At 49.4% G+C, this 47,514-nt stretch carries 33 protein-coding genes; 11 read left to right on the forward strand and 22 right to left on the reverse strand.

Annotated features, from left to right (window positions below; translation table 11 throughout):
• Positions 1 to 99 precede the first annotated feature (99 nt).
• Positions 100 to 1,416: a methyl-accepting chemotaxis protein gene (locus L6J37_RS19600; RefSeq protein ID WP_237796292.1), complete on the forward strand. Its 1,317-nt coding sequence runs from the start codon at positions 100 to 102 to the stop codon at positions 1,414 to 1,416.
• 141 nt (positions 1,417 to 1,557) lie between these two features.
• Here the strand turns inward: L6J37_RS19600 and L6J37_RS19605 are convergent, their stop codons facing one another.
• The 4 genes from L6J37_RS19605 to L6J37_RS19620 all read right to left on the reverse strand — a co-directional run bounded on the left by L6J37_RS19605 (position 1,558) and on the right by L6J37_RS19620 (position 5,708).
• The gene (locus L6J37_RS19605; RefSeq protein ID WP_237796294.1) at positions 1,558 to 2,052 is read right to left on the reverse strand and encodes a SixA phosphatase family protein; all 495 of its coding nucleotides are present in this window, start codon (positions 2,050 to 2,052) and stop codon (positions 1,558 to 1,560) included.
• Positions 2,053 to 2,146: 94 nt separating this feature from the next.
• Positions 2,147 to 3,364 (reverse strand): ABC transporter substrate-binding protein, encoded by a 1,218-nt coding sequence (locus L6J37_RS19610; protein ID WP_237796323.1) that lies wholly within the window; start codon positions 3,362 to 3,364, stop codon positions 2,147 to 2,149.
• A 147-nt stretch (positions 3,365 to 3,511) separates the two neighbouring features.
• Positions 3,512 to 4,954 carry an ATP-binding protein gene (locus L6J37_RS19615; RefSeq protein ID WP_192016421.1) on the reverse strand — a complete coding sequence of 481 codons (1,443 nt, stop codon included), beginning with the start codon at positions 4,952 to 4,954 and terminating at the stop codon, positions 3,512 to 3,514.
• 16 nt (positions 4,955 to 4,970) lie between these two features.
• Positions 4,971 to 5,708, reverse strand: coding sequence for a response regulator (locus tag L6J37_RS19620; protein ID WP_192016420.1), 738 nt, complete (start codon positions 5,706 to 5,708; stop codon positions 4,971 to 4,973).
• A gap of 369 nt (positions 5,709 to 6,077) precedes the next feature.
• Between L6J37_RS19620 and L6J37_RS19625 the strand changes: the two genes are divergently transcribed.
• Positions 6,078 to 8,393: an FdhF/YdeP family oxidoreductase gene (locus tag L6J37_RS19625; protein ID WP_237796296.1), complete on the forward strand. Its 2,316-nt coding sequence runs from the start codon at positions 6,078 to 6,080 to the stop codon at positions 8,391 to 8,393.
• 119 nt (positions 8,394 to 8,512) lie between these two features.
• On the opposite strand, the gene L6J37_RS19630 is transcribed toward L6J37_RS19625, so the two are convergent.
• On the reverse strand, positions 8,513 to 9,430 hold the full coding sequence (locus L6J37_RS19630; protein ID WP_237796298.1) for a PIG-L family deacetylase: 918 nt from the start codon (positions 9,428 to 9,430) through the stop codon (positions 8,513 to 8,515).
• 63 nt (positions 9,431 to 9,493) lie between these two features.
• Complete coding sequence (ptsG, locus tag L6J37_RS19635) at positions 9,494 to 10,936, reverse strand: glucose-specific PTS transporter subunit IIBC (RefSeq protein WP_237796300.1); 1,443 nt, start codon at positions 10,934 to 10,936, stop codon at positions 9,494 to 9,496.
• Between the two features lie 207 nt (positions 10,937 to 11,143).
• On the opposite strand from ptsG, the gene L6J37_RS19640 reads away from it, so the two are divergent.
• The 5 genes from L6J37_RS19640 to L6J37_RS19660 all read left to right on the forward strand — a co-directional run bounded on the left by L6J37_RS19640 (position 11,144) and on the right by L6J37_RS19660 (position 16,976).
• On the forward strand, positions 11,144 to 11,857 hold the full coding sequence (locus L6J37_RS19640) for a response regulator transcription factor (RefSeq protein ID WP_192016416.1): 714 nt from the start codon (positions 11,144 to 11,146) through the stop codon (positions 11,855 to 11,857).
• The gene (locus L6J37_RS19645) at positions 11,854 to 13,317 is read left to right on the forward strand and encodes an ATP-binding protein (protein WP_192016415.1); all 1,464 of its coding nucleotides are present in this window, start codon (positions 11,854 to 11,856) and stop codon (positions 13,315 to 13,317) included. Before L6J37_RS19640 ends, L6J37_RS19645 begins: the two co-directional genes overlap by 4 nt.
• Positions 13,314 to 14,585 carry an ABC transporter substrate-binding protein gene (locus tag L6J37_RS19650; RefSeq protein ID WP_237796301.1) on the forward strand — a complete coding sequence of 424 codons (1,272 nt, stop codon included), beginning with the start codon at positions 13,314 to 13,316 and terminating at the stop codon, positions 14,583 to 14,585. The genes L6J37_RS19645 and L6J37_RS19650 overlap by 4 nt, the downstream gene beginning before the upstream one ends.
• A 185-nt stretch (positions 14,586 to 14,770) precedes the next feature.
• On the forward strand, positions 14,771 to 15,775 hold the full coding sequence (locus tag L6J37_RS19655; protein WP_192016413.1) for a helix-turn-helix domain-containing protein: 1,005 nt from the start codon (positions 14,771 to 14,773) through the stop codon (positions 15,773 to 15,775).
• Complete coding sequence (locus L6J37_RS19660) at positions 15,765 to 16,976, forward strand: MFS transporter (RefSeq protein ID WP_237796302.1); 1,212 nt, start codon at positions 15,765 to 15,767, stop codon at positions 16,974 to 16,976. The genes L6J37_RS19655 and L6J37_RS19660 overlap by 11 nt, the downstream gene beginning before the upstream one ends.
• Here L6J37_RS19660 and L6J37_RS19665 read toward each other — a convergent pair.
• From L6J37_RS19665 to moeB, 10 genes are read right to left on the reverse strand one after another with little or no spacing between them, the layout of a single operon-like run.
• On the reverse strand, positions 16,973 to 18,139 hold the full coding sequence (locus L6J37_RS19665) for an acyl-CoA dehydrogenase family protein (protein ID WP_192016411.1): 1,167 nt from the start codon (positions 18,137 to 18,139) through the stop codon (positions 16,973 to 16,975). The genes L6J37_RS19660 and L6J37_RS19665 overlap by 4 nt on opposite strands.
• Positions 18,140 to 18,174: 35 nt before the next feature.
• A complete protein-coding gene (locus L6J37_RS21455; protein WP_237796303.1) occupies positions 18,175 to 20,691 on the reverse strand; it encodes an aminotransferase class III-fold pyridoxal phosphate-dependent enzyme in 2,517 nt (838 codons plus the stop codon).
• A gap of 10 nt (positions 20,692 to 20,701) precedes the next feature.
• A complete protein-coding gene (locus L6J37_RS19675; RefSeq protein WP_237796304.1) occupies positions 20,702 to 23,092 on the reverse strand; it encodes a hypothetical protein in 2,391 nt (796 codons plus the stop codon).
• Positions 23,093 to 23,112: 20 nt separating this feature from the next.
• Positions 23,113 to 24,165, reverse strand: a complete 1,053-nt coding sequence (locus tag L6J37_RS19680) for a hypothetical protein (protein ID WP_192016408.1) — start codon at positions 24,163 to 24,165, stop codon at positions 23,113 to 23,115.
• Positions 24,165 to 25,385 (reverse strand): MFS transporter, encoded by a 1,221-nt coding sequence (locus tag L6J37_RS19685; RefSeq protein WP_237796305.1) that lies wholly within the window; start codon positions 25,383 to 25,385, stop codon positions 24,165 to 24,167. Before L6J37_RS19685 ends, L6J37_RS19680 begins: the two co-directional genes overlap by 1 nt.
• 1 nt (position 25,386) lies before the next feature.
• A complete protein-coding gene (locus L6J37_RS19690) occupies positions 25,387 to 27,051 on the reverse strand; it encodes a class I adenylate-forming enzyme family protein (protein ID WP_237796307.1) in 1,665 nt (554 codons plus the stop codon).
• Positions 27,048 to 28,712 (reverse strand): CoA transferase, encoded by a 1,665-nt coding sequence (locus L6J37_RS19695; protein WP_192016405.1) that lies wholly within the window; start codon positions 28,710 to 28,712, stop codon positions 27,048 to 27,050. The genes L6J37_RS19690 and L6J37_RS19695 overlap by 4 nt, the downstream gene beginning before the upstream one ends.
• A gap of 46 nt (positions 28,713 to 28,758) precedes the next feature.
• The gene (locus L6J37_RS19700; protein ID WP_192016404.1) at positions 28,759 to 29,031 is read right to left on the reverse strand and encodes a MoaD/ThiS family protein; all 273 of its coding nucleotides are present in this window, start codon (positions 29,029 to 29,031) and stop codon (positions 28,759 to 28,761) included.
• Between the two features lie 9 nt (positions 29,032 to 29,040).
• Positions 29,041 to 29,448: a Mov34/MPN/PAD-1 family protein gene (locus tag L6J37_RS19705; protein WP_237796309.1), complete on the reverse strand. Its 408-nt coding sequence runs from the start codon at positions 29,446 to 29,448 to the stop codon at positions 29,041 to 29,043.
• Between the two features lie 10 nt (positions 29,449 to 29,458).
• Positions 29,459 to 30,625, reverse strand: coding sequence for a molybdopterin-synthase adenylyltransferase MoeB (moeB, locus tag L6J37_RS19710; RefSeq protein ID WP_237796311.1), 1,167 nt, complete (start codon positions 30,623 to 30,625; stop codon positions 29,459 to 29,461).
• A 229-nt stretch (positions 30,626 to 30,854) separates the two neighbouring features.
• Here moeB and L6J37_RS19715 point away from each other — a divergent pair, with 229 nt between their 5' ends.
• The 4 genes from L6J37_RS19715 (at position 30,855) to L6J37_RS19730 (ending at position 36,589) form a co-directional block, all read left to right on the forward strand.
• A complete protein-coding gene (locus L6J37_RS19715; RefSeq protein WP_237796313.1) occupies positions 30,855 to 32,879 on the forward strand; it encodes a TonB-dependent receptor in 2,025 nt (674 codons plus the stop codon).
• 7 nt (positions 32,880 to 32,886) lie between these two features.
• Positions 32,887 to 33,915, forward strand: coding sequence for a class I SAM-dependent methyltransferase (locus tag L6J37_RS19720; RefSeq protein WP_237796315.1), 1,029 nt, complete (start codon positions 32,887 to 32,889; stop codon positions 33,913 to 33,915).
• Positions 33,916 to 33,930: 15 nt separating this feature from the next.
• Complete coding sequence (locus tag L6J37_RS19725; protein WP_237796316.1) at positions 33,931 to 35,469, forward strand: aminotransferase class V-fold PLP-dependent enzyme; 1,539 nt, start codon at positions 33,931 to 33,933, stop codon at positions 35,467 to 35,469.
• A 223-nt stretch (positions 35,470 to 35,692) separates the two neighbouring features.
• Positions 35,693 to 36,589, forward strand: coding sequence for a glycosyltransferase family A protein (locus tag L6J37_RS19730; protein WP_192016398.1), 897 nt, complete (start codon positions 35,693 to 35,695; stop codon positions 36,587 to 36,589).
• Positions 36,590 to 36,668: 79 nt separating this feature from the next.
• On the opposite strand, the gene pbpC is transcribed toward L6J37_RS19730, so the two are convergent.
• The 6 genes from pbpC to L6J37_RS19760 all read right to left on the reverse strand — a co-directional run bounded on the left by pbpC (position 36,669) and on the right by L6J37_RS19760 (position 47,156).
• Complete coding sequence (gene pbpC, locus L6J37_RS19735) at positions 36,669 to 38,879, reverse strand: penicillin-binding protein 1C (protein WP_237796317.1); 2,211 nt, start codon at positions 38,877 to 38,879, stop codon at positions 36,669 to 36,671.
• Between the two features lie 28 nt (positions 38,880 to 38,907).
• A complete protein-coding gene (locus tag L6J37_RS19740; RefSeq protein ID WP_237796318.1) occupies positions 38,908 to 43,458 on the reverse strand; it encodes an alpha-2-macroglobulin family protein in 4,551 nt (1,516 codons plus the stop codon).
• Between the two features lie 205 nt (positions 43,459 to 43,663).
• A complete protein-coding gene (locus L6J37_RS19745; RefSeq protein WP_237796319.1) occupies positions 43,664 to 44,722 on the reverse strand; it encodes a polysaccharide deacetylase family protein in 1,059 nt (352 codons plus the stop codon).
• Between the two features lie 57 nt (positions 44,723 to 44,779).
• Positions 44,780 to 45,970: a tetratricopeptide repeat protein gene (locus tag L6J37_RS19750; RefSeq protein WP_225445226.1), complete on the reverse strand. Its 1,191-nt coding sequence runs from the start codon at positions 45,968 to 45,970 to the stop codon at positions 44,780 to 44,782.
• Positions 45,971 to 46,150: 180 nt separating this feature from the next.
• Complete coding sequence (locus L6J37_RS19755) at positions 46,151 to 46,606, reverse strand: hypothetical protein (RefSeq protein ID WP_237796320.1); 456 nt, start codon at positions 46,604 to 46,606, stop codon at positions 46,151 to 46,153.
• A 58-nt stretch (positions 46,607 to 46,664) separates the two neighbouring features.
• On the reverse strand, positions 46,665 to 47,156 hold the full coding sequence (locus L6J37_RS19760; RefSeq protein WP_237796321.1) for a hypothetical protein: 492 nt from the start codon (positions 47,154 to 47,156) through the stop codon (positions 46,665 to 46,667).
• Between the last annotated feature and the right edge of the window lie 358 nt (positions 47,157 to 47,514).

Here is a 47,514-nt window from a genome sequence, read left to right on the forward strand (position 1 = left end):
GCTTTTACTAATTTTTCAGTCATTCTGAAAATATCTCTTTTAAACATATTTCTCTGTTCTATATTCAGCTAGAGGGCATATATCGACAAGGACTGTGACATGTTCGGGTTATCTAACAAGAATAACGTAACTCAAGACGCGTACAACTCACTTCAACAGCAACTTCAGGAAACCACCAATACCTTAGCTGCAATCAGTGATTCCTTTGCATCTATTGAATTTACACCATCAGGAGAAATCATCAGCGCCAACCAACATTTCCTTAATACCATGGGATACAGCCTAAATGACATTCAGGGCAAACATCACAGGATTTTTTGTACCGATGAAACCAAACAAAGTCAGGAGTACCAACAATTCTGGTATCAGCTAAGTCAGGGCAAGCAAATTAAGGGACTGTTCCAGCGTATGACTAAAAACGGGAAAGACATTTGGCTGGAAGCCAGTTATTGTCCGGTTTTCGACGATCAAGGGAGTGTTTATAAAGTCATTAAAATTGCTTCTGACACCTCAACAAGAGTCGCAGAGCACCATGAACTTGCCAGTCAGACACAGGCGGTTTCCCGCTCCATGGCGGTTATCGAATTTGATCTCAATGGTAATATATTGCACGCCAATGAAAACTTTTTAGCAACGGTCGGCTACACATTTGATGAAATCAAAGAAAAACATCATCGCCTGTTCGTCACCCCAAGCTATGCTCAAACCAGTGAATATCAAAACTTCTGGTACCAGCTCAATCAAGGGCAATTCATGGGCGGTAAGTTTGAACGGGTAAACAAAGCGGGCCAGACTCTGTGGCTGGAAGCCACCTACAACCCTATTTTTGATACCAATGGCAAACTGTATAAAGTCATAAAATTTGCCACAGATATTACACAGACAGTCATTCTCGGCCAGGAAAACAGTCAGTTGGCTTATGACTTGTCAGTTAAGACCCGTCAGTTATCCGCCGAGGGTAGTCATTCGGGTAATCAGGCTATCGAACAGATGGTACAAATGGTTGAGGCGTTAAATTCAACCTCAGATGTGATATCCCAGCTTGAGGAACAGTCAAAAACCATCACTAACATGGTGGACACCATTTCCGCCATTGCCGATCAAACCAATCTGCTGGCGCTCAATGCGGCCATTGAAGCAGCCAGAGCGGGCGATCAGGGACGAGGCTTTGCCGTTGTTGCCGACGAAGTTCGCCAGCTAGCTTCGCGCACCAATGAGTCGACCGTAAAAATTGATAATGTGGTTAAGCAAAACAGTCAATTCACGACCCAAGCCGTATCCTCAATGTCTGAAATTATTGCCCGCGCTGAAAGCAGTATGGAAAAAGTCAAAGAAGCCAGCACATCCATTCAAGACATTGAAGACAGTATTAACGATGTTGTTATGGCCGTGCAAAAAATGTCAGCAGCCAGTTAACTTCTGCCCTGCCGACAATCTGTCTCTTGAGCATCTTTCCATGCTCAAGAGGCAGATGTTCAAGAGGCAAATTCATAAGCGACAAGTGTTCAAGAGACATTCTCTCAGAAAGAAAAAGCCTGCCCCTGACAGCGCAACATATCAGTGAGCCAGGCGTTTCGGAAAATCAAAATACAGCAACTGACAATATTCCGGCCCGAACGCCTGCCATGTTTCTGCCTCAATTGCAAAAACCGCCAGGCCACAGGTCGGAACATTGTCGGTTTTTAATCCAAGACGGCCCACCAGTTCATTGATGGCGGGATTGTGGCAGACCACCATAAGCCGTTCAACCTCATCAGGCACCGACTGAATAATGCTGACCACCTCATGGGCAGAATCGGTATACAAGCCCACTGTGGTTGCCAGCTCAGTAGGATGCGGATGCAACGCCTGTTCAAAAAATTGCGCGGTCTGGAATGCCCGCTCAGCGGTACTGGATAGAATTCGCTGGGGCAGCGCCTGCCAGGCGGCGAACCGGGTTGCCATCTCAGCCGCGTTTTTCAGGCCGCGCTCATTCAGCGGGCGATCATGATCATCCAATTCCGGGTCATCCCAGGATGACTTGGCGTGACGAACAATATAAAGCAGTTTCATAGCCGCAAACTCCCCGTTAGTCTTTTGCTCCAGTGCTGTTTGTACTAATCCTAGCGCAAACAAAACGGCTTAACACCGGCTAGGCGAAAGCGCTTTACTGTGCTGATTTAACGGCCCTGGCCAGCTGATTCGCGGCTTTTTCCGGATCAGCCTGCTTACTGTGGAAAAAATCGGTCACTACGTCAAAAATTGCTGCCTGCACATAGCTGGTACTGGCAAGCCCCTGAGAAATACTGGGTACCAGAGTATTATTTTGCTGATTTAATTGAAAAGCAGCTGCAGAGGCCAGTGAACAACTGTCGAAACCTGTCATGTCCACATCGGTACGCACGGGGATGGAGCCTTTCGCTAAATTAAATTTTCGCTGAAAATCAGGTGTCAGAATGGTATGTGCCATCGTTTCCTGCGCCTGAATACTCAGGTCATCGCTATGCTTAAAAAAAGCAAAACTGTCGATGTTGTATGTAAAGAAGCCTTGGGTGCCCGGAGCTGGCACACACAGAATCTCCTTACCCAGAGTTTTCCCCAACGCAGAAAATTCCCCCTTCGCCCAGTCCCCCATGAACTGCATCGCGGCTTTCCCTTCCATCAGCATGGTACTGGCGTCGCTCCATTCCATGGCCTTGGTTTTCACATCAATGTATTGCCGCATTCGCTCGAACTGGCGGAAAACATCCACCATCTGCTCACCGGCCAGCAGGTCTGAATCTAAGTCAACAAAAGCACGGCGATAACCCTGAGGACCCAGTACCGCCAGCGCCACAGATTCGAACAAGGTCACCTCTTGCCAGGGATCGCTGCCCAAGGCTATGGGTACAATATTGGCCTGCTTCAGTTTGTCTGCCGCAACAAAAAACGACTCAAGCGAATCCGGCACAGTCGCACCGGCTTTCTCCAGCAAGTCCGGGTTAATCCATAACCAGTTAACACGGTGAATATTCACAGGAACGGCCACATAATGACCCTGATATTTCATGATCTGGCTGATAACCGGTGGCAATAGCTGATCCCAGCGCTGAACATTTGCCACCTCATCAAGACTGGTCAGAAAACCCAGCATGCCCCACTCTTGCAAGTCGTAACCTTTGAGCTGTGCCGCCGAAGGGGGATTCCCCGACACAGCACGGCTTTTCAGCACTGTCATGGCACTTTCACCGCCACCACCCGCAATAGCAAAATTCTTCCAGCCGATACTCTGCTGTTCAAGGCTATCCTGCAACACTTCCGCGGCTTTCATTTCACCTTTCGCTGTCCACCAGTGGAGTACTTCAACCTCTTGCTCAGGCTGCTGACCAGCATCAGATGCACTCATGACCGGCGCAGACAAGAATGCCGATACCGAAGCCGTGATTAACACCGCTGCCAGCGACAGTGTGCGATAGCGCCCCGCTGAAACACTCATGTTCATTTAGGTTCTCTTACTTTACGCCGTATCTGCTGTGAGTAGATGCGGCTATCATCAGTCCATCAGGCGAGGCAGGATCATCGTCACTTCCAGCCCCCCTTGCTCCATGTTGCGGATAGACATTTCACCGCCATGGGCATGTAAAATATTGCGCGTTATTCCCATGCCGAGGCCATGGCCTTCATCATCCTTCGCTAATCTGACATAAGGTTCATACACACTGTCCATTTTATCCTCTGGAATCCCCGGCCCCCTGTCCTGCACCCGAATAACCAGACTCTCTGCTGTGTCTTCGGTCAGTACCCAGACTTCCTGACCGTATTTCACCCCGTTATCAATGATGTTGCTTAAACAACGTTTAAGGGCCAGCGGCTTACCCGTAAGAGGCGCAATGTCTGCAACAGGCAAATGCACTGTAATACTGTTTCTGTTATGCCCTTCGGCAATACTGCGCATCACTTCTGCCACATCCACCTGGGCCAGATTTTCATGCAGATCGGTATCCCGTACTGTCTGCAGCGCCCCTTTGACCATCATTTCCAGCTCATCAAGATCTTTATTGAACTTGTCGATTTTGGTGTCATCTTCCAGTAGTTCCGCACGCAACCGAAGACGGGTGATCGGGGTTTTTAAATCATGGGAAATGGCGGAAAACAAATGTTCCCTGTCATCAATATAACGACGCAGGCGCTGCTGCATCCGGTTAAAGGCCCGGGTCGCGGTGACCAGCTCACTGGCACCTTCTTCCTTGAGCTGCGGCTGATAAATATCCATGCTCAAGGCATTAGCGGCATCCGCTAACTGCTTGAGCGGTTTCGTTTGGCGCCGGATCATTGTATAGGTGAAGAAAAGCAGCAAGGCGGTGATGAACAGCAGAAACAGCACTTGTTGCTTAGTAATGATCTCATCCTCCAGCGTGGAGTACGGCGCTGGTAACAAAGCGGCGATATACAGCCACTCGTTGTCCGCCAATTCCAGCTGCACCACCAGAATCGGCGGATTCAGCGGCTCCAGACTCAGCGTGTAATGCGCCCAGGAACGGGGTAAGTCACTCAGCAGAATGTCATTTTTCAGTACATGCAGGGTTTCGGGACGTGAAAACTCCACCCGGATAACGTCCAGGCGCGGCAGTTTGTCATGCAGCACTTCCTGTATTGCTTTAACTGCGGTGTTTTTCATACTGGAACCGGGGATAGGATCGATCCGTATTTCTTCTTCGTTGAATGAAACAAAAAAACGGGTGCCGCCCATGTTCCGAATCTGATCCAGAACGATATGCCGGTACTGTAAAGGCAGGGATTCAAAAAAAGTGACAGTGGAAGCAAACATGGTGGCCATACTGGTGGCCGCCGATTCCAGTCCGGCCAGATCCCGACGCTTAGACTGCCCGTACCATATCAGCGTCGCAATCATTTGTGCCAGAAACACAGCCAGCAAGGTAAACCACAAAGTGCGGGCCATCAGGGATTGAGGCCACCATTTTTTCCAGTTGATCATCTGCTGAGCTTTCCGGTCAGTTATCCGTTTCGTAAGTGACATCTGCATTAAACAGATAGCCGTTTCCCCGCACTGTTTTGATTAACCGCTGCTGACGCCCTTTGTCACCCAGACGCTGGCGTAACCGGCTCAGCTGGACATCTACTGCGCGCTCAGACGGTTGCGCATCACGCCCGCGTGTCGCAAAGAAAATCGTATCCCGGTCGAGCACTTCATTGGGACGACTGAGAAACAGTAAAAGCAGCGCGTAGTCACTGTTGGTCATTTCATAGGTGCGCTGAGTCTGCGTATCCTGCAGAGACTGAGCAGCCGTATCCAAACGCCAGTGATCGAATAAAAAGGCTTTTGGCAACGACGGGTTCACCGGCTGGTTCGATTCTGTTGGCTGCACTCTTCGCAGCAGCGCTTTAATTCGCGCCATTAACTGACGGGGGCTGAATGGCTTGGCAATATAGTCATCCGCGCCGAGCTCCAGCCCGACAATCTGATCCATCTCGTCTGATACGGCTGTGAGCATGATAATCGGGACGGCAGACGTTTTCCGGACATGCTGACACAAAGTGAAACCATCTTCACCGGGCAGCATAATATCCAGCAATATCAAATCCGGCTCACTGATGGTCAGTTCCCGTTTCATTGCCACACCGTCTTCTGCTGTTACAACACGGAAGCCCTGCTTGCCCAAATATTCGCCCAACAGTTCACGAATCTCCTGATCATCATCCACGACCAGTACTGACTTGTCCGCAACCATTCTGATTTCCTCATTGCGGCCATTTCCGGCATGGTAAACAGGTACTCATGACAGATAAAAGCAGCATCTTTGCACATATACGACTCAAAAATGTAAGATACCAGACTCCGGCCCAAAACGCTTGGGGTTCAATGTAACGCTAAAGTAACAGGCACCATGATTACCGGCTCATCACAGTATGTTGCACCCGTTGAGTATATCCCTTTACCCGAAATGGTTGAAAATTCATAAACTAACAGGCTACCCATACACATTTTGTGGATAAGGTTACATTTTTGTCTGGCCTGCCGTCATACTATAGAAACCGGTATCTTTATGGATATGTTCTGTTTTAATCCGTCGCCCAGGCCATGCAGGAAGACAGTCGCCATGACAGTGAAAAAATATAAAGGCTCAGCCGGTGGCTGGGGAGCGCTAGCAAGCACCACCCGTCACCTGGTGAAAAGTGAAAATATCACCCGAAACATACGGAATCTGCTGAAAACCAATCAGGATCAGGGGTTCGACTGTCCGGGCTGTGCCTGGGGCGAAACCGATGAACCGGGACATTTCCGCTTCTGCGAGAACGGCGCCAAAGCCGTGAACTGGGAGGCAACCCGCCGTCGGGTAACGCCGGATTTCTTTGCCCAGTACCCTGTCGGCTGGTTACAACAGCAAAGTGATTATTTTCTTGAATATCAAGGCCGCCTCAGCCATCCGGTTCGTTATAACTCACAAACGGATCATTATGAGTCCATCAGTTGGGACGAGGCTTTTTCACTGATTGCTGAGCACCTGCAAGGTCTGGACAGCCCGAATCAGGCCGAGTTCTACACCTCTGGCCGTGCCAGCAACGAAGCGGCTTTTTTGTATCAGCTTTTTGTCCGGGCGTTTGGCACCAACAACTTCCCGGATTGCTCCAACATGTGCCACGAGGCAAGCGGTGTCGCGCTCAAGCAGTCAATAGGGATTGGCAAAGGCACAGTGCGTATTGATGATTTCGAAAAAGCCGATGCCATTTTTGTGTTCGGACAAAATCCGGGCACCAATCACCCCCGCATGTTAGATACCTTACGTAAAGCCTCCAGACGCGGAGCCGCTATAGTCACTTTCAATACACTGAAAGAACGCGGTTTAGAGCGCTTTACCAACCCGCAGTCGCCGGCAGAAATGCTGACCGGCGGAGCAACAACGATCAGCAGTCATTACTTCACGCCAAAACTGGGTGGTGATATGGCGGTGATACGCGGCATGGTTAAAGCACTGATCGCTATGGATCACAGTTCAATTGAACAGGGCAAGGGCTCTATTTTTGACCACAGTTTCATTCAGGCCCACACTCAGGGCCTTGAAGCGTATCTGGCGGAAGTGGCAGCCACTGACTGGTCTCTTATCACAGAGCAATCTGGCCTGTCGCAACAAGATTTGGAATACGCAGCAAACCTGTACCGGCATTCTGAACGCGTGATCATCACCTGGGCGATGGGGATCACTCAGCACAAACACTCAGTGAATACGATACAGGAAATTGCCAATTTACAACTTCTTTTCGGGCAATTAGGTAAGCCCGGAGCCGGTCTTTGCCCGGTGCGCGGCCACAGTAATGTGCAGGGTGACCGTACCATGGGGATCAATGAGAAGCCCACCCCGGATTTTAATCAGAGGATAGAAACAACCTTTGGATTCACCCCACCGGCGGCGCACGGTCACAACACGGTGCAGGCCATCAAAGCCATGCTGACCGGCGAGAGCAAAATCTTTATCGGACTGGGTGGAAACTTTGCTTCGGCAACACCGGATACCCGGCTGACTCAGCAGGCATTAGCGAATTGCGATCTCACGGTCAACATCGCCACCAAGCTGAACCGCAGCCATTTGATCACAGGTAAAGACAGTTTGATCCTGCCGTGCTTTGGCCGCACCGATGTTGATCTGCAACAATCCGGCCCGCAGTCAGTGACAGTCGAAGACTCGTTCAGTATGGTGCATGCCTCAGGCGGTGTGGTTGAAAGTGACACAGGCGAAATGCGCTCAGAACCTGCCATAATTGCCGGTATCGCCAAAGCGACATTGGGCAATCATCCGGTCGACTGGGATTCGTTAATTGATAACTATGACAGAATTCGCGAACTTATCGCCAAAACTATCCCTGGCTTTACCGACATGAACCAGAAACTGAAACAGCCGGGCGGGTTTTATCTGGGCAACAGCGCGGCAGAGCGTATCTGGCATACCGATTCTCAACAAGCCACCTTCATCGCGCATCCGCTGCCAACTCACCTGCTGCCAGCCAATCTGCGTGCACTCAGCGACGATCCTGTTTTTGTGCTGCAGACTGTCCGTTCACACGATCAGTACAACACCACAATTTACGGTTTTGAAGACAGATACCGCGGGATCTCTGGCGAGCGCAAAGTCTTGATGATCAACCCGGCTGATATCGACGCTCTCGGCATGGCGCCGGGTGACCGGGTCGATGTGACATCACTGTCAGCCGATGGCGTAAAACGCACTGTTTATGGTTTTAAGCTGGTAAGTTATGACATTCCCGCTGGCAATATTGCCGCCTATTTCCCGGAAACGAATCCCTTGGTGGCATTAGACAGCGTCGGTGACCTGAGTGATACCCCGATATCCAAGGCTATCCCCATTGTTCTCGCACCCAGCCAACTCAGTGAAGAGCGCATAGACTTATCACCCTACTGATCAGCAGTACCGGCAATTACGTAACAGAGGCAAAGTACAGGATAAGAGCTCAATGAACCGGGCGCATAACGACGGCCCGGTCTTTTACTTAATGTGTCAGGGGGAACTGAACACGTTCGTTATTGCAGGTTACAATAAGCCGACTGACAATGTGCATGCGGCTGCAGGGCGCTGTATGTCGTCTTATCCCATTTATAAATGGTTTCGTAATCGGTGCTTTCCAGTGGCGGGATATAACCCAGATCATACTGGCTGAGATAAAATTCCTTAAACGCATCAATTTTATGTTGCTTATCAATCCAGAACGTCATTGGCGTGATTGAGTTTGCCGGCAAACGTGCCTGAATGCCATTTACTTCGTCCATTGCATTATCTGGATTCGAACCTGTATATGGCTGATCTTCACCAAAATAAATCTGACACTTCGCCTCTGCCCCCAGGTCATGCGCCGCTTTCATTACCGCTTCACGTACGATGAAATGATCGATATGGCTACCATTCGCCAGCAGCACAAAGGCGGCGCAGTTATCCTGCTTAAGAATAGGGGTGACATCTGCGGCAATGCGCTCATAAATGCCGATTTCATCCTGACGAAAATCAGTAAAAGTACCTGCTGGGCCGCCACCTGCAGTCGGAGAGCCTTCATATTTACGCAATGGCGCATCATAAAAACCGGCGGTTTTATAGCGGAAGTGATCCCACTGAGTAAACATCTTCATGTGCGCTTCAAAGTCTTCTTTGTAACGCATGGTAGAAACATCGAACACGCGCTTGTTTGTCAGTTCGTTTAAATGGTTGGTCGTATAGTTGGAAAGTGAAAAATATACCTCGGTGACATTTGTTTTTTGTGCCAGCGTACCTTCTTTAGACAATTTATTTATCAAGCCTCCAAAGGTAAGCAAAATATCATCCGGATGCGGGCTGAGAAAATACAGGTTGTGCTGATTGACATCCAGTGGCGCAGCCTGAACAGCCGGGGCCATGCAGCTTGCTGTCGCCAGTAATCCAGCCACTAATGAGTTGGTATTGAAACGCATTTTCTATTCCTTTTCTTCAACGAACAAAAATAAAAAGGGCGGGGTAAACCGCCCAGACTTGTATCAGTTTGAAGCAACGAGAACGGCATTAATCTCAGTTTTGATGTTGTCTGACTGGGTACCAAAGATAGCCTGCAGGTTATCTCCTACCACCAGCACTTCACGTGCCCCCAGCTGTTTGATTTTCGGAATGTCAGCGCCATTAATATCGCGAAGACTGACACGCAGACGGGTAATACATGCGTCTACATTTTTGATGTTATCCTTTCCGCCGAGCGCCTGAACCAGAGTTTGTGCCAGCTCATTACCGATTTCAGACAAGTTGCTGACTTCAGACTCTTCACTTTCCCGGCCAGGAGTCATGAGATTGAGCTTGGCGATCAGTACACGGAAAATGGTGTAGTACATCAGCGCCCAAACAGGGCCGATGAGAATAAACAGCCACGCATTCTGCGAGAGTGGATAGTAGATAAGGAAGTCAATCGCACCATGAGCAAAAGTCACACTGTGGTGAATATCCAGGCTGGTCACCAGCGCAAAACCCAGGCCGGTAAGAATACAGTGAATAACGTACAGTACAGGCGCCGCGAACAGGAAGGCGAATTCCATAGGCTCTGTGATACCCGTTAACCAGGAAGTCAATGCTGCTGATGCCATGATACCGCCAACCAGCGCGCGTTTTTCAGGTCTTGCGGAGTGGTAAATCGCCAGACCAACAGCAGGCAGTGCCCACATGGAATACAGGTAACCTCCTGCAAGATTGCCCGCGGTAGGATCGCCAGCCAGATAGCGCTGAATCTCACCTTTAATCACTTTGCCGGTTTCAGGATCGATATACTCACCCACTTCAAAGAAGAAAGGCACATTCCAGATATGGTGTAGTCCGAATGGGATCAGTGAACGCTCCACCAAACCATAAAGACCAAATGCCGTGGTCGGGCTCTGGTATGCCGCCCAGTGCGAAAAACTGTCAATTGCGTTACCGATTGGCGGCCAGACATAACTCAGGAAAATACCCAGAAATATGGCTGTGATACCGGTGATAATGGGAACAGAACGTTTGCCGGCAAAAAAACCAAGGTACTCAGGAAGCCTGATATTATGAAAACGATTAAACAGATATGCAGCAACGGCACCTATCATGATACCGCCAAAAACCCCGGTATTCAGGCTTGGAATCCCTATGATGGTTGCCGGTTCGATGCCGTGAAGTTTTGCCATCACGCCCATTGTTGCTGTCATGATAGCGAAGCCCACAGTCGCAGCCAGCCCGGCGGCCCCGTCATTATCTGACAGGCCCAGCGCCACACCAATCGCAAATATCAGTGCCAGATTGCTGAACACTGCATCGCCCGACATCGCCATGATCTCTGACACCAGGCCCGGCATCCAGGAGAAGTTAGCTGAACCTATCCCCAGCAATAAACCGGCAACAGGCAGGACAGCAACAGGCAGCATTAGCGACCTGCCTATCCGTTGTAATAACCCAAAGGTGCTACTAATCATTTCTCGATCCTTCTTGATGTATAGTTGGGGGTACACATATAAGGTAATGAAAAGCAGCGTGCTGAAGGTTACAAAAGCCTATGAGTTTGTAAGTAGCCTGTTACATACGCACATTGCACCGTGCGTGAATTTTGCGCTATACCTGTAGCCTTCCCATAAGAAATGATGTATCAGATAGATTATTGAAAGTAGGCAACTTGGTAAGGTATGAAAAACCTCAGGGAAATGAAAACCATACTCGTCGTCGACGATAATCAGGAACTCCGTGATGCACTCACAGAATATCTTGGGCGATCTGAATTCCATGTATTGACCGCCAGTGACGGTGAAGAAATGTGGGATCATTTCCATCGTGCCGAACCTAACCTGATCATCCTCGATATCATGATGCCCGGCGATGATGGGCTCACCTTATGCCGGCAAATCCGCCAGCGATCGAATGTGCCTATCATTATGCTCACAGCGGTGACCGACGAAATTGATCGTATTGCGGGTCTTGAAATCGGTGCTGATGATTACATCACCAAAACCTTTAGCCCGAGGGAACTACTCGCGCGTATTAAAGCCTTATTGCGACGTACTCAACCCGCACAGGGCGAAACAGTGGCACACCAGTTGCAGTTTTCAGGCTGGACTTGCGATCTGATTAAGCGGCGGTTAATCAGCCCGGATGGCGAAGTGGTTCCTCTCTCTGGGGCAGATTTCAACCTGATAAGCCTGATGCTGGAGAAACCCCATCAGTTGCTGAGCCGGGACGACATCGCTCGTTGTATCTGGGGCCGGGATGCTGACCCGTTTGAACGTGGTATTGATGTACAAATCAGCCGCCTGAGAAAACACCTTCACGACGAAGAGCGCTCGCTGATTCTGACGGTCAGAAACAAAGGCTATATGCTGGCAAGCGATGTCCATACTGTATGAATACGCCGTCATTTCTGAAGCTGACAACCCTGCAATCGCTCTGTTCATCCATTACTTTTCGGATTGGAGCGACCTTGCTCATCATCATTATGATTGCTGAGTTGATTGCCGGACTTATCTGGTACCAGTCCAGCGCCAAAAAGGAAGTTGAAAACCTGCATAAAACGATCGTCAGCCTGATGTCGAATGCGGCCGATACTTACAACTATTTTCATGCGCTGCCGGTCAATTATCGCTACCTTATTCTGAACCAGATCCGTGAAATGGGCGGGACCCGTTTCTTCATCTCAATCAATCAGCACCAATTATCTGTTGTTCCTCCCGCCAATAATGCACGCACTGACATTCTGCTGTCTGCTGCGCATGACGTGCTGAACAAAAAAATCTCCCATGCTAAACAGGTCACTATTTCCCTCAGTCGCCGACAGGATCTGCGCGTTTTTAACTCAGGCATCAAACTCGATGCCCTGCCGGAAATATGGGCGGGGTACAGTCTGGCACTGGGCGATATGGATTTACCTATTGTCGTCATGCAAATCCAGATGTCGGAACAGGAATGGTTCTATCTGGCTGCCACTTTACCCGTTCCTTTCTCTGCATTGTCCCCGCAGTTTATTGATCAAAAACAGCTGATGTTCCTGGGTATTTCCTCTCTGTTACTGGTGCTTTGCACTGTCTGGTTACTGCGCCTGGAAATTCGCCCTATTCGCCGGTTGGCGAAAGCAGCGACTCTGATGAGCGGGCAGCTCTATGTACAGGAAGTCAAAGAAGAAGGCAGTAAAGAAACCCGGGCTGCTGTTCGCGCATTCAACAAAATGAACCGGCGGGTCCGCGCCTATATCCGGGACAGAGAAATGCTGTTTGGCGCCATTTCCCACGATCTGAAAACACCCTTGGCTTGTCTGAAGTTACGCACCGAAATGCTCGATGATGAACAAGCAAAAGCCAGATTCGAAAAAATACTGGATGAGTTTGATCTGATGTTAAAAGGTGCCTTGCAATGTATTCGGGACACAGACATTCACGAAGAGCCTGAGTGGATCGATGTTACCCAGATGGTTGAACAATGTGCCAGTTACTACAACCGGAACACCCCCAAGGTTCAATTAAGTCTCGCAGAGCCGGTTCATTACCTGGGCAAACCTCTGGCCGTAAAACGTTGTCTGTATAACATAGTGGACAATGGCGTGAAGTACGGAGAAAAAGTCGATATCGAACTGATATCAACGACCGACAGTATTCTACTCACGTTCAGAGATTACGGCCCGGGTCTGGATAAAAAATGGACAGAAAAAGTGTTCGAACCTTATTTCCGTGTTAATCCGCAAGATGAGTTGGGTTCCGGTCTTGGGCTCACCATATCCCGCAGTATTGCTCGCAGCCACGGCGGCGATCTCACCCTGCAAAACCACCCTGTTCAGGGACTGATTGTTCACATTCAATTGATGAGAGATGAATGAAGTTTTTCTTTTTCATTAGCCTGCTGGTGCTCACTGTATCCGGTGCTCAATCACAGGCAAAAGCCCAGGCATCGCCAGGTACCACCTATCAGGAAGTGGAATTTCTGCACTGGTGGACAGCCAAAGGTGAAGTTGCCGCTTTCAATCTGGCGACAAAGGCACTGCAAGATGCCGGCGTGTCTATTCTTGATCTGCCCGTACAAGGCGGGGGCGGCGACACGGCAATGTCTATCCTTCAGGCCCGTGCGATTGCAGGCACCCCACCCGATATCGTGCAATTGGAAGGTCCGTCGATTAAATCCTGGGCCGCTTTGGGATTTCTCCATAAACTGGATCAGGTGGCTGTTGAGCAAGACTGGCACAAAAACCTGCTTCCTATTGCACAAGACACTAACCAGTATCAGGGACACTATGTGGCAATTCCCATCACAGTCCACCGGCTGAACTGGATGTGGATTAATCGCAAAGTCTTGCGCCAATACGGTTTAGCCGTCCCCACCAGCTGGGATGCATTGATTGATGTATTCAGCCGTTTGAAACAAAACGGCGTAGAGCCACTGGCACTTGGTAAAGACCAGTGGCAGGTTGCACTGCTGTTTGAGAACCTCGCCTTTGGCTATGGCGGAGCGGATTACTACCGACGCGCCTTTATCAAGATGGAGCCGCAGGCACTCAACAGCCAAACCACCTACGACATCCTTGAGCGTTTCCGCGCTATCAGCCAGTTGGTCAAACCTGGCATGTCTCACATGCGATGGGATGAGGGGACACAATTACTCATAGAAGGCGAGCGGGCGTTCCAGATCTCAGGAGACTGGGTTCTGGGTGATTTGCTGGCCAATAACATCGCTGTTCCTTCCGCCATTGGCTGCTACCCGACCCCTGCAAAACAGACAGGCTTTATTTATAACATGGACAGCTTCGCACTGTTCGACAGCCCGCGCACCAATACTGACACGGCTCAAATCGTCAGTAAGACCCTGTCTTCACCGGACTTTCAGAAATCCTTTAATGCTCTGAAAGGTGCCATTCCAGCCAGAAACGATATCAGCCTGAAGGGATACAACAGTTGCTCAGTCAATGCCAAAGCCGACATGGAGAAAGCGTCAAAATCTGGTCAGTTAATCCCCAGCATCGTAGATTCTATGGCCGTCAGCCCAATAGCGCAGCGTGCCACATCCAGCGAAATTTTTCGCTTCTTTAATGACGAGACCATGGCACCAGAAGATTTCATTCTTCACCTGCAGAATATTCCACGTGGTGAGTAGAAACACCCAAAGCCTTTATTCTTCATTTTCCCATTTAGTAAAGGAAAACCAGCAAGAAGCTTCAGATAACAGCATAAGAATTGGTCTGCACAATTCACGTCGATAAAGCTTATCGTTGCATGTGTCTATAGAGTCATATATATTTAGTTAATCTAAATGATAATTATTATTAAGCGCATACGGACATGTCAATTCAGCCTATTCATAACCTTATCGTCAAGGACACGACGGCCGGAGTCACACAGGTCACACCCGGCTTACATGAGAGGTGTGCTTTTAACCCATTAGGGTGGTACGACATAACATTTCCAGACAATAAAGGCGAGAGTCACTTCCGCTGCTTCCGTCTGGCAGAAGATGTCTGCTTCACCAAAAGCACCTATCAAAGCGATGAACCGCTCTTATCAAAAATTGATTATCACAGTGACACCACGTTGATGGTATTTGGTTTAAAAGGTAAAAGTCAGCTCGGTTTTCATCCTTCAAAACTTCACACTATCAATGTCGGGGACATCTGGCTTTTCAACCTGACAGGCAACACGTTTTACCGTTACAGCAGTGCTGGCGCTCCGCACGAAATGGCTGTACTGAAAATTCCGACTCAACGCCTTAAAAAAGCATTTTGCGAAAAAGATGAAATCTTTAGCGCCATTTTTACCATGCCCAGCGCACAAGTTGCTGTACAGCAAAAAAACCAGGAATGGATCGCCCCTCTGATCAGCAATCCGCTTCACAATCCTTTTGATCGCATTAAAGCAGAAGGAAGCGCGCTTGAATTATTGGCTCATTGGCTAGTGCCTCTGGCACAGTCTGTCCAGCCATCGGAAGCTCCCCCCAATCCTGTGCACAATAAACCGATTGAGCGCGCGCGTCATATTTTGGTATCCGCTTTAGCAAATCCCCCGACTTTGTACGAGCTGGCGAAAGAAGTCGGTATGAGCCATACCCGTTTAAACCGGGATTTCAAGAAAACGTACGGTAAAACAGTTTTCTGCTGGCTGCGAAGCTACCGTTTGGATCTGGCAAAAACCTACCTGAAGGACCCATCACAAAGCATTACGGATATTGCCCATCTGTGCGGTTTCAGTAGTGCCAGCCACTTTACCCATGCATTCCGAAATCATGAAGGGTTCACCCCTGTTTGTTACCGTTCTCATCAACTACAGAAAGCCTCTCAAAATGAAAAATAATCCGCCGAACCCTATCCGCGCGCTCCTTCCTCTGATGGCAATACTCATCGGTAATGCCGTCGCTCATAGCCTGTTCATGATCAGCTTTCCGATTGCCGGGAGAGTGCTGGGAATGAGTGATATACAAACTGGTGCTGTTCTCTCCCTATCCGCCTTTACTATGCTTCTGGTCGCCCCCTGGTGGGGACGATACAGTGATAGCGTCGGATGCCAGCCGGCTATTCGCTCCGGTATCATATCGACAGCTTTGTTCCTGATTATGGGTGCGGCTCTGTTTACCCTGCAATCCTCATTAATCTTGTCTGCAACCGCCCTTTTTCTCAGTTTTCTGGCAATTCGTATTTTTCAATCCATTGCGGTTGCAGGGATGATGCCAAGTATTCAGGCGCATATTGCCAATGTTACCCCAGAACAAAAACGTGTATCCGGCATGGGACTGATGGGAGCCACATTCGGTATTGGCAGCTTAATTGGCGGCAGTACAGCCATGCTGACCGGCGTCGCGTACTTTCCTCACTCAATGCTAATCATAGCGGTGCTGATGTTACTGACATACTGGCTGTATCTTCCCCGTATTAACGGCACATTGGTCAGGCAAACCGTTCGTGAGAAATCTGCCCCCGTTCAGAAACTGCCTCTGAAAACAATCGCGCCTTATGTGCTGATTACGTTTGTCGTGATTTTTATCTACGGCCTGATACAGCAAACCACAGGTTTACGATTACAGGATCAGTTCAGTTATACCGCTCAGCAAGCGCTCAAAGGCAGTGGTGCTATGCTCACGATGGCAATGGGCTGTATGGCATTAAGCCAGGTGCTGCTGTCCTGTTTAACGATTAGCCGGCCAGTGAATATTCTTTTCGGAGGGGTGGTGCTAGGCTGTATCGGCTTAGCCGCGCTTATCCGGGCGGATACCTATTTAGCAATGATGATTTCAATGGCAATGACAGGCCTCGCCATGGGGTTAGTCCTGCCTGCTAACCTCGCGCTGTTGAGCCAAAAAGCAGGCATAAACCACCAGGCTTATGCCGCTTCAATCAATATTATTGGTAAAGGGATAGGGCTGGCGGCCGGACCATTGGCAGGGGCAGCAATGTACCAGGCTGATGCGCTCTTCCCTGTGTGGGCCTCACTGCTGTTATTCGCTGTGTTGCCGCTGTTTCTGTTGCATCAGCGCCAACACGCTATCGCAGAGGGTTAAACGTCACAGAGCGGTAAAACCCCATTTTTGAGCAGAGAACCTGAAATGATATTACGGTGAATTTCAGACGTACCGTCAATAATGCGGAACAAACGGGCGTCACGGTAAAAGCTTTCAATAGTGCCACCATCATGGCAACCTGACGCCCCAAACAGCTGCACCGCATCATCGGCTAATCGCCCCAAAAGTTCAGAGACATACACTTTCAGCATAGAGATCTCTTCCCGGCAAGCCTCTCCGGCATCCATTCGCTTCGCTGTTTCCCACAACAGTGCTCGGGACAGGCGGATTCCTGTGGCCCCATCTGCCAACTTTGACTGCACAGTTCCAAACATGGAGAGTGACTGACCAAACTGCTGCCTTTGCTTAGCGTGCTCTGTCATTTCGTGCAGCAACCTGACACACTTGCCTAACCCTCTGGCGGCCACTTTTGCCAGCCTCGCTTTGCCCAAAGTACTGCAGAGCAGTTGAAAGCCTTGATTCTCTTCACCTAATAACGCATCGTTAGCGAGCTCTATTTGATCAAAAATCAGTTCTCTGTGACTGGTGCCATCAAAACCTATCATGTTAAAGCGCTGCCCTAGTGAGAACCCTGCTGCCTGCTTATCAACCAGAAAGAGTGATATTCCCTTCACTCCACGCTCAGGTGCCGTTTTCGCAGCAACAATAAAGTAGTCGGCATAGTCGGCATCACTGATATACAGTTTGCTTCCTTTCAAAAGCCATCCACTGTCGGTTCTGACCGCTTGCGTTTTCATCGCTGCCACATCGGAGCCTGCATCTGGTTCAGATACGGCTAAAGCCGCCCAACGTTTCCCCGCCACCGACGGTTGCAGATACTGCTCCCGTTGACACGCGCTCGCCAAGGTCAAGCAATCATAAACGTTGCCAGTAGCACGACGGACCAAAATATCTTTGGTCACACCTAATTGCTCTTGTACCAGTACATTTTCAAACAGACTCAGTCCTCTGCCACCCAGCCCGGTGGCAATATTCGTGGCAAAAAAACCAGCCTCTATACCTTTTTGAGTGAGCCGTTTCGCATCATCGTCGGTCAGAGTGGCAAACTTAGTGATCTTGGATTCAAAGGGCAGCAATTGCTCATGAGCGAACAGACGCGCACGTTCCACCAAAACTGTCTGGCTTTCTGTCAAAATTGTCATCAATCGGTTCCTTCCTTTAAATACACGGTTTACCCCTAATTCCTGAATGTTGACAGGTCTTCACAGACTTGGCGAAATGCATGAATAAACCGCATAGCATCGCTTTCGCTCAGGTTGAGCGGAGGCTGAATACGCATAACACGGTTACTGTTTGCCGTCATGAACGTCAGAATCTGATGCTCTTTTGCCAGCTTTGTCACAACACGCAGCACAAACATATCCTCGAGACTTTTCTCAATATCCTCAACAGCCGAATCAATGTGTTGTTTGGCTTTGTCTGAAATCTGATGGTAAGTCCCGGCGGCATCCCACATAAAGCGATGTGCCAACTCCTCAACTGTGGCGGCTATACTGCCGGAAAAAGAGTGCTCAAACTCAATACCCAGCATGAGTCCTTTTCCTCTTACCGCTTTGATGAAGGGATATTCACTGGCTATATCGTCAAGCGCTTGTTTGAGCATCACACCTGTTGTGCTTGCTCTGATTGTAAGCTGCTCTTTTTCAATAATGTCCAGTGTTGCAATAGCCGCAGTCGCGGCCAGATTGCCACCACCAAAAGTGGAGGTATGAAGTGCAAAACGATCGGTGCTGCCGTAGGCGGCATCCCAGACACGGGAAGCGGACAGTGTCGCGCCAATCGGCACCATGCCACCGGACAACGATTTAGACAGAACTAAGATATCAGGACAGACGTTATCCCACTCGCAGCAAAACATTTTACCGGTGCGCCCCAGTCCGGTCTGAATCTCATCCAATATCAGTAAACAACCATAGTCATCACACAGCTTGCGTACTGCTTCGAGATAACCGCCAGGGGGTAAAATGACCCCTCCCTCTCCCTGAATTGGCTCCAGGATAAAAGCTGCGATATCGCCTTTTGCCAGTGCCACTTCCAGTGCCGCTATATCGCCAAATGGCACTGAATGGCATTGTGTAAGCAAAGGCTCGAATGGTTTTCTGTGTTTTTCTCGCCCTGTCACAGACAATGCACCCAGCGTTTTACCATGGTAACCATTTTCACAGTACAGCATCTGCGATTTATCCGATGCCGCCAAGGCCAGCTTTATCGCTGCTTCAACCGCTTCAGTACCGGAATTACTCAAAAAGACTCGGGACAAATCACCCGGCGCCAAAGCAGCCAGCTGTTCTGCCAGCAAAGAGGCCTGATACGGCATAGACACGTACTGAATAAAGGTTGGTTGCTGAGACACCAGGTAATTGGTCATTGCCTCGGTAATGGAAGGATGGTTATGGCCGACATTGACACAGCCGTAACCGGACACAAAGTCCAGATATTCAGCGCCTGACGTATCAGTCAGGATCGCTCCCTGGCCTTTAACAAACACCCGCTCTAAATGATGATGTTCATAAAATCGGGCCATTTCCGGATTAATATACTGCGCAAAACGCGATCTCGTCTGGTTTAATGTCAGCTCACTCCGTTCAGCCAAAACGCCGACATTTATGTTACGCGAATGATGAAACTGCCTGACTGCCGACCAGTGCTGCTTGGTCACTTTGCGCCCAAGGCTGGCAATCGGCGTCGGAAAAAAGCCATGACGCTGAGCAATTTCACCAATTTCGAGTACGCGCTTACTGTCTAGCTCCCTACCGATAGAAAAGGCTTCAGCCCGACCTTCCAATGCCAGTATCAGGGTTTCAGCCAAACAGCCGTTCATAAACATTTTGGGGTCAAATTCAGGCTGAACGCCCCCAAATGAAACCTCTTCACTGGCAGAAATCAGCCCGCCGTCAATCAACAGCAAGTCGCTCCTGGGCGATGCCTGTTCCATCACATCACGCGGTAAAGCAACATCCACCACAACTGAGCCTGGCAGCAGCCGGGCAGGATCAATCACGCCACCTGACGAAGTAGCTGCAACATAAAAAAGCATATTCTGATAACAGGACGACAAATCATTGGTCAGGATGACTTGTCGGTGGTACTGCTCCGGCAGGTAAGCAAGCAAATGTGCCGGTGAAGATTCCCGGTGACGGTGGACCAAACGCAGTCGCACTCCATGTGGCAACAGCAAGCGTGCAATCACTAATGCAATGGAACCCGGATATCCGACAATAGCGACCTCAGCACCATCTTCACTGACCTCCAACTCTGCCAATGCATCCAATACATTTTTATAAGCGACATACGCTGTCAGAGAATTACCTGTTGTAACCGGTAGCTTTGCCCGTTTCGCTGTCTGCATGCCACGCTGCCCGACTATGCCGGTAAAGCCGCCCAGTCCGACCAACTCTGCGCCTTCCTGCTGTAACTGATGGATCCCTTCAACGACTCTGTCAGTCATCACCTGAGGCTGACTCAGCATTTCTTCAGCAGTAAGTGGCATGTAGTGAACAATACCGCTGCATTGCGCCCCCGTAGCACTAACCACCCGCTCAAATCGTGTAAAGGGAACCACATTTTCTTTCTGCCAGTTTTCAGGCGAAAAACCATAAGCCTGCTCCCGGCTCATCCGGCCAAACATATCCATCAGTTTCGCATGCCGTTTGAGCGGCACGGACGTTGGGTGGGCAATAAAACCAAATTTCACTATCAAATCCTTATGCTACGTTTATTCGATGCCATGCCGCTTCCGACAACAGGCTTAATCCATCACCGTCTGAGTTATGAGCGAGTACCACATCAATGAAATGCAGGCCGTGCTGCTTGGTTAACCGAGCCTGACATTGCTCTGGATCAAAACGCTCCCACCGCTCACGAACAATCGGAGGGCAGTCCAGAGAATACCGCCCCTCCAAACGGCCGCTCTGCGATACATCATGCGTCTGTAACAAAGAAACCTGTCTGGTATTACTGCTCGCACTGCGATTATCAAGATAGGAACGAATCATAGACAGCACCCCGTTACACAAATAGAAAACGGTAATACTGATTTGATCCCGATGAGGGTTTTGCGCAAGTGCAGCCTGTGTCTGGCGTTCTATGTCCGGCACTAATGCTCGTGCCCCGTCTCCGATAAACGCCAGAATGGGAAGTTTGGACGTTCGCGCCAGGTAAGGCAGAGCCATCAATGCATCCCCCATGAGCGCCCTGCCATACCAACCTGAAAACCCTTTATCTGTCTTCGGCAAATTACGAATCGCACTCATTCCGCAGCGACCAACATCGTACACTCCCAAGTATCGATATCCGTCCTGAACAATCTTCTGATGTAACAAGGAGCCCAGGGAGGCAAAGAAAAAGTTTGGAGACATAGGAAGCTGCGACAGCCAATCCGATGGCATGGTTTCAGGTTCTGCCTGCACCCTGTCTAACTCAGACTGCCGGAAATCCAGCACCTCTGAATCAACATCCAGTCTGGTATAAACTGACTCTAAGAATGGCAGCAATGCACTGACAACACCTAGATCGGTAAAGGGCGAAATATGCTCTTGCTTCCTGTTCACCTGAACAATGTGGCACTTGTTTTTCAATTTACCGGGTGAAAGAGGAGAAGCCGCTTGATCAACTTTGCTCTTCAGAAAGAAGAGGCTTTGGGAGGCCGGGTCAGCTAGTTGTTGTTCCTGATGCAGATAACGGAAGACTTTACGGTTAAAGCCGTACACAGAGAATGTTCCTACATAGTTATCTACAGGCTGCTGCTGGTAGTAATCACACACTGAACCGGGAGACACCATTGAATCGGCTAAAGCAATACCGGCCTTACGGGCAATCCGGTAGACCAAATCACGCTCATGATCGGTCAAATGACTGCATTGCCAGAGAATACGTCGCTTAGAATGATTCAACAGATTCATGACTTCTGCCAGCCGGTCCGGTTCAACGTTTGATCTTGCCACAGGCAGCAAACATTGTTCGGGGGCAGGTACTAAGCCCTCTTTCAAAACACACTCCAGCATCTGCTGGGTGGCAATCACGAATACCGGACCGGGTTGCGTCTGCTGAATACGGGCAACCTCAGCCAGTCGATCCGCCAGCGTCGATTTATCGTTCAGGTAAACACAGGGAATTCCTTTGGCTGCCAGTGTCTCACGCCCATCATAATCGCAGTGCATTGTCCCCTGAAACGGAAACCAGCTCGTATCAGGACTGTCAGCACACAATATGATACCTGGTGCATTTGCACGTTTTAGATTGTATAAGGTCCCGCGAAATTCATCGATCATACCTGACGTAATTGCAATGACATAACCACGCTGAGACAACTGCCAGCCACAAAGTGCCGACACAGCCAGACTGTGTTCATTGGGCCCGCTTTCACATAACGTGGCAGAATTTTCGGATAACCGGAACATTGAGTCGATAAACCCAGAGATCATGGAACCTGTGTAATAGTGAAAATCCCAGCGATCCGGAAAGTTCAGTGACATAAAGCGATGGATAAATCGCGCCGTGGTAGAAACGGTTGGGGTGGCTGCCAGGGTTCTTGCCAGCAATTTATTAATATAAGCGCTGTCCAGATGATCCATCAGGGTTTTCAGAATCTGCATTTCCCAGATCAAAGGCGCTTCTTGCTGAATGCTCAAGGCCACCATACCGGGTGAACGCCCTTCAGCCATTGACAGATCCGGTAATGACAGCAGAAATGAATAAGATGAAACTCTGCCAGGGTTACACTCAAGAACCGACCAAAAGTGTTGGCATAGTGTTTGCCCACTTTCAGACGAAAGCAAAATGTCATCCGCAATGATCACATCTATCGGGGAAGAATCCGCCGCCATGAGTGCAGTCCTGGCTTCCTCTGCTGAGCAAAATTCACAGATATGAAAAGAAAACTGATGGTGTTCCTCTGCGTCTCTGAGGTAATGTTTAGCCTGACTCAACAAGTGATTAAATATTTCTTCCTGCGGCAGGTTGACCCCGGAATGCCATTTGGCAAGCTGTCCGTTTTCCGCGGCCATAGCTGAATGTAACTTGTCGATCGCATGCCGTACCCCGTTACGAACTTCGGCAGAGCGGGCTATCACACAAATCCCTATGTTTCGATGCACTTGAACTCTCCTCACTCAGATTAAAATGCACTGGCTTCCACTCTTCCCGATACAATCAGCAAAGCCTGCAATAAAAAGAAATAACCGTAAGGCATTTCTACGCTATCCTGACGGTTCGCAGCAGTGGCATAACAGCAACCAGAAAAGCGAATACCCTCTGTGTTACCGGTGACACAATCACTCGCCAGAACAGAGTCCAACATGGCAACTGCTCTGTCCTTCCATTCGCCAACGCCCCCCATCACCTGGTGCATTTTCAAATAAGCCACCACGCTAATCAGGCTTGCAGAGGCATCTGGCAATAACACACTGTCCTGAGCTGTATTGAACGGAATAGATACACCAAAACGCTGCCACCAGCGCTCGCAGCAATGCTGAGCTTTTTCCTGATAGGTTTCTGGGTCATACAATGCAGCTGTTGCCATTGCTAATACTCCCCAGCTTTGTCCTCTTGGCCATTCCCCACTGATACCTTCCGGATGCCAAGCGTTTCGAAATAAGCTATGGGTATAAAAATCACCTTTGGCTGTCATTAATTGGCTCACCATTAACTTGGTATGCGCCATAGGCATAGACTGCCAGTCAGCATGCCGGCCCATTTCAATCAGCGCCGCGCAGGGATCAATGGTTATTCTGTTATTGCCAGCCTCCCCGCCCCCCATCGCTGTTCCTAAAGGAAAGCCTTCCCAGTGTGCGAATGTTGCCGACAATTGACTCTGACACTCAGTCAACAGGGTTTCGGCCTCGCTATCATTGGTTAGCCGGGCAACCGGGCCAAAGCCATACCAAGCATTCATTGCTCTGAATACTGAGTCGGCATTCAGTCCCTGTGCTATCTGATTCCAACGGCGACGCCCCCGGTTTTGCAAGGTGTCAGAATCCGTCGCGTACCCGGCCAGCCATAAACAGCCAGACCAAAACCCTGCGATCCAAGAGCCACGAGATGACATCACCCACTCATTACCGGTTTTGCGGAAAAGTGGAAACTGCCCTTCTGATTGCAAATCAGTTGTCAGTATGTGCGCCGCCAACCCGGAGATAATTTCAGCCCTTGTCATATGAGATACTGCCATCACTGTGTGCACCCTGCTTTTGTTACCGACGCCCGTAAGCGCTTGGCTGCCCATATGCATGAAATGAGACACGCCAGCAAAAGTCCGACCCCTGCATATAAAGAACCTGCCAGCAGGACGACCCCTTGAAACAGCAGAGAGCCCGTTGCAATGCCACCGAAAAACGCCATTGACACTTTTCCTGACGCTACTGGCACTTCACCAAAACCCGGATACTTGATGATCATTGCCATGGCGACTGAGTTCGTCGCCACCAAGGTTCCGCCTATCCCTGCGACACCTGCGTAAATCATCCACAGGTGTTCGGTACCGGCACCAAAAGTAACCACCAGAGCTATAGCCGCTATGGCATACAGCACAATCAGTAAATCAGACTCGTGGCGTAACCTGCTGGCTAGCGGCGTAAGTACAAGGCGGGATAAAATACCCATCAGCCCAAACAATGTGATTAAAAATGCCGCCTGCCGGGCAGACATGCCACTTTGAGAAGCAAAAGCAGGTACCTGAGTAATGAAGGCTGCCAGTGTGATCCCTACGCTTGCCTGCATTTGCATAACATAAAGTAACCAGGCGCGGTTCGCTTCGCCTCTGGCAGGTGGCGGTGCGGCATGGACTTTGGGTTTCCAATTTCGCCCAGCGGCAAGAAATGCCATTAGCAGACACAGAGGAATAACGAAAGCAAACGCGGTACGCCATCCCCACAATGAGGCAGCCAAAGATAAAACGGAGCCGGCAGCCAGTGCCGATAGTTGAACACCGGACTGCTTCACTCCAACCATGAAAGCTTTACGCGCAGGGGGGACCTGAAGTGCAATCGCCTGATTAGTGACAGGGTTCGCCAATGCCTGCGACACACCGCATACCGCAATCGCTATTAACATCCCGAACCAATGTTCAAAGAGCACTAACGCGGCAAAAGACACCCCTGTTAACAAAAACAAAGCAGTGGCTGAGCGTCGCAATCCCCACTTCCTTACCCAGCGACCCGCCTGCGCAGACAATAGCGCGGCCACGCCAAAAGCTGCCAGTGTAAACATGCCTAACAGCTCGGCATTAATATGTTCATCAGCCAGCATTAATGGCGCAAGCGCACCACTGGCATACAAAATGAGCATGGGTAAAGCCATTGCCATTAGCAGCGTAAGCAGTAAGGTATAGTCTGTTTTCGCTTCTATCTGAGGCGCGAATTGAGCCTGAGAGGAATTGGGGGATTCACGCATATTATCTCTCCCTGCTAACCTGGGACGCTTCCGACTGTTCAGGTTGTGGCAAACTGGCTAACCACTTAGTGATAGACGGTTTATCAACTTTACCGGCCGGACTTAGCGGTAACTGACTAAAGTGACTTAAGAATTCTGGCCACTTATGTTTTTCAAGACCTTGCTGGTGTAAATACTGGGTAACGTCATTCAGAGAAAGTGGTGATGTACCCTGCTGTAATGACAGACAAATGCAAACGCGTTGACCCAGGTCATGATCAGGAACAGCGACGCAGGAAGCGCTGACAACATTCGGATGTTGTGTCATCAGTTTTTCTATCTGGGCAGGACTGATATTCACACCACCGCGAATGATCACATCTTTCTTGCGCCCCATCAGATTCAGGTAACCGTCACTGTCTATACAGCCCAGATCGCCGGTATAGACCCAGCCTTGCTGATCCCGATAAGTTTCATCCAGCACTGGCGAGTTAACATACTGCATCGGCGTAATGGGGCCACGCGCTGCAATTTCGCCGATCTCACCCTGTTCCAGCGGCTGATGGTGATCGTCAACAACCCGGATTTCACAGATTGATGGATCCGGCTTACCAACGGTTGCCGCAACCTTTTCCCTGCTATCGGTCAACGCATTAAAGCAATTCACTCCATCTGCCGAACCGTACAGGTTAATGAACTGGCAGCCAAAAGCCTCATAACACCGGTTAATCGTGGCTTCATCGATCAATGCGCCGCCGCTCACTAAGGCGACAAGATCCCTCAAATCGAGCGCAGCCAAACGATCATCGGATGCCAAGCGCTGAAACATAGTCGGCACGCCCAGAACATGAGTCGGCCTGAACATGCGAATCGCGTCAATCGCTGCATCTACGGAGAATTTAGGCAGAATAATGACAGTACCGCCAAGTAAGGCCATCACACACGAACTGGCTGTCGAACCAAAAGCCGACCCCAGAGGCATCAGGTAAAGCGGGGCGAATCGTGGTTTCCCGTCCGACAGTAATGCCATAAACCGCCCTCTGCCGCCCAACAGCGCATTGTGCGAATAAGCCACCAGTTTGGGTTCAGATTCAGTACCTGACGACACCAAAAAGCGAACAGGATCATCCGGCGACAGTGCCGGGCATTCAGGCAAAGCGCTAGCATTCAGTAAATCAGCAAAATCGCACCAGCCCTGACGCTGTTCACCTACGGTAATGAGCAAACGCAATGACAACAACAATGGCCGCAGAGTCTCCAGCATTGCGCAAACATCTTCACCTTCCGAGTGATGTTCTACGATAATAGCTCTGGCCTGGCATCGCTTGAGTATGGACTCAATATCCAGCTTGCCCCTTCCTGGCGGGATGGGACACACCACCACACCAATCGCGGCCGCGGCCATGTCAATCACCAGTGATCGCCAGCTATTGCCCAATTGGTAAACCAGCACATCTCCCTTCACCATTCCGGCCTGCGCCAATCCATTTGCGACTTTGAGACTGTGCTGATAGATCTCCTCAAATCGATGGCTTCCTTCACTGGAACACACTGCAATAGCATCCGGCTGTCGCCTGGCCTGCTGGGTGAAAGCATCAAAAACAGTGATGTCCGGATAAGCACCTTCAGCTTTCCACTGTGTACGTACTTGTGTAGGAACCAGATTGATAATGCCTGCAGAATTCATTGCGGCCTCCATAATGAGCTTAACTGGGTAAACGCCCGGGTTGTCAGGAAAGGTTCGGTTTCATTAGCAGATGAGAGGGACGCTAACTCGATGTAATCGCTATGCATCAAAGAACTGCAGTCGCAGGCATCACCTTGTAATGCCGGTTCGGTCAGCAGAGTGGCTGCACCGAGCAATGAGCTTTCGGCGTATATGCCAGATTGCCCCTTCACTCGACAGTACAACGCCATTACCGCAGCCTGAGCGGCCAGAATACCGCCAAAAACATCCGTAGCCGTAAAAAGCGTCCCTCCCGGAATACCCGAGTGCCGGCTAATCACATCGGCCAGTCCCGAATAGGCCTGAGCCATAAAGTCAGTACCGGGTATCTGGATTGTGCTGTCCATTTGCCCCCAGCCTCCTGCATAGACATACACAAGATCAGGGTTAGCTTTACTCAGTTCAGTCATGTCCAGACGGAGCTCTGCTGCCTTGCCGGGCGCCCAGTTGTGAATGAACATATCGGCATCACCAGATAATGCAGTCACCTGTGCCCGGCCCGCTTCTGACTTGATATCGACTTCAATCACCTGCTTGTTACCGTTCAGTGCCGAAAAGCGGGCCGAACAATCATCGGCAAGCGGAGGCATACCGCGTAACGGGTCTCCTCCTAAAGGTTCAATGCGCGTCACACTTGCTCCAAGCGCTGCCAGAATGTAACCGGCCAGCGGCCCCTGAATCCGACGGCAGGATTCCACTATGCTGATACCTGATAAAGGAAGCCCTCCGGGCTCAGTACTGAAAGGCAGAGGACAAACAGAATCAGACTGCTGAAACATGAAATGCCATGGCCCCTGAGACAACAGGGCCTCGACATCGTCATCCTCTCTCCGCGCTTGCAAAGAGCGCACTGCCGTAATTGCAACTCCCTCTTTTATTGCTACTTTTTCCAAATCACTAAAATCGTGTTCAGCTAACAGTGATGGCATCGCCGGAGGTAACGGGGCAATAGCCTTGGCATAGCGCTGCATAAACGCATGCCAACCTTGGCTGACATCTTTCGGAGCCGCGCCCAGGGACAGCCAGAATGCCTGCCAGCGCTGCGGTGACAAGGATTCCAGCTCAAACAAAACACCGTCTTTAGATGTGAACGGTGGTCGAACAGAGGGATCCGACTGGCCACTGGAAAAACACTCGGGATCAGAGGCTGTTGTAGCCCCGGCCATATATTGTCCTACCGCTAACAGGCCTGCTTGTCGCAAATCAAAAACAGTTTGATCGCAAGTCATCCCACGATGCTTCCCGGTCAGGCCAGCAAATAATTGCTGCACAACCAGAGATGCACCCGCGATGGAAATATAATCGACCCCTAACGTCACCTGACGATCCAGAGAGCGTGAATGAACCGAAGCCAAACCGGTTAATACCTGTAACGCCCCCTCACCACACACCTCACCGTCTACAATCGGCGTTGTAACCATAACAGTGAATGCAATGCCATCCTGCTCACTCAGTGCCAGATGCAATTCATTCGGGGCCGTTTCGTTATTTCGATCCTCGAACCGAATTCCCAGCTTCACCGCCTGAGAATAAAGCGCCTGAATAAAAGGGGAAAATGCGTCACTGGCCTGACTGAAATTACCCGTCAGGTTTAACGATTGAAAATATGCTGATTTCGACATGACTTTTCACTCTGCATTATTGAAGACTGATTAAAAGCCCGGAACATTAACCGCCAGCGACGGCTGGAAGAATAGTAATGGCATCACCGGCCGAGACAGCAGTATTCAGCCCTTCACCAAAACGAATATCCTCATCATTGACATATAAATTAATGAAGCCATGGACTTGCTCATTTTCAACTAAACGAGCTTTAATGCCGGGAAAGTCGACGTCCAGATTTTCGATCACTGTTTTAACGCTGTTACCTGACGATGTGACGGTTTTCTGATCATTTGTCAAAACGCGAAGAATAGTTGGAATATGAATAGTGACAGACATGAGTTTTCCTTATTGAATAATCTTAATGTTTTCTTCAACCGGACGTCCTTCCAGATACCTGAAACTTCGGACTTCCAGATACGAATCAGGGGAGGTCGAAACAATGACATGGTGAGTATGTGGCGTAAGAGAAAAGGCCAAATCTTCACGGCTGGGATAGGCCCGCGAGCCAGAGTGAGAGTGATACAGCACAATAGGCTCACTACCTTCCTCTTCCATCTGACGCCAGACCTGAAGCTGTTGTTTAGAATCAAAGCGGAAATACACTTCAGATTCAGCGATATTGCGCATAGGGATGACCGCCGATGGGATATCGTTGCCTGCCGGACCAACGATTAACCCGCAGGCCTCGAGAGGATGCTCCTGCCGCGCATGTGCAACGATGGCGTCAATTTGAGACTGAGTCAGTACTAACATCCAGATATCCTCAGTAACTTGCCATAGTTGGATCAACCTGCTGAATCCAATTCAGAATGCCGCCTTCGAGGTTTTTCAGATCCTCAAAGCCTTGTTCTTGTAATGCCAGCAGCGCTTTACGTGAACGTCCACCCATTTTGCAGTACAGGATCACCGGCAGCTGTCGATCGAGCTGGGATAAGCCTTTACCGCTGATGATGTCTCGTTGGGGAATACTGACAGAACTCGGTATATGGCAAATTTCGCGCTCACCCGGCTCTCGGACGTCAACCAGCTGAAAGGTCGCTTTCTGCTCAAGAATACGCGCTAAATCTAACGGCGCTATTTGCGGAACAGCGACATCAGAAACTGTGTTATTCAAGCCGCACAGCATCTGATAATCACTCAGAGCATGAATGGGCTTACGATTAGGTGCTTTGCGCAATGGCAGGGTGCGATAGGTCATGTCCAACGCATCATAAACCATCAGGCGACCAAGCAGACTGGTACCTGCTCCTGTGATCAGTTTGATGGCTTCCGTTGCCATGACACTACCAATTGCCGCACAAAGCACGCCAAGTACACCTCCCTCAGAACAAGACGGCGCATGTTCAGGTGGCGGTGGTGCAGGATACAGATCGCGATAATTCAGCCCCTGCCCTTCAGGCGCGTCTTCCCAAAAAACCGATGCCTGACCTTCAAACCGAAAAATGGATCCCCACACATAAGGTTTCTTTGCTAATACGCAAGCATCATTCACTAAATAACGGGTTGAAAAATTATCTGTGCCATCCAGAATCAAATCATACTGACTAATAATCAACAGAGCATTTTCCGGTTCCAGTCGCTCATAGTGACAAATCACTTCAATGAATGGGTTAATATTTTCAACCGCATTTCGTGCACTGTCCGCTTTATTCTTACCTACATCAGAAATACCGTGAATAATTTGTCGCTGCAGGTTTGATTCTTCAACATCATCAAAATCAATAATACCCAAGGTTCCAACCCCAGCGGCGGCCAAATAAAGCAACGCAGGAGAACCAAGTCCACCGGCTCCAATCACCAGCACTTTGGCATTCTTTAGCCGACACTGACCGATATATCCAATATCTGGTAACAATAAATGACGACTATATCTCTCTTTTTCTTCTCTCAACAGATTTGGAGCAGGTTCTACTATTGGTAATAGTTTCATATCTAACCCTCTGAAATTTTCCGGCCTTTACTTTTGAAGACCAACTCATTTTCACTTTGTATTAAAGAGAAGAAGGGAAATAAAAAATATCAAACGGCGAGCTTTTTTCTATCAAATGACGAACACCCGCTTATTTGTTCGCAATTTGATATCGGTTTGTTCTGCATTTTATATCGCAAATAGTTACAGCCCCTATAGTGATGCAAGTATTTCGTTGCGGAGAAAAATAATGAAACGGCATCACATCATCGGGCTAGGGGTATTGCCAGTCACCTGTCTCAATGCTCAAGATCAAATCCCCCACACAGCACCTGATGACATTATTGTCGTTGAAGCAAAATACTGGCCAGAATCCGGACAGGATATACCCGCCACGCGCCACTTTATTCCGTCAGAAAGTATTGCCACACCTGCCCAGGAAAATATAGAGCGCCTCAGCCAGTATGCTGCCAATACCATTGTCGAGAATTCTTCCGTCCAGCCCAGGGTTGTCATCCGCGGTCAGTCATCACTGGATACGGGTTTGAGCAGCCCTGTAGGTTATATGATTGACGATGTATCTTTGCCTCTGGGTATCCGGCAAGCCCCGGATTTTCTGGGTATCGACTATATTGACCTCATCAAAGGCGCTCAGGGCAGTTATTACGGCAGAAATTCTGAATCCGGAGTAATCAAAGTACATAGCCTCACTCCCGGTCGCGAGATGTCCGGCTGGGGAGCATACAGCTATCTTCAGTCTAAAGGAGGCGAAAGCAGTGCGCCTGGCCATCAGATTGAAGCTGGTATCCAAGGAGGCTCAGAAACGATTGCAGGAATACTGGCAGTCCGTTCACTAGATGCAGAAAGCCCCTACTATAACCAGTTCAGACAATCCAGTAATGAAAACGAATTAACTCGCCTCCATGTAATGGCAGGAATGACTTACGCACCCAATGCACAAACGGCCATACAAGTGCGCAGCCGGTGGCAAGACAGTGATGATGGCAGAGCCACAATGCGTTATCTGACAGGCCCGCTGGCAACCGAGCGATTCGTCGTAAATCAAAATACGCTCTCAGATGAAAACGAAACCACATCCGTGCATTCACTGCGTATCGACCACGATTTCGGCCCAATGGCGCTAACGGCTATCACCGGTTATACCGATTATTTGCAAGATTTCATTATTGATCCGGACACAGGCCCCGCACCGATAGCCGCCACGACCTCATACCTTCACGACATTTCTGTTTCTCAGGAGATCCGCATTGCCGGCACTCAGGCTTCTGGCTTGCAGTGGGCAGCGGGAACCTACTTATTTCAGCAGGACACACACGTTGATTTCACTATGGGCTTTTCAGGTCTTGCCCGTGATACCTTAATCGAACATAGAGGGATCGCTGGTTTTGGTCATCTGCAAATACCGCTCACGCCTGCACTCAGCTTGACTGCAGGTTTGCGGGTAGAGCATTCAGAGCAGGAAGGCGCAATGTCAGGCGTTAGCCCGCAAAATGTAACTCAGACGCTGGACGATACACAGTGGTTACCCAATCTGATCAGCCATTACCGGTTTTCGCCACAACAACTGGCCTATCTCAGCTGGTCCACCGGCTATCTGCCCGGCGGGTTTAATTACAGCTCTGCTCTGTCAGATGACAATTTCACCTATGATGCGGAATACACCAACAGCTTTGAAGCTGGCTATCAGAGTGACTGGCTAGATCACGACCTGCACATAGAAGCTGCCCTCTTCTATAACCAGATCCGAGATAAACAGATGCTCGACATTTTGCCTGGCATGGTTCAGAAAATTACAAATGCCGCTGAAGCGGATATTTATGGTTTAGAAATGCTGGCTGACTGGCAGTTCAACTCGCTCTGGTCCGTCAGAACACAAGTCGGCCTGCAGCATGGTGAAGGCCAGCAAACCAGTAATAATGCTTCAGGGCAGACAACAAACGACCTGCCATACACACCCGATTACACTTGGTCTGTCGGCCTCAGGTATTCGCCGTTACCCACGCTGGATACTGAGCTTGCGGTCAGGGGCAGCGACACCTATTTCTTCGACAGCCAAAACACCCTCAAACAGGATGCTTATGAAGTGGTCGACTTCAGTGCCACCTATCTGTTGAGCCCGGTTACGCTGACCTTTGCTGTCAATAACCTCTTTGATGAGGAAATCTTCAGCCGCGCTGTCAACACACCTGCGGGCGCCATTGTCGAAGACACTCAGCCGCGCACATTTTCAATTACCGCTAACTATCAATGGTGAGCCAGTCATGATGACTTCACTTTGCGGCACCCCAGAGCAGCATGCACTATTTTCATCCCTGTTAGGGCCTGTACGCTGGCAGGTGCTGGAGTTTGCTTTTTCACACCGCTTATTTGACCATTTTGAACAAAGCAATTCTGTTGAAATCGTCGCGCAGCAACGCCACTGGGATCCTGAGCGGCTTGAATTATTACTGAACGCCTTAGTTGCCATGGAGTTGGTGAGTAAATCTGCTTGCGGTTACAGGTTAAATACGCAATATCGCCCCTATCTGCTCAGTCATTCTGCACAGTACCTTGGCGACACCCTCACTCACCTTGCCCGCGTGAAGTCAATCTCACCTGCCACTATTAATGATTTACTCCAATTCCCGCACCGGTCTGCTACAGAACTGAACATGCGAAATACGCAGTTCTGGCAGCAGGCGACTACCGGTTTACAAGCTTTCCAGCGCAGTGTTCGCAACCCGATCCTTCTTCCTGTTTTGAGCACACTGCAAGGCTGGGATACAGGCTTAACAATTCTGGATTTTGGTGCAGGGTCTATCCAGCTCGCTGAAGATATTCTGAACTGTTCTCCACAATGTGAAATCACAATCTTTGATCTGCCACCTTGCTGTGAGCTCCTTCAGCAACAGGTCTTGCCAGAAAGTAAGCTGGCCTCTGCAATCAGATTTCTGCCAGGGGACATGAATGAGGCTAACTTCGGAGTGGGTTATCAACTCATTATCGCCGCCATGTCCCTCTACTTTGCCAACGATCTCAACCAGTGCATTAACCAGCTTTGGCAGGCTCTGGAGCCAGGCGGAACTTTCATCAGCTTTCATGAGTCGCTCAATACGGCGCGCACACAGCCCGCTTTTCACATACTGGGGCGCTTACCTGCCGAACTAGCCAATGGGCCACTTTCACTAGAGGCCGGGCAAGTTGAAGCCGCACTGGAAGCCAATACACCAGCAAACCTGCGATCTCTTCCACTACAAACACCTTTTGGTGAAATGACTTTGATCATTGCAGAAAAATCCATCAACGCATAATTAGAGAGGGTAAACATGTTATTAAATAAAGACTATCTTCGTCAGTCTGTGATTGGAGATCAATGGCCGGTACACACTCCTTTCGGCATCAAACCCCTTGTGTACGCCGATCACACAGCCTCTGGCCGTAGTCTGTCTTTAATTGAGCAATTTATTCAGGATCAAGTGATGCCATTTTATGGCAACACCCATACTGAAACCTCGCTTACTGGCAGGCAGACCACCTTCCTGCGCGAGCAAAGCCGGCGTATTATCCGTAAAGCCTTAAATGCTTCTGAAGAACAGCACGTGATTTTCACAGGGTCTGGTGCCACCAGCGCCATCAATCGTTTTATACACCTGCTGGATTTACCTCGGTATCAAGAACATAAACCTGTTGTGTTTATTGGCGGGTATGAGCATCACTCTAACGATCTTCCCTGGCGTGAAGCGAATGTCAAACTGGTACGCATACCGCTAAATGCAGCAGGCGATCTCGATCTGGATGCATTACGTGAGCAACTTACCTGTCACCAGTCGTCTCCGCTATTAATCGGTTCATTCTCTGCAGCATCCAATGTCACCGGAATAAAAACCGATGTAAAAGCAGTAACGGCATTACTCAAATCATTCGGTGCTCTGGCTTGCTGGGATTTCGCAGCCGCTGCACCTTATGTGCCCATTGATATGCAAGCCATTCCTATGGATGCTGTTTTTATCTCTCCTCATAAGTTTTTGGGTGGCCCGGGCACCCCGGGATTACTGGTCGTTCGTCGAGGCTGCTTTCAACAACGGCTTCCGGGGCTGAATGGCGGTGGTACGGTTTCTTATGTTAATGCAGACATGCACCATTATGTTGAGGACATTGAACGACGGGAAGAAGGCGGAACACCGGCAATTATTGAATCCATCCGTGCTGGCCTGGTCTTCAAAATCCAGCAACAAATCGGGCTGGACTACATTGAACAGAGAGAAAAAGAATTGGTCGAACAGGCATTTACCTGTTGGGCATCTATCCCGAAGCTGGACATGCTTGGCAGCCAATCATTAGAACGTCTCGCTATCTTTTCCTTTAACATCAAACAGATGCATTATGGTGTCGTTGTAGCCATGCTCAATGACTTATTTGGCATCCAGGCTCGTGGTGGGTGTTCTTGTGCTGGCCCATACGCGCATCACCTCTTGGGCATTTCATCTTCTGAAGCTGAGCAAAACCGGCAGAAACTACAAGCTGGAGACACTCAAAGCCGACCCGGGTGGGTGAGGTTAAACTTACACTATTTGTTTGATCAAAAAACCGTCGACTATATCCTTGAGGCCGTGTCAGTTATCGCGAACCAAGGCCACTTACTCCTGCCCTATTATCATTACCACCAAGATAAAGGTGTCTGGCTTTATCAGCATCATCAGCCTCAGCTGACAGCTTCACTGGATCATTTCGACACTTATTCGGATAACAGCTTCAGCCCACCCGAATCAATGAGCGATGCCATGAGCAATGCTAAGTCACTGTTTGAGCAACTGCGTAATACCCCCGCCCACCGTCTGCACAGTAATGATGCAACTGTACCTTAGCAGTCCGATTCAACAGGCTGTATTTCCGGGTGAGAACGCTCTCACCCCGTGACTATGCCCGCGACACCAAATGATAAGACAGGATTGAGTCAGATTGATATGAATCACAAGGCACAATGACTAAGTCCGGGCCGTAGTGCGATTTCATCCTGCGTTTGGGCTGTGTTCAAAAACCCGTATATAGTTATTCCAATAAGGGATGGCCGTTGCCGGGAATGGTAAGATGATCAATGTTCAAATTTGCCTTTTTGCATACAACCTGGAGGAAAGCATTGCCAGCTGTATTGAAAGCGTCATGGAAAACTGCGGCAGTTATCAGTATGAACTGTTTGTCATGATAAACGGCTGTACCGATCAGACATATGACATTGTGTCTGGTATCGCTGATACAAACTCCAATCTTCACCCGGTTTTGATTGAGATAGGTGACAAGTCAAACGCCTGGAATACGTTTATCTATCAATATTATGATGGCCATTCAGTCGCCGTTTTTGCCGATGGCGATCTGACATTTGGTAACAACGCCTTTAAACATATTGTTGACTGCCACATCTCACAGCCACACTACAATGCCATTACAGGCTTTCCTTATGATCAGGGAAGAAGCAGTAAACAGATGCAAAACAGAATGCAGCAGAATCATGACCTGGCTGGTGGTTTATACCTGCTTTCCCCTTTATTTATTTGGGCATTAACAAACAGCCACGTCAAATTGCCCGTCGGATTGATCGGTGACGACAGCATGCTGGGATTTCTCTCAGCAACCAATATTTGCAGCGGTACTGATTTACCCAAACAACGCATTGGTGTGTGCGTCAAAGCCGTGTTCATCTACTCCCACCTCAGCCCGTTACGCTGGCAGGACTACAAGCTTTATTTCAGACGCCGGGTTCGCTACTCGCTGCGTTACTTTCAACAACTCAGTATTGTCAGTGATCTCAAACAGCAGGGTATTTCCGCCATGCCGGCGGCTGCCATTCATGGCACGTCTGCATCCCTGCATCAGGTGCGCTGGCGAAGCAGTAATCTGATTTTTGACCTGATATCAAAATGGATGATCGACAGACAAAAAATGCGATTACACCCGGAGTCAGATAATACCAGCAAGTCTCTCAGCTAGCCGTCGGTTTACCGCGCAATGAACTGCTGGCCAGCTTCTGCACCATCCGCTCACAGTCCATATTCCATATCTATGCTTCTCAGTGATGAACCACTATCACTCTCTTGTCGCATTGCAGCCCCTGACATGCTGTCAGAGTCAGCTCTCCCTGATGGTGCGTAAGATCGATCTGACGGCCATTAAACGGCTGGTGATTGACATACCAGAATACCTCAGACGGTTTTTTGTTACTTTTCAGTGCAATCGAGTCTATTTGTGACAGGTAATAGTGCTGACCATTGTTGACAGACAAAATCCTGATCCCCGCCTCTGGCTGCTTCTGCTCAGATGACGCTTGTTCAGAGAGCCCCTGACTCATCATATGCTGCTGTTGCAGCCATACACTCAGCGCCTCGGGCCATCTATCCGTCACCACAAAGTCACCATCACTTTCCAGAGTAGGCGGCGTCAGACCATTACGGGTATAGGCATATTTCTGATACGCGCAGCTGGCGTCCGCTGATACTGATTTGGCCCGGCCTCCGGGCCAGCAGATCAACTGGCGCTTCACCGTTGCCGGCTGGTGTACCCGACTGGCGTCCTCGGGTAACTGATCAAATACATCAAACATAATCGGTGCTGCCTGAGTTGCGCCGAGATAACCGACAACAGGCGATGAATCCGGGCGGCCGACCCACACCGCCACTGTGTAATCGGCGCTGACGCCGACCGACCAGAAATCGCGGTATCCATAACTTGTGCCTGTTTTCCAGGCAACTTCACGACGCACCCGCGGTACCACCCGGTCCGACGCGCTGATCGCACTCAGGGTGTTAAATACCATCCAGCTGCTTTCAGCACTCAACAGCGTTTTATCGGGCTCTGGCATCGCCTGATGTGCAGGCACCACCATATTCAGCGTTCTGAACTTCCCCTCTGTGGCCAGAGAACGATACATTTCAGCCAGTGTCAGCAGGTTGGTTCCCGTCCCGCCTAATCCAACCGTCAGGTTGGCCTGATGGTGTTGTAACTGCACCCCCACCTGACGTAAGCCCTGCTCGAAAACAGCAGGCGTCAGCGCATTAAACACCTGAATCAAAGGTACATTCAGCGATTGTTTCAGCGCCTCACTCACACTGATGGCGCCCTGAAACCGCTCATTCAAATTCTGCGGCTTGTAATCAGAAAAACGGGTTGGGATATCACTCAGCAGACTTTCGGTATGAATAACGCCGCGATCTATCGCCATACCATAGATAAAGGGCTTGAGTGTGGAACCTGGAGACCGGACAGCCTGAATCATGTCGACATGGGCAAAGCGGCTATTATCCTGAAAATCCACCGAGCCCTGATACGCGAGCACATTGGCTGTTTGGTTATCCACCACCAATACAGCCGCGGAGGAATGCGCAGGCAACTGGCGCTTCACTTTGGTCAGTAAGCGGGCGACCCGCTGTTGAATAACACCGTCCAGCGTTGTCTGGATAATATGCCTGTCCGGATACTGCTCCCTGAGCATACGACTGAGCAAAGCGGCCAGCGTTGTGTTGTGCGAACGTCTCAGTTCAACCGCTTCCTGTTTTAAATGCTGTGTCGCCTTATCACTTAGCAATCCGCTGCCGTACAGACGATCCAACACTTTATTTCGCATGGATTGCGCTGTGTCCGGGTATCGGTCAGGCCGGTACAGCGACGGCTTTTGCGGCAAGACCACCAGTAAAGCGGCTTCGTTCTTCGTCAGGTGCCCGGCCGTAGTATTGAAATACCGCCGGGAGGCGGCCTCAACACCGGCGATATTGCCGCCAAAAGGCGCCAGGTTCAGGTAAAAAGTGAGTATCTCGTCTTTACTGTAATACCACTCAAGCTGTAAAGCCCGCCAGAGCTGTTTCAGCTTGCCGGTAATCGATCGTGCATGAGGATCAATCAACCTGGCCACTTGCATGGTCAGCGTGGATCCGCCAGACACAACGTAACCATTGCTGGCCCACTGCCAGGCGGCCCGGACAACGGACACAGGGTTAACACCCGGATGCCAGTAAAACCAGCGATCTTCATAATTGAGCAGTGCCTGAATATAGAAAGGATCAACATCGGCCAGTGTGACGTTGTAACGATGAACTCCCTGCCGATCCCCAAATGAGCGCAGTATCTCGCCATCCCTGCTAACGACGACTGTCGCAGGGCCATCCGGGTACAGAGGAGGCAAAGGCCACAAGCTGTTCAGCACAAATACTGCCAGCCAAAAGAAAACGAGCAACCCTGCCATTTTCACTGGCAGAGTGGCTCGCAGATTGAGCAATAATCGTTTCATCAGAAATGATTACTCTGGATCATCACGGCTATTTTTCCACCGTCATGGTTTGCGGCGTCTGCCAGTACGCCAGATGTTTTTCCGGACGATACATTGACTCGATAAAGACAGGCGGTACCGCGAACGTGCCCGGTACTTCGGCACGCAGAATATACCCATAACGGGATTGCTGGCCTTTGCGCATTTCATCGGACAGCACAAAACGATCATTGCGGTATTCCTGATGATCGGCAGTCTTGAGCTCAATACCTGCCGGTAATACCCGTTCGAGCGGCAAGCCTTGATTCAGGGCCGGGTTTTCCAGCACAAAGCCGGCAGGAATCTTATCAACCAGTAAGGCATCATTCACGCGCTCGTTCAATGCGACAGTGAGTACCACAACAACCCGGTCTCCCACTTTCACACGATTAGACGCCAGAGGTTCACCCTTCATGGTATAGAGTTTGCGCTCTACCCGTTCGGCATCCAGGGTATTAAAGCGGTTAGCTTCATTGGCAATCCCACGATTTAACATCTGGTAGCCTTCCGCCAGCACTTTGACATACACAGGTTTGTCATCCAGGTTCTGGATTGTCATGTCACTCGCGAGTGGCTGACTGAACATCCCTGTCTGGCTCATCGGATTACCGCTGAAGGACAGATTGAAAATCTGATCGCGGTTTGCCGCGTTGGTCAGGGCAGATGCCTGCACCAGTGCAGCGCGTTCCTGCGTGCTCATCCAAGATGTGTTTGCCAGATCGATCAACTGCTCCAGATACTTTGTCTGCAGCTCTTGTGCCATTTCTTTGAGAGAATTATCACCCGCCATCTCCTGCAACACAGTCACCGATTTTGCGACATCGCGCAGGTTCGAGCCGTAATCGCCGAAATACCTGTGCCTGCGGTTGTAATCCCTGATGTCATCGAGCATATCTTCCGCATCATCACTGGCACCTACGTTGGCATAACTGGCCGCCATATGCAGATAACTGAGCTGGGTTGGCAGGGTCGTCAGCTTCATGCTGTCGAGATCACTCCACTTCAGCTTGCCCTGCTTGCTCATCAGGTAGGCAGCGTAGGCACGCGCCACTTTGGCTGATTCCATGTCATAGGCCAGATTACTGGTCAGTGATTCATTACGCACATACGCCATCAAGCGATTGGTGGCTTTAGTCAGCATGGAAGCCGGTACAACTCCAGGGAAACGTTTGTCAGCCGCGAGCAGAAAATCGGTCACATAGCCGCTGAGCCAGGGATTTTCCCGCCCACTGCTGTCCCACAATGAGAAACCGCCACTATTTTTCTGCATGGTTTTCAGCCGCAGCACGGCTTTTTCGATCAGTTGTTTGTCTGTCGATGGCGTATCGTCTCCGTCATCATCACTGTAATGACGAGTCTGATGGGCCTGGGCTTTGAAACGCTGCAGTTCTGGCTCATCCAGCAGAAATGGCCAGGCTTTACTGGTTGTCTGTTCGGCACAACCGTACGGATACCGGAACAGTCCTCGCGCATGCTCCTCGGTATTTAGCACAGGTGTCCGGCTGAAATAAGCGTGTCCCATGCTGCCACGTACCACATCCAGGCCAGACCAAAGCTGCTCGCTGACATTGTATGTCTCTTTCGAATCCAGCAGCACCGACTGCGCCTGCGTCACCCAGGGCATGACCGGGCGAACCGGGATCCCCCACGAGCGTTCAATCGATATCTCCTGGTTGTTCACACTCAGCGTCAGCGAAGCACGGTCAGTGATAGTGGTATCTGACACACCAAAACGATAACTCTGGCTCCAGTGTTCACCATCTTTCAGCACCAGTTCAGTCGCTGGCTGCTGGTTGAAGTTAAGTGTTTCGGATCCCGCGATCGCCACCGCCAGAGTCTGAGTGTGACCACTCACATTGTGAAGATCGACAGTGACACTTGATTGGTCGCCAGGCACCAGAAAGCGCGGCACACTCAGTTCAGCCACCACAGGGGCGCTGATGGGTTTATCCAGCACCGCTTGCCCGACTTGCGAACCGTTAAAGACGGTCGCCACAATCTGAGCTTCGCCGTTGTAGTCCGGGATGGCCATGTCAACCACAGCTTTACCGTCCACCAGTTTTATCGGCCTGGTCATCAGAATGATGGACTTACTTTCAACCAGGCCGTCATTTTTGTTATCGGTGTCTTCGTTGGCATCACTGCCAAACCGCGACTGAGCAAACGGATCAGGCCGCTGATCGTACAAGCGCGAATACATATCGATGACATCCGCACTGTATCGGCGCTGGCCAAAGAAATAATCATGCGGATTAACCGGCTTGAACCGACTCAGATTGATGATCCCTTTATCAACCATAGACAGGGTGATCCAGGTATCACCGCCCTGCCGGGCATCAATGTTATCGACAGTCACCGGGACAGAAAGCGTTTCTGAGGGTTTGATCAAGTCCGGCAGATCCAGCGCAACATTCAGTTTTCTGTTACTGCGATCCAATTTAAGCGGTTTGATACCAAAGTAGCGCTTGGGTGTCTGTCCGTCTATTCCAGTCAGTGTGGTGGTCAGGAACACATCGTGGCGGGCCAGTGATGCCGGAACCGGTACAGTTACATCAATCTTACCGGCCTGTACAGGATAGCTTTCCGACCAGACAAGCTGATCCGCTTCCAGTGTCACCAGCAGGCTTCCGGACAGAGGCGCAGTCACTGTGACTGTGGCTTGCTCACCGGCGACATACGCCGGTTTATCCGTTTGATTCACCAAATGATCCGGTTTGGCTTTCAGCTGTTCATTACCCTGATACCAACCGGCATAAAAGCTGTAGCTGGACGACACACCGGTCGACACATCAGTCACCGTCAGCAGATAGTCGCCCCACTTGGTGGAAAACGCCAAGCTTTCCGGCTGCTGGCCGACTTTGATTTTCTGGCTTGATAAACGCTTCCAGCGTTCCTGTTTTTTACGTTTCCAGCCAATGCCTTCTTCGTAAACCCAGTAATACGGCCCCTGATCATAATCCATGGTGACTTCCAATTCACCGCTGGTGAGAGACTGTCCATCAGCACTGAGCAGTGCAAGCTTGAACAAGGCATCGGTATTGTATGGTACAGAGACAAATTCAGGTTTAATGCCGGGAACCGGCTGATTTTTCCATGTCACGTAATTGAGCTTACGCTGTACCGCTGCACCGCCCGACTCCAGCAAACTGAAATTTGCCACGGTTTTTACCGGACTTTTTATCTGTTCCGGATCAGGCGTAGGGAGATTGACAGTTAACCGTCCTTCTTCCGACAGGGCGACTTCTTTCAGCTCCTGATAATTGGAATCCAGCGTAAAAGGCACGCCGACAGCATAATCTTCAAACTTGCCCGGAATATGAGTGACGGGGGCATAAGTCACCGCTGATTTCACTTTATTGCCAGCCGCCGGGCTGCCAAAAAGATAGCGGCCATTCAGTTCGACATTATTCGTCTGGCCCGCGAACACAAATGGCGCGGCGTTTTGAAATGTCAGATCCATACGCTCAGGTACAAATTCTTCGAGCTGAAATGACAATTCGCTTATCGGGTCTGGCGCGGTCGGATCTAAACGGACTTCGATACGGTATCGCCCGGTTTTCCAATTCGCCTCGGTCTCAAGCTGACGAAAATAATAACCCTCGGCCTGAGGCTGTAACTGCTCCTTCAAGATTTCCTCATTCCATGGATTCACCACAGACAAGGAGACAGGTCGCTGAGATAAGGTCCTGCCGTCTTTATCGCGCAGAAGAATGTTTACCGGTAAGGCCTCACCGGGTTTCACCAAATCACGGTTACTGTAGATATAGGCTTCTGTCGCCTGATATTTTCGACCGCCAACGGCACTGTCCGACAAATCCAGCGGCGCTTCACGCATAGGCAGAATCGCCATTTCTTCTTTAGCGACACCGCTATCATTGCGGCTTGTCATCCGGGCGATAACAATATCTTTACGCTGAGTCCGGATATCAAAACGGGCAACTCCGTGCAGATCAACAGGCTGACTGTCCAGTAAGGCGTTATTGCGGTAAATCTCTACCACACCTTGTGTCAACGCGTCGCCCGTCGAGAGCCTCGCCAGACTGAATACAGCCTGGCGGGTATTGATTCTGGCCTGAATACCGACATCGGTGAGCAGCATATGCTTGGCTTTCACGCGGTAAAACGTACCAGGCGCTTTAATCACCACTATGTACCAGCCCGCATCCAGGAAATGCGGAATCGGCAGTCGGGCTGAGGTCTGGACATCTTTCTCGCTGGGCGGCAGTGTATAGCGGTCTGAAAACACGCTTTTATAAGCATGCTTGATATTGTCCAGGTCATAGCTGGATAATTGGTCCTGAAGATAATGCCTGTTCAGCAGTTGCCCCGGCTCAGTCACCTGTAATATCTCGACATCGACATGGTCAAGATTGATAAAGTTAACAGGGATCGATTGCTGGTTAGACTGCGGAACCAGTGGTCCGCTGCCGACAAATAAAACTTCCGGTGTTTGCTGTGATTTTTCTTGATCCGCTTCCGCATAACTGAATAACGAAAACAGCGACAGACACAACAGCAGCAAACATTGCCGCCATTGCGCCAAATTAATTGATATAACCATAAAGTATTATTCTGCCCTTACCAACTAGAGTCGTAAAATATTGCTTTTATGTTCACTATGCGCATTATTCTATCCCGACCTGAATATAAAATGCTGCGATTAAGAATAAAAACGACCACTGGCCCGCAAATACAAAGCAGGCCATTAGAAATCAGTTATGAAGATCGAAAAAAACGCTGGCACTGAGACCAACGTCTTTCGCTGTTTATGAACATGACCGCCATTTCAGCCCGGCCTGATGCACCATGTCATCAAGATCATTCAGCACAACCGTCGCGTGAGGGTGAATGTCATGGAAAAGCACTATCCCCTTTCGCCATAACAACATCAATGTCATGACACGATCAGCAACCTGCCGTGATGACAGACGGGCATTCCAGTCCTGGCTATCAATAGTCCACAGATAAACAGGTTTGCCCTGACGTTGTAACCACTGTGAAAGCGCCAGGCTTCGCATACCATAAGGCGGGCGGAAAGCGGTGTCTGAAGGCAGGGAAGAAAATTGCGCCATTGCCTGATCCGTGCTGGTAATGGAGTCTTTCGATTTATCCAGCGCCTTATGCGCATGGTGTCGCCATCCGTGGGAGCCAAGGCACTGAGACTGATACCAGTTCTTATGTTCAGCCGGAACAAGCTTACTACCCAGCACAAAAAAGTACGCCTGGATGCCTCTGTAATTCAGCTGATTAATCAGTGTCTGGGTACGAGTGGGATGCGGGCCGTCATCGTAGGTCAGCAGAAACTCGCCGTCGTCAAAACGTTCACCCGTTACCTCAGTGTCGTTAAAAGTCAGAATCTCACTGCTTATCCGGGGAAACAGCGCCGCTAAACGTACCTGCTCAAACAAATAATAGTGGTAAAACTGCTCACTGGATTCACGCCATTTACTGTCAAAAGCAGGCAGGCGTTCGCGCGCGATCCTGACCAGATCGTCCCAATGCTTCACAGACTGATTGTGAGAAGCAAAGCGATACCCTTCCAGCAATTGCCGCTGCGTTTTGCTACGCCATGTCACAACAGAGTCAACACTCACCTGCTTCACACCGGTAAAACGAGAGATGTCCTCTGCGCTTGCCAGCGGTACTTTCGCCATCACATGGACAAACTGCAGTATCTCTGCGGCAGAAGCACGGTCAAAGGCCGCTTGTGAGTGAATCACTTCAGGCCATAAGTTTCTGTCTGTTGTGGCAACTTTATTTGGCCCGGCGGCCTGCGCCCAGCAAGCGCACAAACTAAGAGCTAGGACAAAATGTGTCAATCTCATAACGTCATCCAAAATAAGAAAAACGCCCGTCACAGCAGGCGTTTTCAGGCAAGACAATTATTGAATGTGTAGTTTCTCTTTCATCCGATCAATACCGCTCTGGTATGCAGAATGCTCACGAAGCCGTGATGCCGATTCGAAATTATCCAAAGCACTTTGCCACTCAGAAGAGGCTTCATAGATGCGGCCGATATTGTAGTAAGACCCAGCTTTAATGCGATCGGCGCGGTTACCGGATGCCAGCTCAATGGCTTTACGGTTGGCCCATAATGCTTCAGCACGTCTGTCTAATTTAGGATAGGTCACACCCAGATTACTGTATGCCTGGCTGAAATCCGGATTGAGGTTGATGGCATCCTGGAAGTAATACATGGCAGCCAGATAATCTTTATCCTGGTAGGCTTTTTCGCCAGCCGTATTCAGCCGCTTTGCCTGAGCGATCATGGCCGCTGTCACCAGACTGTGCGATTCAAAGGAGTCAGCAGCCAGTACGCCAGCCAGATGACTGTTGATGTCTTTATTTTTAACTAAAGACAGGTACTGATTGATGTCGTGAAAAGCGCCCTCACCATCAATGCCGAACACTACCCAGCTATTGGCACGGACATCATTACGTACTTTATAACTTCTGATATGCGTTTTACCGATATAAACATCAACACGCGCGTTACTGGCAGCTAAAGCCGTCGAATCATCACGGCCACCATTTGAGAAGTCGCGCACCATATAGACATATCGCTCGCCCTGTTTCTTTTTCACCACAGTGATGGTTTCAGGACCGTAAGATGAGGTGTCATCAACATCCAGATGAGTCTGATCACCTTGCTTTTGCGAGAAATACACATGGTTGCCCGGAAAGACCAGATGAGAATCCAGATCCGATGGCGAACTACCCCAGGTCAGCACAACACGCAAGCCATCCAGATTTGGCATCTCTGGAGATAACGCATAGGTAAAGCCTTCACAGGGGCATTTTACAACCAGCGTCGAATAACCTTCTTTTTCAATCAGCATGGTCGTATTCAGGTCATCAACCAGCTGAGCAGTATCCGCTTTGCCCTGCGCGTTGGTTTTCACTCTGACAGAGTTTTGACCGGTTCGCTGCCAGGTCACGTCGGCGTCCTGGATTGACTGGCCTTTCACGACGGCGCTGAGTACCTGTACTTCCCCAGCAGTCGCCACTGAGGAGATGAAGCCGATACAAGCTGTAAAACATGACACCTTTAGCCAAGAACGTTGAAACATCATTATTATTACCTTCCGTTGATTTCAACCATAAAGGCGACATTTCGTTGATGATATTTAAGGGATTACTTGATAAATCAGCAGGCAGCTTTGGTTTATTAAAAACATGATGGCAGATAAAATCTTGGTCACGTTCCTAAATTGAAAACAAGTACTAGGATTGCAAAGTCAAAAGCAACAACCTCATTTTTTGAAACTTCTGATATGATCAGCTAATTCGGCCTGTTTCACTCGTGTCAAAAAATTCTTACATTCTAAGTAGTTTTCTTCCCTTTTCTCACCGGTCGATATTATGTAATGAACAACTGAAATTTCTTTTAACATAAATGAATAATAATTTCCTTCATCAAGGTACACTGAAAATTCATCGTAACGATTCACTTTAACGTCGGGAGACGACAATCGTTTTTCAGCAACTATGTCTCCATTGTGTTTGATCGTTAAATTATCGCCTGTTATAAATAAGTCAACAACCCCACCATAACCATCATCGTCACTTTCATCATCTGGACCATACGAATAAACCTCTCCGCTCTCGTGAATGTCATCACAGTGGAATTGAAATGAATATTCATCTTCATTTACCTGCATGCCTACACTTAGATTAGCGAACAATGCAGACATAATAACCAGTTTCATCGCTAATCTCCCTGACGGCGCAAGTCGAAACCCTTACTATCTGGTAGATAAATATAGTTCAATTAAAACTTATTATATCTCTCAAATACTGATTTATAGACTTTATTTCTTCAACTGAATGATGATGCTCACATTCTAAAAAAATATCCTCTGCTGATTCATCAGCACTCTTTTTAACATGATTAATCAAGGATAACTTTTCATTAAAATCAAAGATGTAATAATGTTTATCATATTCACCGAGAATAAAACCTGAACTTCTATCCACCTTCACTAGGCTTGAGTTGATAGCACCTGATAATGAAAGTTTCCCATCTTTATTAATTGTAAAACCATCACCTATTATGCTTAAACTGACTGTTCCATCATATCCATCCTCCATCTCATATTTCGGATATGTTCCAAAATCATCAGTGATATACTCGCCTTTGTGCAAGTCATCACAAATCAATTCAAACTGAAACTGGCCAGCCTTGTTTTCAGTTTCGCAAGCAGCAGGTAATGAAAACAAGGTAAGAAATATACAACCTATGGCTCTGCAATTAATCATCTAATCGCCTTTTAGTTTCATCTGACTTAAAATCTTGCAATTCATGCTCTCGCTGAACCATTCTCAGAAACACTCCTCATATTGAATTTCACCCGGAATCTATATCAGTAATACGCTTAGATATCGGATTTAAAATATGCTTCACTCACTTAATATCAATGAGTTCACTATTTCAAGGTCTGACTCTAACCTACATGGTACTGTTACTTTCGATTGTAAAGAAACTTTTAATTCTGACAGTTCCTACCATCATTACTATTAATTAGCCGTGTAACATACGATGAAGTTTAAAGTCACATTCTTGAATGAATATCACAGTGAGCACTACCGATATCAAAATTATCATTGTCACTTTCCC

Source organism: Photobacterium sp. WH77, assembly GCF_022014395.1.
In the GTDB taxonomy this organism is placed as follows: Bacteria; Pseudomonadota; Gammaproteobacteria; order Enterobacterales; family Vibrionaceae; genus Photobacterium; species Photobacterium arenosum.

Coding starts and splice junctions, on each gene's coding strand:
- L6J37_RS19600 (WP_237796292.1), top strand. CDS start 100: ATGTTCGGGTTATCTAACAAGAATAACGTAACTCAAGACGCGTACAAC.
- L6J37_RS19605 (WP_237796294.1), bottom strand. CDS start 2,052: ATGAAACTGCTTTATATTGTTCGTCACGCCAAGTCATCCTGGGATGAC.
- L6J37_RS19610 (WP_237796323.1), bottom strand. CDS start 3,364: ATGAGTGCATCTGATGCTGGTCAGCAGCCTGAGCAAGAGGTTGAAGTA.
- L6J37_RS19615 (WP_192016421.1), bottom strand. CDS start 4,954: ATGATCAACTGGAAAAAATGGTGGCCTCAATCCCTGATGGCCCGCACT.
- L6J37_RS19620 (WP_192016420.1), bottom strand. CDS start 5,708: ATGGTTGCGGACAAGTCAGTACTGGTCGTGGATGATGATCAGGAGATT.
- L6J37_RS19625 (WP_237796296.1), top strand. CDS start 6,078: ATGACAGTGAAAAAATATAAAGGCTCAGCCGGTGGCTGGGGAGCGCTA.
- L6J37_RS19630 (WP_237796298.1), bottom strand. CDS start 9,430: ATGCGTTTCAATACCAACTCATTAGTGGCTGGATTACTGGCGACAGCA.
- ptsG (WP_237796300.1), bottom strand. CDS start 10,936: ATGATTAGTAGCACCTTTGGGTTATTACAACGGATAGGCAGGTCGCTA.
- L6J37_RS19640 (WP_192016416.1), top strand. CDS start 11,144: ATGAAAAACCTCAGGGAAATGAAAACCATACTCGTCGTCGACGATAAT.
- L6J37_RS19645 (WP_192016415.1), top strand. CDS start 11,854: ATGAATACGCCGTCATTTCTGAAGCTGACAACCCTGCAATCGCTCTGT.
- L6J37_RS19650 (WP_237796301.1), top strand. CDS start 13,314: ATGAAGTTTTTCTTTTTCATTAGCCTGCTGGTGCTCACTGTATCCGGT.
- L6J37_RS19655 (WP_192016413.1), top strand. CDS start 14,771: ATGTCAATTCAGCCTATTCATAACCTTATCGTCAAGGACACGACGGCC.
- L6J37_RS19660 (WP_237796302.1), top strand. CDS start 15,765: ATGAAAAATAATCCGCCGAACCCTATCCGCGCGCTCCTTCCTCTGATG.
- L6J37_RS19665 (WP_192016411.1), bottom strand. CDS start 18,139: ATGACAATTTTGACAGAAAGCCAGACAGTTTTGGTGGAACGTGCGCGT.
- L6J37_RS19680 (WP_192016408.1), bottom strand. CDS start 24,165: ATGGCAGTATCTCATATGACAAGGGCTGAAATTATCTCCGGGTTGGCG.
- L6J37_RS19685 (WP_237796305.1), bottom strand. CDS start 25,385: ATGCGTGAATCCCCCAATTCCTCTCAGGCTCAATTCGCGCCTCAGATA.
- L6J37_RS19690 (WP_237796307.1), bottom strand. CDS start 27,051: ATGAATTCTGCAGGCATTATCAATCTGGTTCCTACACAAGTACGTACA.
- L6J37_RS19695 (WP_192016405.1), bottom strand. CDS start 28,712: ATGTCGAAATCAGCATATTTTCAATCGTTAAACCTGACGGGTAATTTC.
- L6J37_RS19700 (WP_192016404.1), bottom strand. CDS start 29,031: ATGTCTGTCACTATTCATATTCCAACTATTCTTCGCGTTTTGACAAAT.
- L6J37_RS19705 (WP_237796309.1), bottom strand. CDS start 29,448: ATGTTAGTACTGACTCAGTCTCAAATTGACGCCATCGTTGCACATGCG.
- moeB (WP_237796311.1), bottom strand. CDS start 30,625: ATGAAACTATTACCAATAGTAGAACCTGCTCCAAATCTGTTGAGAGAA.
- L6J37_RS19715 (WP_237796313.1), top strand. CDS start 30,855: ATGAAACGGCATCACATCATCGGGCTAGGGGTATTGCCAGTCACCTGT.
- L6J37_RS19720 (WP_237796315.1), top strand. CDS start 32,887: ATGATGACTTCACTTTGCGGCACCCCAGAGCAGCATGCACTATTTTCA.
- L6J37_RS19725 (WP_237796316.1), top strand. CDS start 33,931: ATGTTATTAAATAAAGACTATCTTCGTCAGTCTGTGATTGGAGATCAA.
- L6J37_RS19730 (WP_192016398.1), top strand. CDS start 35,693: ATGATCAATGTTCAAATTTGCCTTTTTGCATACAACCTGGAGGAAAGC.
- pbpC (WP_237796317.1), bottom strand. CDS start 38,879: ATGAAACGATTATTGCTCAATCTGCGAGCCACTCTGCCAGTGAAAATG.
- L6J37_RS19740 (WP_237796318.1), bottom strand. CDS start 43,458: ATGGTTATATCAATTAATTTGGCGCAATGGCGGCAATGTTTGCTGCTG.
- L6J37_RS19745 (WP_237796319.1), bottom strand. CDS start 44,722: ATGAGATTGACACATTTTGTCCTAGCTCTTAGTTTGTGCGCTTGCTGG.
- L6J37_RS19750 (WP_225445226.1), bottom strand. CDS start 45,970: ATGATGTTTCAACGTTCTTGGCTAAAGGTGTCATGTTTTACAGCTTGT.
- L6J37_RS19755 (WP_237796320.1), bottom strand. CDS start 46,606: ATGAAACTGGTTATTATGTCTGCATTGTTCGCTAATCTAAGTGTAGGC.
- L6J37_RS19760 (WP_237796321.1), bottom strand. CDS start 47,156: ATGATTAATTGCAGAGCCATAGGTTGTATATTTCTTACCTTGTTTTCA.